The organism is Xanthomonas sp. NCPPB 1067 (assembly GCF_020783795.1).
Classification (GTDB): domain Bacteria; phylum Pseudomonadota; class Gammaproteobacteria; order Xanthomonadales; family Xanthomonadaceae; genus Xanthomonas; species Xanthomonas melonis.
The window spans coordinates 1-57,044 of sequence record NZ_JAJGQG010000013.1; the positions used below are offsets into that span (position 1 = coordinate 1).

Genomic DNA, 57,044 nt, shown 5'->3' on the forward strand with positions numbered 1-57,044 from the left:
TTCCTCAACGTCCTCAAGCACCGTGTGGCCCGCAAACATGGTAGTTGGTGCTTGAGAGGGGTTTTTCAGGGGCGACTAAAGAAGTTCTCCGAGGTGCACAACATAGACAAAACCAACAAAACCATAGAGTTGGAGTTCTATTGTCCAGGGCCATTAAAAGCACCGTTGACATACATCGCCAAGACAAAAATATTTGACAGGTACAACGTGCAGGGCGGCGAATATCAGCATCAATACACTTGTAAGAACTAGCACGTCGTGTCCCTGGCGCCAAGCGCGCCAGGGAATCTAGAGGGAGGCTAATCTTCTGGAGGGGGTAACCGTGATAAGGCTTCCTTACCCCGGTGCCAACGCCGCCAGCAGGCCGCGTGCGGCGTTGAAGCGGTCGGCGCCTTCGGGCAGCGGCAGCTTGATGCGCAGTTTGTCGGGGCCGTCCATCGCGTAGATCTTCGGCTGCTTCTGGATCATCTGGATGATGGTCATCGGGTCGATCGCGGGCTTTGCTTCGAACACCAGCCGTCCGCCGTTTTCGCCCAGATCCAGCTTGCGTATGCCCAGTGCATTGGCCTGCAGCTTGAGCTCGGCGATGGCGAACAGGTGCTTGACCGGATCCGGCAGCAGGCCGAAGCGGTCGATCATCTCGACCTGCAACTCGCGCAAGGCCTCCGCATCGCGCGCGCTGGAAATGCGCTTGTACAGGGTCAGGCGGGTATGGACGTCGGGCAGATAATCCTCGGGAATCAGCGAGGGCACGTGCAGCTCCACTTCCGCACCGCGCACTTCCTCGCCGGCATCCAGGTCGGGCAGCTTTCCCTGGCGGATGCTGCGCACGGCGCGTTCCAGCAGTTCGGTGTAGAGGCTGAAACCGACCTCGGCCATCTGCCCGCTCTGGTCCTCGCCCAGCAGTTCGCCAGCGCCGCGGATCTCCAGGTCGTGGGTGGCCAGGGTGAAGCCGGCGCCCAGTTCGTCCATCGATGCGATCGCCTCCAGGCGCTTTTCGGCATCGGAGGTCATCGAGCGGCGGTCCGGCACCACCAGGTAGGCGTAGGCGCGGTGATGCGAGCGACCGACGCGGCCACGCAACTGGTGCAGCTGCGCCAGGCCGAAGCGGTCGGCGCGGTTGATGATGATGGTATTGGCGTTGGGGATGTCGATGCCCGATTCGATGATCGTGGTCGACAGCAACACGTTGAAGCGCTGCTTCTGGAAATCCAGCATCACCCGTTCCAGCTCGCGCTCGGGCATCTGCCCATGCGCGATGCCGATGCGCGCTTCCGGCACCAGTTCGGACAGATCGCGCTGCATGCGTACGATGCTCTCCACATCGTTATGCAGGAAATACAGCTGGCCGCCGCGGCTGAGTTCGCGCTGGAACGCTTCGCGCAGCAGCGTGTTGTCCCAGGCGGTGATAAAGGTCTGCACCGCCAGACGGTTCGGCGGCGGGGTGGCGATGATGGAGAGGTCGCGCAGCCCGGCCATGGCCATGTTGAGCGTGCGCGGGATCGGCGTGGCGGTGAGCGTGAGCAGGTGCACATTGGCACGCATCGCCTTGAGCGCTTCCTTCTGCCGCACGCCGAAGCGTTGCTCTTCGTCGACGACCACCAGGCCCAGATCCTTGAACTTCACGTCCGGCTGCAGCAGCCGGTGGGTGCCGATGATCACGTCGATCTCGCCACTGGTCACCTTCTCCAGTTCGGCCTTGATCTCCTTGGTGCTCTTGAAGCGCGACAGCACCTCCACCTTCATCGGGTAATCGGCGAAGCGGTCGCGGAAATTGCGGTAATGCTGTTCGGCCAGCAGCGTGGTCGGTACCAGCACCGCGACCTGCTTGCCGGCGCTGGCCGCGGCGAACGCGGCACGCACCGCGACCTCGGTCTTGCCGAAGCCCACGTCGCCGCAGACCACGCGGTCCATCGGCTGGCTGCTGGCTAGGTCGCGCAGGGTCGCATCGATGGCGGCCAGCTGGTCGCCGGTTTCCTCGAACGGAAAGCCGGCCGCGAACGGTTCGTACATCGCACGATCCACCTGCAACGCCAGACCCGCACGCGCGCGTCGGCGTGCCTGGATTTCCAGCAGTTCGGCTGCGACATCGCGGACCTTTTCGGCGGCCTTGCGCTTGGCCTTGGTCCATTGTTCGCCGCCCAGCGAATGCAGCGGGGCGGTCTCGGCCGAGGCGCCGGAATAGCGGCTGATCAGGTGCAACTGCGCCACCGGCACATACAGCCGGTCGCCCTTGGCGTATTCGATCTCCAGAAATTCGCCGGGCATGCCGCCGGCATCGAGCACGATCAGCCCGCGGTAGCGGCCCACGCCATGATCTTCGTGCACGATCGGCGCGCCCTCGGACAGTTCGCCCAGGTCGCGGATGATCGCTTCCGGCTCGCGTCCCACGCGGCGGGTGCGACGCGGCTGGTTTGCCCGCTCCGGAAACAGCTGGCGCTCGGTCAGCACCGCGATCTGCGGGGCATCCAGCGCAAAGCCGTCGTCCAGCGGCGCCACGGTGATGCCGAAGCGCAGCGTGCCGGCCAGGAATGCCGGCACGTCGGCAACCACCTCCGGCTTCAGTTGCGCGGCGGCCAGCACTTCCATCAGCGCTTCGCGGCGGCCGGCCGAGTCGGCGGCGACCAGCACCCGGCCCGGGTAATGGCCCAGGAACGACGCCAGCGCCTGCCCGGCGGGCGCGTCCTTCGCGGCCACCGGCAGCGGCGGCAATGGCTGGTCGCCGAGCGCGGACGCCTCGTCGATGCGCGGGTGATCGGCCGCCCACACTTCGATACGCGCCAGCTTGTTGAGCCGCTCGCGCAGCGCATCGGGCGACTGGTATAGCTCGTCCGGCGGCAACAGCGGGCGTTCCACATCGTGGCGACGCTGTTCGTAGCGGTGTTGCGCCTGGGTCCAGAATGCATCGGCGGCGTTGGAGACACCGGTGGCGATCACCGGCAGCACGCGCCTGTCCAGATAATCGAACAGCGTGGCCGTCTTGCCGAAGAACATCGGCAGGTAATACTCCACGCCCGACGGGGCGATGCCGGATTTCAGGTCCTGATACAGCGCGCTGCGGCGGGTATCCACGTCGAAGCGTTCGCGCAGGCAGGCCAGTACGCGCTCGATGCTGGCGTCGTCCATCGGCACTTCGCGGCCGGGCAGCATCTTGACCGCGTCCACCTTGTCCAGCGAGCGCTGCGATTCCGGGTCGAAGGCGCGGATGGAGTCGATGTCCTCGTCCAGCAGCTCCACCCGCAGCGGTGCGTCCGCGCCCATCGGAAACACGTCGAGCAGACCGCCGCGCACGGCGAAATCGCCCGGGTCCATCACCTGCGGCACATTGCGGTAGCCGGCGCTTTCCAGGCGGCGTTTTTCCGCGTCCAGATCCAGGCGCTGGCCGACGCGCAGGTCGAAGCTGCCGCCCACGATGTAGCTCAGCGGTGCCAGCTGCTGCAGCAACGTCTGCACCGGAACGATTACCACGCCCTTGCTCAGTCCGGGCAGGCGATGCAGCGCGGCCAGCCGCTGGCTGATGATCTCCGGGTGCGGGCTGAATTGGTCGTAGGGCAGGGTTTCCCAGTCGGGAAACGGCACCACCGGTAGCGCCGTCGAGTCACCCAGCAAGGTCAGCAGATCCGATTCGATCTGGTGCGCGCTCTGGTTATCGCGCGCGATCACCAGCAGCGGCCCGGCATGCGCCTCGGCCGCGCGGGCGATCGACCAGGCCAGCGCAGTGGGGGAGGACGGTGCGCGCCAGTAGGCGCGGAGCTGGCCGGACTTGGGCAGCGGCGGAGAAGGGTAGGTAGGCGACGGCATCAGCCGGCAATTTTATCAGAGCGCCCGCCGCGGCCGGTCCATCTGGCGTGAAAGGTGATTCGCACGGTGCATGCCGAAGGGCGCTGCGGGGGTACAGCCCTTGCGAGCTCGTGCATCTGTTTTGTTGGCGGCTTTCTGTGGGGCCTGGAGAGTCCAAAGCCACGCTGGTCGAGTGCGCGGCGCCCTTACCGCTCGCGGGACACGCCGTGAATCCGTCCCTGGAGGCTCGTTGGCGGCATCCATGCCGCCAACGGTCCCGCAATCGGTAAGGACACCGCGCCAGAGAGTTTGCTGGTGGTTTTATCGAAAGCTAGGCACACAGACCGACTCGACTGGTGCTTGCAACCAAGCCGCAAATCGCCAGCTCCAAGCCGAATCCCAAATCCCGAATCCCAGCCCCTCAGGCATCCAACTCCAGCACCATCCGCACCAGCTCCGGCGATTCCGGATGCGCCTGCGGTTTGAAACCCAGGGATTCGGCCAGCTGCAGCATCGGGACGTTGCTCTGCAGCACGTCGCCGAACAGACAGTCCAGGTACTTGCGACGCGCCCACTTGACCAGCTTGCGCATCAACTGCCGCCCCAACCCCTGGCCGGCGACGAAGCTGCTGACCAGAATGGTGTATTCGGCCTGGCGGGTGCCGGGCACCAGCGCGGCGCGCGCGACCGCACCGACCAAGGCCTCGCCCGGAGGCAGTTGCTCGGCGGCCACCAGCACGATCTCGCTCTTGGGATTGGGATGGGTCAGGCGCTGCACCATCTCCGGAGTGATCTCGGTGGAGGAGCGCACGAAGCGCGCGCGGATTTCCTCCGGCCCCAGCAGGCTGAAGGCCCCTTGCAAGGGTGGGCCGTCCTCGGGGCGGATCGGACGGAGCAGCAGGGTGCGGCCATTGGGCAGGCTGAAGTTTTCATGCCACGGAGGCATGCGATTGCGAATGGCCATGACCGGTAATTCCTTCAAGATCGGAAGATTCTGGCACCAGCACGGCGCGCAACCGTGAATGAATCCGGTGCGCGGCGAGGGATCGACAAGCGGTGACAGTGCTTCCCACGTCACTGTAACGAGCCGAGCCGTGAGCCAGTCGTGAGAGTGCCGGGTGCGCGTGGGCGGCCACCCGACCGCAGGGCTTCCCGTGGCACGCTCGCACACGCAGCTCCGGCAGCCGGGTTGGCGGCCCGGACACGCGCGGGCCGGCGTGCGTTGCCGCGCCTCGAAGCGGGGGGCGCGCGATCAGGTGGTGGGACGGTAACGGCCGGCGTGTGTCGCGCTGCAGCGCCAGCCGGCCCCGGCTGCCGCCGGCAGCCGCGACCGTCGGCGGCGGATCAGGCGTCCTGCCGCAGCCACTCCAGCCGGGTGGAGGCGCCGGGTTCGCCAAGATGCTGCTTCAGCACCGGCAACGCAGGCGCCAGCACCCGGTCGAACTGCCAGGGGGCATTGACGATCAACAGCCCGCTGCCGGTCAGGCGCAGCGGCGAGTCGTCCGGCCGCACCTGCAGCTCGGCCACCAGTACCGACTTGGCCGGCAGCGCGGCGGCCTTGCGCATGAACGGCTGCAGGCTGCGGCGCAGCTTGATCGGGTACCACACCATGCAGATCGCCTGCGGCCAGCGCGCCAGCGCCTCGCGCACGCTGTGCAGGATTTGCGGGTACTCGGCGTCCTGCGCCTCGTACGGCGGGTCGATCAGTACCAGCCCGCGGCCGATCTTGATGTCGCCCGCGCGCGGTGGCAGGAAGGCGCGGATCGCCGCATAGCCATCGCCGGCATGCACGCGTACGCGGCTGTCCTTGTCGAACAGGCTCTTGAGCGCCTGCGCCTCGTCGGCCTGCAGTTCGCAGAACGCCATGCGGTCCTGCGCGCGCAGCGCCTGTGCGGCCAGCAGCGGTGAGCCGGGATAATGATCGAGCTGGATGCCGGCGGTGGGGCGGGCCGGCTTCTGCCCGGGCGTCACGGGGCGTGCAGGCGCCAGGTTGTCGGCCTGCACCGCACGCAGATAGCGCTCGACCACGTCTGGCAGGGTGGGCTGGGCCATCAATCGCAGTACCCCGGCGTCGGCTTCGCTGGTCTTGCGGCTTTCCTCGCCACCGAGCTGGTAACGGCCGCGCCCGGCGTGGGTGTCGAGCACGAAGAATGGGGTGTCCTTGCGCTTGAGCGAGTCGATCAGCGCCAGTAGGGCGATGTGCTTGAGCACGTCGGCGTGGTTGCCGGCATGGAAGGCGTGGCGATAGTTCATCGCGGCAGTGTAAGCGGGCGGGCGCGTTTGCGCTGTTGCGCGGGTGGCTGGCGGCGTGCGGACGCGGGACCCGGCCGGCAAGCGTTGCGAAAGCGGGTGCAGCCCGCGGTGCTGGGCGAGCGGGAGACGACGGCGCTGCAGACCACGCGCGCATGCGGCTATGCTGCGCGCCATGTCCCAAGCTCCTGTCCGCGTGCTCGTCGTCGAAGACGAGGCCGCCATTGCCGATACCGTGCTGTACGCGCTACGCAGCGAGGGCTATGCGCCCGAACATTGCGTGCTGGGGCGCGAGGCGCTAGCGCGGTTGCGTGCCGATCCTGCCGATGTGGTGGTGCTGGACGTGGGCCTGCCGGACATCAACGGGTTCGACGTCTGCCGCAGCCTGCGCAGCTTCAGCGAGGTGCCGGTGATCTTCCTGACCGCCCGCAACGACGAGATCGACCGGGTGCTGGGGCTGGAGCTGGGCGCCGACGACTACATGGCCAAGCCATTCTCTCCGCGCGAGCTGGTGGCGCGGGTGCGGGCGCGGCTGCGTCGGCGGGCGGCGCCTGTAGCCGCCGAAGCCGGCTGGCAGCCGCATGGCGCCTTTGCGATCGACCGCGAAGGCAGCCGCATCCGTTACGGCCAGACCCTGCTGCCGCTGACCCGCTACGAATACGCGCTGCTGGCCGCGCTGCTGCAGCGGCCCGGCGCCATCCTCAGCCGCGCGCAGCTGATGGACCGCGGCTGGGACGCCAGCGCCGACAGCGCCGATCGCACCGTCGATACGCATATCAAGACACTGCGCGGCAAGCTGCGCGAGGCCGGCGTGCCGACCGATCCGATCCGCACCCACCGTGGCCTCGGCTACGCCCTGGAGGTGTAGCCGATGACCTCGCCCAGGCGTGCGTGCGTCCCCCGGGCCGGGCGCTGAGATGCGGCTGGGTCTGAAGCTGTTCCTGGGGTTTTTCCTGATCGTCGGGCTGGCCGCGTTCTTCGTGATGCGGGTGTTCGTCAACGAGGTCAAGCCCGGCGTGCGCCAGGCGATGGAATCCACGCTGGTGGATGCGGCCAATGTACTTGCGGAAATGGCCGGCCCCGAGCTTGCGCAGGGCACGATTGCCAGCGGCAGCTTCGCCCGCCATCTGGCGCAGGCGCAGCAGCGCGATCCCAAGGCCTGGGTGTGGCGCTTCCGCAAGAACAACGTGGACTACCGCGTCACCGTGACCGATGCGCGCGGCGTGGTGGTGTTCGATTCGCTGGGCCGCGACGTGGGGCGCGACAATTCGCGCTGGAACGATGTCTACCGCACCTTGCGCGGCGAATATGGCGCGCGTTCCAGCCCCGAGAACGATGGTGATCCCACCGCGACGGTGATGCACGTGGCTGCACCGATCTACGCGCCGGATGACTCCGGGAAACTGATCGGCGTGCTGACCCTGGCCCAGCCGAACCGCAGTATCGACCCCTTCATCGAGGCCAGCCAGCGCAACATCCTGCAACGCGGCGCCTGGTTGATCGGCATTTCGGCGTTGATCGGCATCGCCATGACCTGGTGGCTGATGCGCGGCATCGGCCGGCTCAATCGCTATGCGCAGGCAGTGAGTGCCGGCCAGCCGGTGCCGCCGCCGGCACCGCGCAGCGACGAGATCGGCGATCTGGGCCAGGCACTGGAAACCATGCGCCGCCAGCTGGAAGGCAAGGCCTATGTCGAGCAGTATGTGCAATCGCTGACGCACGAGATGAAGAGCCCGCTGGCCGCGATTCGCGGCGCCTCCGAACTGCTGAGCGAGCCGCTGCCGGACGCCGATCGCCAGCACTTCGTCGCCAGCATCCGGGCGCAGGAGCGGCGCCTGACCGAGACCATCGACAAACTGCTGGCGCTGGCCGAGGTGGAACAGCACGGCTGGCTGCAGAGGCGCGAGCGCATCGACGTGTCCGGCTTGCTGCAGGCGGCGGTGGAAGCCGTGGCGCAACGCGCCGCCAGCGCCGGGGTGCAGGTCGAGATCGATGCTGCATGCCTGACGGCCGGCGATCAGGCCGTGCACGGCGATGCGTTCCTGCTGCGGCAGGCGCTGATCAACCTGCTGGAGAATGCCATCGCGTTCTCAGCCGCAGGCAGCCGTGTGCAGCTACGCATGCAACTGCAGGGTGCGCAGCTGCAGCTGCTGGTGGAAGACCGCGGCAGCGGTGTTCCAGGGTATGCGATCGAGCGCGTCTTCGAACGTTTCTACTCGCTGGCGCGCCCGCAGACCGGCCAGCGCGGCTCCGGGCTGGGGCTGCCCTTCGTACGCGAGGTGGCGCGCCTGCATGGCGGCGAGGTCAGGCTGGACAATCGTGAGGGCGGCGGCGCAGTGGCCGTGTTGCGCGTGCCCATCGCCTGAGCGAGGCCAGCGGCCTCGGGCGGCTCTGCCAGGCCGCCCGCACAGCGCAGCACGGTAGCGGGATGGCGTGCTGTACACCTGCCCGTGGCCGCCCCGATCACGTCCCCGGCGCCCGCGCGGGTCCGTTGCCATCGACTGACGGCGCCGACGCGGCAGCGTACGCAGAGCACTTCACACTCGCTTCAATTTCGCCTCAAACCCCCGACACCGCCACGTCGCACCCTGGCCGCTTCCAAGACGAGGACGGTCGATGAAATCCCTGAAACTGTTGTTGCGGTTCGCCACCATCGGTGGGCTGATCCTGCTGTTGCTGATCCCCTTGCTGCTGATCCGTGGCGCGGTGCAGGACCGTGCCCGCTATCGTGACGAGGCGGTGGAGCGGGTGGCGCAGAGCAAGGCCGGCGAGCAGCAATTCATCGCGCCGGTGCGCGTGCTGCCGTATACCGAAGAGGTGCAGGTGACCGAGCCGGACGAGCAGGGCAACCAGCGCAAGGTCTGGCGCAAGCGCGAAGGCGTGCTGATGCAGACGCCGCGTCGCCTGAAACTCGGCGGCGAGATGGTGCCGTCGGTCCGCGAAGTGGGCCTGTACCGGGTGCAGGTGTATTCCTGGAACGCCACCCTGCACGCGGAATATGCGCCGTTGGACTACGCTGCCGTGCCGACCCGCGTCTACGGCCGGCCGCATCTGGCGGTAGGCATCTCCGACGTGCGCGGGCTGGTCGGCACCCCGCGGTTGCAGGTGGACGGGCGTGCAGTGGCACTGGAAAGCGGTGCCGGTGCATTGGCCGATCGCTCCGCAGGCGTGCATGCCGCGCTGAGCCCGCTGACCGACACGGCCGCCGGACGGCTGCAGGAGGGCAGCGTGGTGAACATGCAGTTCGTGCTGGACGGCACCCGCCGGCTGGCCATCGCGCCGATCGCCGACAACAACGAGATCGCCTTGCGCTCGGCCTGGCAGCACCCCTCCTTCGGCGGCCGTTTCCTGCCGAATGCGCCGAGCATCGGGCCCAAGGGTTTCGAGGCCACCTGGTCGCTGTCGTCGCTGGCCACCGGCGCACAGACCCAGCTGCAGTCCAGCCAGGATGCGCTGGACACGCTGGAGGTGCGCCTGGTCGATCCGGTGGACGTGTATACCCAGGCCGACCGAGCCAGCAAGTACGGCATCCTGTTCGTGGTGCTGACCTTCGTGGCGTTCGTGCTGTTCGAATTGATCAAACGCCTGCCCATCCATCCGCTGCAATACCTCCTGGTCGGCCTGGCGCTGGCCATCTTCTTCCTGCTGCTGCTCAGTCTGTCCGAGCAGATCGCGTTCTGGAAGGCGTACCTGCTCTCGGCCGCAGCGTGCATCGGGCTGCAGTTCTTCTACCTGTCGGGCGTGTTGCGCAGCTGGGGCCGCGCAGCAGGATTCTCGGTGATGCTCACGGCCCTGTATGGGGTGCTGTACAGCCTGTTGATCTCCGAAGACAACGCGTTGCTGATGGGCTCCCTGCTGCTGTTCGGCATCCTGGCCAGCATCATGTGGGTGACCCGCAAACTCGATTGGTACGAACTTGGCAATAGTCTGCGCTGAGAGCGGCATGAGAGCGCAGGCACAACTGGTCCGGCGGGCGCAGCGTTTGCTGCCCGCCGGGATCGACACGGTGGCGCTGCTTCCCGCAGCGCTACCGCAACAGTGGGAAGGCTCGGCACTATCGGCCTTGCCGTGGGCCGGGCAGGGGCGCGGCGGGGTGATCGGCTTGCGCTTGCATGACCGCACCGCCGAGGACTTGCGCACCGGTGGCTGCAACTTCCTGCAGGCGTCACGGCAGCAGATGACGCAGGGGGAGGCCGGCCTGCGTCGCTACGGGCCATGGCAGCGCCTGAGCAATGGCAGCTACTGGACCCGCAGCAATGATGCGTTGCTCGGGGTGCTGGTGGCGGCGGAAGCGTCGGCAGTGTGGTTGATGTGGCAACAGCCCGGTGCCCTGCAACAGCGCCACGGCAGCTGGCTGCGCTGAGCGGCGGTGGCGGGCAGCGCGATACGTCCGGCTCGCTTACCATGGCCGGCATGACCGGTACCTCCCTCATCGTCGAAGCGGTAAGCGGCAATGCGGTGCTGCCGTATCTGGATGCGGTGGCGCAGCTGCGCATTGCGGTGTTTCGTGCATGGCCCTATCTGTACGAGGGCGATGCCGATTACGAACGCGACTATCTGGCGGCGTATGCGGCCTCGCCGCAGAGCGTGTTCGTGCTGGCGCGCGATGGCGATGCGGTGATCGGCGCGTCCACCGGCCTGCCGCTGCTCGACGACAGCGAGGCGTTTCATGCACCGTTCCGTGCCGCCGGCATCGATCCGGCCAGCGTGTTCTATTTCGGCGAATCGGTATTGCTGCCCGCGTATCGCGGGCGGGGCATCGGCCATGCGTTCTTCGACCGCCGCGAAGCGCATGCGCGCGCGCTGGGCCGCTTCGCGCTCACCGCCTTCTGCTCGGTGGAACGCACGCCCGACGATCCGCGCAAGCCAGCCGACTATCGGCCCAACGATGCGTTCTGGCGCAAGCGCGGTTATGCGCCGCAGCCGGACATGCAGGTGCGGCTGGCGTGGGCGGAGTTGCAACGCGGGCAGATCGACCACAGTTTGAGTGTATGGACGCGCGCATTGGCGGACTAGCTGCGCCCGTACTTCCGGCATGGCCGCCTGCCACCCGCGCGGGTCGCCTGCACTTGTTCCCGCTTCCCGTCACAGGAAACCGCCATGAATGCGCCGCTCACCATCGCCGTTGCCAAGTACCCGATCGGTCGACCGGCGGATTTCGACGCCTTCGCCGTACGCGTGTCGGCCCTGGTCGGCGAGGCGGCGCTGGCCGGCGCGCGCGTGGCGGTGCTGCCGGAATACCTGTCGCTGGAGCTGGCCGCGACCTTCGGCACGCAGATCTCCGCCGGCCTGCCAGAGTCGCTGGCGGCCATCCAGGCCTTGCGTGCACCGTGGCTGGAGCTGTTTGCCGGGCTGGCCCGGCAGCACCGGCTGCATCTGATATCCGGCAGCTTTCTGCTGGATCTGGGCCAGGGGCGCTACCGCAATCGCAGCGATTGGTTCACGCCGGATGGCCGCCACGGGTGGCAGGACAAGCTGCAGCTCACCGGCTTCGAAAAGGCGACCGGGCTGATCGAGCCGGGCGATGCGCTGAAGGTGTTCGACCTGGACGGCGTGCGTGCGGCGATCGCGATCTGCTATGACAGCGAATTCCCGCTGCCGGTGCGTGCGCAGTACGAAGCCGGTGCGCGCCTGCTGATCGTGCCCAGTTGCACCGACACCGACGCCGGCGCCACCCGCGTGCGCGTCGGCTGCCTGGCGCGCGCGTTGGAGAACCGCATCTTCGTCGCGCAGTCGGTCACCGCCGGGCAGGCGCCCTGGAGCCCGGCACTGGACGTCAATACCGGTGAGGCGGCGGTGTTCGCACCGATGGATGTGGGCTTCCCCGCCGACGGCGTGCTCGCGCAGACCGGCGGCGAGGCGGTATGGGCGTATGCGGCGCTGGATTTCGCTGCCTTCGAAGCCAGCCGCGCCCAGGCGCAGGTGGCCAATGATCGCGATTGGTCCGGGCAGTTGGGAGCCGGCCTCGCGCGTGCCCGGCTGGCGACCTGGGAATGAGGCCGCCACACTGCGCGTAGTGCCGATGCAGGCAGATCACGTTCGCAAGCCCGCTGGGACGTCCGTGGCATGCCCGTGCTGCCATGCGCAGCGCCCGCCGGCGCCGTGATCGTGGTGTACTGGCGGCCTTCTCCAGCACGGTTGTCCATACGCACCCATGGCCAAAAAGAATCTGATTCCGCATAGCGTCCGGCTCGAGTTCACGCCGGGCGCGCTGGTGCACAGCAATCTGTCCGGTGCTGCATTCACCGACGACTGGCTATGGGTGGCCGGCGACGAAGCCTGCTCGGTGGACCGGTTGCGCAGGTTGCAGCCCGGCCAGCGCGAACGCCTGCGCTTCGGCGAAGGCCAGAGTTTTCCGCTGGCCGAGCTATTGGACCTGCCGGGTGAGGATGCCGAGGAAGCCGACCTGGAAGGAATGGGGTTGTCGGATGGCTATCTGTGGGTGGTGGGTTCGCATGGCTCCAAGCGCAAGAACGCCAAACCCGGCCGCACCGATGCCGACAATGCCAAGCGGCTGACCAAACTCAAGCTCGACGCCAACCGCCGCCTGCTGGCCTGCCTGCCGGTCGAACGCGACGCCGACGGCACGCCGCGGCTGGTGCGGCAGACCGCCGATGGCCGCCGCGCGCTGCGTCTGAAGGGCGACGCCAAGCACAACCAGCTCACCGAGCTGTTGGCCGAGGACCCGCATTTCGGCCCGTTCCTGAAGATTCCCGGCAAGGACAACGGTTTCGACATCGAGGGCATCGTGGTCGACGGCCAGCGCCTGTTGCTGGGCCTGCGCGGGCCGGTGCTGCGCGGCTGGTCGGCGCTGCTGGAGATCGCAGTGGAAGCGCATGGTGACCATCTGCGGCTGGCCCCACTGGACGAGGACGGCACGCTGCTGCGCAAGCATTTCCTGCAGCTGGGTGGGCTGGGCGTGCGCGACCTGCACTATTCCGGCGACGATCTGTACCTGCTGGCCGGGCCGACCATGGTCCTGAACGGCGAGATCCGCTTGTTGAAATGGCCGGATGCGCGCAAGGTGCTGGCCGCCAACCGCGAGCCGGTGCGGTTCCAGCACACGCTGCTGGAATCGGCGGTGTTGCCGCATGGCAAGGACAGCGATCGCGCCGAAGCGATCTGCGACCTGCCGCCGCAGCTGGCCGGCAGGCGTCCCAGCTGGCTGGTGCTGTACGACGCGCCTGGCCCGGCGCGCAGCGGTGGCGACTGCGTGGTCTACGGCGACCTGCTGTGCAACCGCTGAGCGGTCGCCGGGCAGCGCCCCGCTGCGCAAGGTAAAATCGGCCCACCCCCGTTTCGCCGAGCGCTCCATGACCTGCCGCACCCGCTTCGCCCCCAGCCCGACCGGTTACCTGCATATCGGCGGCGCCCGCACCGCCCTGTATTGCTGGCTTGAGGCACGTCGTCGCGGCGGGCAGTTCGTGCTGCGTATCGAAGACACCGACCGCGAACGCAGCACCCAGGCGGCCATCGACGCCATCCTGGAAGCGATGGACTGGCTGGGGCTGGACTACGACGAAGGCCCGATCTACCAGACCCAGCGCATCGCCCGCTACCAGGAGGTGGCCGAGCAGCTGCTGGCGCAGGGCAAGGCGTATTACGCCTACGAAACCCGCGAGGAGCTGGACGCCATGCGCGAGGCGGCCATGGCCAGGCAGGAAAAGCCGCGCTACAACGGGGCTGCGCGCGAGCAGCAGCTGGCGTACCGCGACGACCCCAATCGTGTCATCCGTTTCAAGAATCCCGTCGACGGCAGCGTGGTGTTCGACGACCTGATCAAGGGCCGCATCGAGATCGCCAACAGCGAGCTCGACGACATGGTGATCTTTCGCCCGGACGGCTACCCCACCTACAACTTCGCGGTGGTGGTGGACGATTGGGACATGGGCATCACCGAGGTCATCCGCGGCGACGACCACATCAACAACACGCCGCGCCAGATCAATATCTATGCAGCGCTGGGGGCGCCGGTGCCGCGCTTCGGGCACATGCCCATGATCCTGGACGAGCAGGGCGCCAAGCTGTCCAAGCGCACCGGTGCGGCCGACGTGATGCAGTACAAGGACGCCGGCTACCTGCCGCATGCGCTGATCAACTACCTGGCCCGTCTGGGCTGGTCGCATGGCGACCAGGAGCTGTTCAGCCGGCAGGAACTACTCGACCTGTTCGACATCACCGACGTCAACTCCAAGGCCGCACGGCTGGACATGGCCAAACTTGGCTGGGTCAACCAGCACTATCTGAAGACCGACGACCCGGCCAGCATCGCGCCGCAGCTGGAGTACCAGCTGGGCAAGCTCGGCATCGACGTAGCCGATGGCCCGGCTGCAGCGGACGTGGTGGTGGCGCTGCGCGAGCGCGTGCAGACCTTGAAGGAGATGGCCGACAAGGCCGTGGTCTGGTACCGGCCGTTGGAGGTGTACGACGAAGCGGCGGTGATCAAACACTTGAAACTCGGTGCCGAAGTGCCGTTGGGCAAGGTGCGCGAGCTGCTGGCGGCGCTGGGCGACTGGAGCGTGGAGAGCGTCTCGGCGGCGCTGCACGATGCCGCCGCCGCGCTGGAACTGGGGATGGGCAAGGTGGCTCAGCCGCTGCGCGTGGCCATCACCGGCACGCAGGTCAGCCCGGATATCTCGCAGACGGTGTACCTGGCCGGGCGCGAGGGCGCCTTGAAACGCATCGACGCCGCACTCATCAAGATCGGAGCGGCCTGACGCCGGAGCCCGTATGACCAAGCACACCCCTTCGCAGAAGCATGCCTGTACCGAGCCTCACCATCATGTCCACGACGCCAACAGCTTCGTGCGCGCGGTGGAACGCGCCTGTGGCGAGCGCGGCCTGCGGCTGACGCCGATCCGCGCCAACGTGCTGCGCCTGATCGCCGATGCCGGCAAGCCGGTCAAGGCCTACGAACTGCTGGACTGGGTGCGTGAAGGCAAGGGTGTGGGTGCCGATGCGCCGCCCACGGTATACCGTGCGCTGGATTTCCTGATGGCCAACGGCTTCGTGCACAAGCTCGAATCGGTCAACGCCTTCGTCGCCTGCCATCACCCCAACAGCGCCCAGCACTCGGTCCCGTTTTTGATCTGCGACCGCTGCCATAGCGCGGTGGAACTGGAAGACCGCGACGTGGTGTCGCAGCTGGAGGCCCGCGCCAAGGCTTTGGGGTTCCAGCCGCAGGCGCAGACGCTGGAAGTGCACGGCCTGTGCGCCAAGTGCGCGGTGGCCGAGGCCTAGCCGGTCCGGTTCGGGCGGCTGCTCGACTGTCTGGCGTCTGCGTTCCGCTACCGGGCGTCACGGAGCGCAAGCGCGGCGCTCAGGCCATTACCGCCGCATCGGGTGTACTTGCACGCAGCCGCTGCGCATCGCGCGCCGGTGGCTCGCCCAGGATGCGCGCGTAGTCGCGGCTGAACTGCGAGGCACTTTCGTAGCCCACCCGAAAGCCCGCATCGGCGGCAGTCAGCGCGTCGGCAACCATCAGCCGGCGCGCTTCGTGCACGCGCAGGTGCGAGCGGTACTCCAGCGGCGTCATCGAGGTCACCGTCTTGAAGTGCGCGTGGAAGGTGGAACGGCTCATCGCCGACAGGTCGGCGATCTGCTCGATGCTGAAGCGCTCGGTGTAGTGTTCGCGCAACCAGACGATGGCCCTGGAGATCTGGTTGAGCCGGCTGTCGGCGATCGCCATCTGGCGCACGACCGCATTGGCGGGATCGGCCATCAACCGATACAGCAGTTCGCGCGTCACCAGCGGCGCCAGCGCCGCGATTTCCTGCGGTTGATCGAGCAGTCGCGCCAGCCGCACCGCGGCATCCTGCAACGGCGGCGTGCTGCGGTTGAGCAACAACCCCGCAGCGGCAGTGGTACGCGCCGGTTCGGCGAGTTCGGGATGGTTGATCGCCAGCTCGCTGAGGACGGCAGTATCCAGGTCCAGGCAGAAGCACAGATACGGCAGCGCAGTGCTGGCCTCGGTCACCGAGCCGACGATGGGCAGGTCCACCGAGGCCACCAGGTACATCTGTGGATGATAGTGATAGGCCTGTGCTCCCAGCATTGCCTGCTTGCGGCCTTGTGCCACCAGGCACAGCATCGGCGTGTACACGGTCGGGATCGATAGCGTGCGCACGGCGCTGCGCATGATCTGCAGCCCGGGAATGCCGGTCGCATGCAGGCCATCGGCCGGTGCGTGGCGCAGCAGCAGGGCGCTCAATTCAGTCAGCGAAGACATGCAGAACTCATCGATGCACAGGGCGGCGTGGCCGCGTTGCCATCGATGCTACAAGAGTGCAGGTCACGCGGCCGCCAAGGCGAGGCCCGATCGGCGATGGCGCCGCCGGCCGCCGGCAGGGCGTCTCCGGCGCTGATCGGGCACTCACGCATAACCGATATCATGATCGCCCGTCTCGTGCCTGCGTCGTTCCATGCCCGCAAAGCCGTCCACGTTTCCAATGCCGACCAGCCCAGCCGAGTGGAAGAAGCTCGAGGCGGCCGCCACGGCAGAACTCGCCCTGCGCACCGAACAGGCATACCGGCAGATCCTGGGTATCCTGCAGACGCACGGGCCTCTGCTGAGCGAAACGCAACGCCGGAGTCTGCACAAGCGACTGCGGAGTGGAGGGCGCTGATCCAGCGCCCATACAGGTTTCGATGGACCAACACATGGCCGGGTCGAGGCCGCCCAGGACGGCCGATGCGCCGATGGCGAGGATGGCCAGCCAAGCGCTACGCGCTATCCGGTCCATGCTCGAACGGCGCGGCCGGCCGCAAGCGTGGTACGCCGACGGCCGACAGGCACGTGCTGGACAGGCAGCTCAAGAAAGCGGCCGCGGGAAACGCGCCCAGGATTCCCGGGCGCCCACGGACGCTCGGTTCGGGAACCCCGGGCGACGCCCGTGCCTGCCTGGCAGCGCAGTCGTTCCGACAGCTACGCTCAGTTCGGTTCCATGACCGATTGCTGCACCACCAGCCACGCCCTGGCGATGCCGCTGCTGCGCTGTAGCGTCGCCAGCGCGCCCTGCGCTCGCTCGATGCTGGGGTAGCTGATCACCGCGCTTCCGTCGATCGTGGAAGCGTACGTGATACTGCCGTTGGTGCTGCTGGCCAACACGTTCGCGGTGGCCGGCGTGGTGCCGGTCAGTTTGACCTGCGGTCGAACCAGGACGGCGCGCCCGGTGCGTTCGTTGACCGCCGCCGCGATCGTCCGTTCTGCGCCCGATGCCCGGTTGGCGGACGCCCTGGGGCCCGGCGCGTTCGCAGGCGAGTCGCTCAACACGATCGCGTAGGGGCCGATGCGTGCAGCCACCTTGCCGGCAGGCGGGGCCATCGCACCATTGGTCCTGGCCAGGTTCGCTTGCGGTGCCGCTGTTGCGGGCCGACGCTGATCGATGACGGTGCCCGGCAGCATGCGGAACATGTCCTTGCCGGACTGGAAGCGCTCGCCGGTGGCGGCCGCGGCCAGCGCGTTGGCGTCCATGGACTGTGCCTGGGCGCTGCCGGAAGCGACGGTGCAGACGGTGAGCAGTACGGCGATGAAAGTGGATTTCATATCAGTGCCCCAGGATGCGGAGTTTGAAGTTCTGCAGCGTCGCGGTGGTCTGCGGCGCGCTCATGTCGGTGACCTCCAGGGTCCAGACACCTTGCGCTCTTTCGTCCAGGAACGCGTTGCTGGAGGTCAGGTCGATGTAGAACCCGGTCCTTGCGTAAGTCTCCGGATCCAGCACCGAGAACGGCGTGACCACGTAGCTGCGTGTGCCGCTCGGCGAGATCAGGACCACGCGCAGATTGGTCGGGTTGCGGTGCGAGGTGGCGAGCGAAAGCTGTACGCCTTCGACCTGCATCGCTTGCGTGATCCGAAGCCGTTGCCGTGCTGGTCGCGCCGGCCCCCCAATCGGGCTTGCCGCCGCGGTGGATGCCAGCCACTGCGTATCGCGCTGCGGCGGAAGCGGCTTGAAGTGGGCCGCCTCGTACACCGCCGCGGCGCCATCGGCCAGGCCGAAGCCGTACCAGTTGCTGAAGCGATGGCCGGCCGCGTTGGTGATCCAGCCCGGGTCGATCACGCTTCCCTGGTAGGTCGCGGCGGGCTGCCACGGGTCGATCGGGCGCGCGGTCTTGGCCAGGATGTATTTCACGTCGCGCGCGGTCAGCCTGGAATTTGCGCTCAGCATCAAGGCGGCCACCCCCGAGACGGTAGGTGCGGCGGCCGAGGTGCCGGTCATGGTGCCGTCGTAGTTGCACGACGGGTCGATCCGGGAACCACTGCCAGCCAGTGCGTTCACTATGCCAAATGCTGGGTTGTAACCTGCACTGCAGCCGCTCAGGTCCGTGGTGACGATGGCAGGATCGAAGAGCGATGGGGACGCCGATGCCGGCGGGTTGGGAAAGAACCTGCGCTGGTACCCGTACTCGCCTCCCAGACCGGAGATCCACACGGCGGACCCGGCCGAGGAGTAAGACGCGCGCACGCCCTTGGCGTTGACGCTGGCGACGACCACCGTGCCTGGAAGGTTGTCGTGGGGTTCGGTATTGACCAGCACGCAGCCGACCCCCGCCGAGCGCGCGGTCTCGCTGCACAGGTTGACCTCGTTCCCATTGGCGTCCAATTCCCAGGCGTCCTGGAAGCCGTTACCCGCCGACTTGACGTAGATGCCACCCAGGCCGCCCCGCGTGGAGCGCATCAGCGCTTCCCAGGAGCGTTGCTCTTCCACCGGAAAGTCGGGATAGTAAAATAGCGTACTGCCCCAACTATTGTTGAAGACGTCGATATTGCGCGCTTCCGGTCCGTCGCCCCACGAGTAGCGGATTGCTGCATCAGTGCTGGACGACTGGCGCGCGAGGTTGTCGAAGCCTGCCAGCAGGGCTTCGGGTGCGATGCCACGTCCGCCGCGCCCGTTCCAGCCCACCGCGCCAACGATGCCTGCCACCGCAGTGCCGTGACCGTTGCGGGGATCGCTGGGCGTGGTGTCGTGCGAGCGGTCGCCGAAGTTGTACGAGCCGTTCGGCAGGATATTGGCGGCCAGATCCTCGTGACGCAGCTCCAGGCCGTCGTCCACGATGCCGACGCGCACGCCGCGGCCGCGGATGCCGAGACCGTGGAGGATGTCCACGTCCATGTCGATGCCGGGCACAGGCCTGGTGTCGCCGATGACCGCCTGCCCCTGGTTGGAGAGATGCCATTGGTAGCGCAGCAGTGGATCGCTTGCGCCGCCGTTTGCGGTGATGGCCGGTTGCGCGGCCAGCGTGTGGACCGCCGGCGTGCCGATCAGCGCGATGCCGATCAACAGCGTGAGGTGTCGCTTGCGAAAAAGATTCATCCGTTCGATTCCTATCGAAATGAGCATGGGTGAACGACACGCGCAGTCGTCTGGCCGATCGCCGGATCGGTCAGTGGTTCGGTCCATGGGGACAGGCGCTACCTGCCGGGACCAACACGCGTATCGACTGGGTGCGGGGTCGCCGCAGTTCCTGTTATCAGGGATTGGGAGAGCGCAAGGTGCGCGGTCGCCGATGTCGTGCAGGGTGGAACGCCGCGTCAGGCGGCAAAGGGTGCGAAGCAGTAATATCAGGAGTCATGTCCGTTTCTCCCTGAGAGCCAACAGGCGCATCTGCCCGAGACGATGTGCGGATGCGGTGGGTTATCGATCGGCCCCCTGTGCGCCTGCGCGCGACCGATGCTGGCAGCGCGGCAGCGCCGACAGCGAATCGATTAGAAAAGGCCAATGCGGTAGATGCAAGGCAGGTGAAATGTGACTCGCGTGTGACCGCTCACCCGCTTTGTACCCGGGCATGCCGAATGACATCGACAACTGCGCTTTACGGTGGAATCCAGGCGGCTGTACGCGATGATTCGATCACCTTCGATTCGTAGAAACGATCGCCAAGCGTCGAAACGCTTCGCATATGGGCGCCCGAGTTCCGTTGCCGCCTGCATTACCGCATGGGCGCAGTGGTGTAGGAGCAGTCACAGGCGGGCCGGTAACGCGTCGTCATCGCGATCGGGACCGGCGCTATGTTGCGGCGATGGCGCAGCGGCGCCTGGCCGCCACGCGTACGCCTTGGTTTCCAGCCGTTACCAGCGATAGGCCACCGACATCTGGTATTGCCGCCCGGCGATCGGCCGGCCCATGAACACCCCGCCGGTCGCGGCTCCGGGCACTCGCACGTTGCCCTCGGTCAACCCCAGGGTGTCGGTCACGTTGCTGCCGCTGGCGGTCACCTCCCAATGCTCGCCCACATGCAGGTTGGCGCCGATATCCAGCATGTCGTAGGAGGGCAGGCGCTGGTTGTTGGCGAGGTCGGCAAAGCGATCGCCGATGTAGGAATAGGTGGCAAACACCTTGAGATCGCCGAACGGCAGCATCCAGTAATAGCTGGGCGTGATGCGGAACTGGCGTTTGGGCTGGCGCATCACCTGGTTGCCGGTGAACTCGCGGTAGTTGCGGTACGTCGCATCCAGCCACACGCCAGTGCCGGCCAGTTCGAAGCCACCGAACGGGCGAACGGCGCCTTCCACTTCCAGGCCGCGGGCGCGCGAGTCGCCGACGGCGGTGAAGTTTTCGCCATTGGACAGGAAGGCCTGGAACGGCGAGTTCTTGAAGGTGTTGTAGAACGCGGTGAGATACAGGTCGTAGCTGCTGGCACCGGATTTCAGGCCCAGCTCGTACTGGTCCACTTCCTGTACGCGATTCTGTCCGTCGCGCAGATTGTCGAAGCCGGGAAACTTCACCCCGGAGTTGACCCGCGCGAACAGGCTGTTGCTGTCGTCGAGTTTGAAATTCAGACCTGCCGTCCACGAGAACGCTTCATCGTCCTGATCGATCCGGCGCGTGGTCGCCAATGCCAGCGAGGTGGCGTTGTCGTAGAGCGTGGCCGGGTTGCCGTCCAGATCCACCGTGCTGGTATCGTGCACATCGCCAGTGACGCTCTGGCGCTCGTAGCGTGCGCCCAGATCCAGGCGCAGGCGCGCATTGAGTTCCCATTCGTCGGCAACGAAGGCCGCCAGGTTCTCGCCGTCGTAGTCGGCGCGCAGGTTGAAGAAGGCGGTGCTGGTAAAACCCTGGCGGGTGGCCTGGCGGCCATCGGCCAGGTCCACGTCGATGCGGCGGGCGTTGTTCTGCGCGGTGAGCAGCATGGTATTGCCCAGGTACCAGGTATCTGCGGAGGAATACCTGGCGTAGTACGCGCCAACGGTCAGCGTGTTGCCGGCAAACAGTTCGCGACTCAGGCGCAGATCGTTGGTGAAGGAATTCAGGCGCTTGTCTACCGACCACCAGCCGGCTTCCAGTACCTGCTGATCGGGATCCACTACGCCGCCGCCGTTGGTGTAGCGCGCGGTTCCGGCGCTGCCATAGCCGGCGATGAAGTCGCTCAACCGCAGTGGCGCATCGCCGGTGAACAGTGCATAGGTCGGCGCGCTGCCGCTCATCACGTTGAAGCGGTCTGCAACGGTCCAGCCGCCGGTTTCCCAATTCAACTCACCGCCGAACACATCGATGTTCACACCGCGTCCGTCTGCCAGATCGCGCTGCAGGGTCTGGCCGTTCGGACCGACCAGCAGATCCACGTGACGGAAATCGCGGCCGAGCAGGGTGCCGGTCTGCGCGTCGAGCCCGGGGAAACTGGACAGATCGTTGCCGTTGTTGCGCGACAGCAGCGGGATGGCGGTGTAGAACGCGTTGTTGTCGTCGGTATGGCGTGCGTAGAACGACAGCTCGCCGCTGTCCCAGCGCTTGCTCAAGGTGGCGCTGAACTGGCCGCCCTTGTCGGCCGAGAACTGTGGATCGCGTACGCCGTCGGTCTCGCGGAAGAAGCCGCCCACGCTGTAATACCAACCGTTGCCCATCGGGCCGCTGTTGAACACATCGATACGACGCAATGCGTTGTTGCCGCCAGTCAGGCGCACGCTGCCCTCCGGCTGGTCCTGGCCTTTTTTCTGGATGAAGTTGACCGTCAGCCCGGGCTGGCCATTGGAGAAGATCGGGCTGGAGCCGCCACGCAGCACTTCCATGCGCTCGACCGTGTCGTCCACCCGGAACAGGGTGGAGTTCTCCAGAAACGACAGCGTGGGCGGCGGAAACAGCGGTGAACCGTCCAGTTGCATGGTGACGAACGGCGCATCGCCTTCGGAGGGCATGCCGCGCACGAAGATATTGGCACCGGTGCCGCCTCCGCTCGGCTCGGCCCACACCCCAGGCACGATCTTCAGTAGATCGGCAGTGCTTTGCGGGACCGCCTGCTGGATCTGCTCCGGGCTGGCCGTGGTGATCGAAAAACTGGCATCGCGCTTGGCCAGGCCCTTGAAACGCGCCGTGCCGCTGACGATGACCGCATCCAGCGTGGTGGCGTCCTGATCGCCGGAGGCTGGCGTGACGGTCTGGGCGCGGCCATCCGGTGCCAGCAGCGCGGCGGCAACGGCGAGCGAGAGGGTGTAGCGGGTTACGGAAGAACGCATGCGCAAGCTCCTTGTCTCATCGCGAAAGGACTGCCGTGGCGCGTGCGGTCGATGCAGGCAGCGGCAGACAGTGCACGCGCATGTGCACGCAGTAACTGCGCGCGCATGCGCCCCCTGTCAGCGCAGTGCACCCATCTTTTACCGCAGAAGCGCAGCGCAACGTTGTGCGGCGCAACAGCTGTGCCGGCGGCGGGCGCATGTCGAAGCCCCCTTTCCGTACGGGCATACGGGCAGTGAAACATCGCAACACGTGCGCCAATACGCGGTCAGTCGCGGCCGCATGGGGCGAGCGTCGCCGCCTCCATCGGCCACAAACAAAAGGCCGCCCGAAGGCGGCCTCAGCTTCCAGTCGGCGGGGGAGAGAGTCCGCCGTCAGAAGAACATCCGCACGCCGAACGAGGCGCTGCGGCCAGGAAGCATCACGTCGTCCTTGAGGAAGGAGGTGTGCACGCGGGCGTCCTGGTTGGTGAGGTTGTTGCCGTCCAGGAACACTTCCCAGGCATTGCTGCCATGGTCCACGTGGTAGGCCAGGTGTGCATCGACGAAGGTGTAACCGTCGGTCGGCGTTTCGTTCGCCGCCACCTTGTCCTGCTTCATCGTGCGGGTAGCGCCGACCGCGGCCCGCCACTGTTCGGCATCCCAGCGCAACTGCGCACCGAACCGGCCCGGAGCGATGCGCGGCAGGTTGCCGCCGTCCTTCAGCCGCGCCTGCACGGTGTCGCCGAACATGCGCAGATCCCAGGCGCCGGTGTCGTTGTTGGCCAGGTGGAAGGTGGCTTCGCCTTCGAACCCGTGGAGGATCGCATCGGCCTGGGTCCACTGACGGATCGGCAGGAAGTCGTTGTCTTCTTCGTGGAACCACTGCCCGCCGGTATCGACGATGTAGACGAAATCGTTGTAGCGGTTGTAGTAAGCGGCCACCTTGGCATCCACCCAGTCGTTCTGGAAGTTCAAACCCAGCTCGGCCTGGTTGGCCTTTTCGGTCTTCAGGTTGGCATCGCCGATCTCGAAGGCGAGGGTGGCGATATGCGGGCCATTGGCGAACAGCTCTTCCTCGGCCGGCGCGCGCTCGGCGTGGTCCAGGTTGGCGGTCAGGCGCCATTGCTCGTTGAAGCGGAAACCGCCGCTGGCCGAGAAGCTGGTGGGGGTGAAGTCGCGTTCCACGCCGATGTCGGTCTGGTACTTGACCTTGTCCACGCGTGCGCCCACCTCCGCGGTGACGCGCTCCCAGCTATTGCGCGCCACGGCGAAGGCGCCCAGCGAGCGGGTATCGGTCTTGGGGACGAAGGATTCCTCGCCGATCGCCTGGAAGGTGGTATCGCTGCCTTGCAGGCCGAATGCGGTTTGCCAGCCGCCGCCGAAGGTGAACGACGCTTCCACGCGGCCTTCGTTGGCGCGCTTGGAGAACACGGTGCCGACTTCAGTGCCTTCGAATTCGGTATGCGCATAGTCGGTGTGACCGAAGCTGTAGCGCAGCGCGCTGCCGTCGCCCCACGGGTCGGTCAGCCCGCCCTTGAGGTCGTAGCGGTCCTGTTGCAGTTTCAGCGACACGCCGCGCTCGCCGATCGACGGGTCGCCCGGCTCACCCGGATTGCCGTAGTTGTCGCGGAAACGCGATGCCGACACACCGACGAAGCCCCAGTCGCCGGCCAGCGACGCGCCGACCGAGCCCACCTTGCTGTCGATCCAGCTGTTGAGCTGGCGCCCGCGCGGGGTGTCGTAATCGTTCTGGTTGCGGTACACGCCGTCGGCATGGATCGACAGCCCGCTGCCGTTGCCGGCATCGACGCGGAACATGTCGGTGTTGCCGTCCTTGTCGCCGCCGTCGAAGCGCACTTCGGCACGGCCATTGAAGCCGTCCACCGGCGTCTCGGCGATGCGGCCGTCGACCACGTTGACCACGCCGCCGATCGCGCCGGAGCCGTACAGCAACGTCGATGGGCCCTTCAGCACTTCGATCTGGTTGGCCAGGAACGGTTCGATGGCCGGGGAATGATCCTGGCTCACGGTGGACACGTCCTGGGTGGACAGGCCGTCGCGCAGCACCGCCACGCGCGGACCGTCCAGGCCGCGGATGATCGGCCGGCCGACGCCTGGCCCGAAGTTCGAGCTTTGCACGCCGGGCAGGCTGGACACGGTTTCGCCCAGGCTGGAGGTGCGCACCTCGTCCAGACGCGCGCCGGCCAGCACTTCGACCGGGCGGCTCAAGTCGCCGGCCGCGTCGCGCAGCGGGCTGGCGGTGACCACCACCTTGTCCAGATCCTTGATGTGGCGCCCGCTGGAAGGCGAGGCGTCATGGCGGTTGTCGGAGCCGGGCGGCGTCTGCGGATCGGCAGGCACCGGGCTGTCCTCGGCCATGGCCAGGGCGGGAATCAGCACGCTGGCCAGGGCCAGCGCGAGGGTTGAACGGCGGAGCGGGGAAGCAAGGCTGGGGGACATGGCGAACCGGACTCGATAAGTTGTTACTGTGTATCAATGGAATGGCGCAACAAGCCTGCGGCGCCGACGGCACACACCACACGGGCGCGATGCACCGGTGCGGGTCTGGAACAAGGAAGATGTTATATTATTCCAGGTCGCCGCGATCCCCTGCTGGAAGTCATGTCCTTGCCAACACTTCGCCATTTGCTCGATCGCTTCGGTGCCACCGGCTCGTTGCTGTGCGCGGTGCATTGCGCGGTGCTGCCGCTGGTACTGGCGCTGGCGCCTTCGCTGGGCTTGTCGTTCTGGCTGGGAGACGGGGTCGAACGGACCATCGTGGTGTTCGTGACCCTGCTCGGGTTGTTCAGCCTGGTGTTGGGCTATCGTCGCCATCGCGCCCTGCACGCGCTGGCCCTGCTGCTGCCTGGCCTGGGGCTGTTGTGGCTGGGCCTGCTGTACGAGCCCCTGCATCATTCGGTGGTGCCGCATGCGGTGGTCATGACCCTGGGTGGCGCGCTGGTGGGTATTGCCCATCTGGTCAACCTGCGCTTGAACCACAGCCATTCCCACGTGCACGACGCGCGCTGCGCGCACTGAGCCACAGCCTGCCGCTGGTGTGGGTGTCGGGGTTGTCGAGCGGGCTGCGCGCCCGCGGGCCGACGTGATAGGCTTGCCGGCCTTGCGCGAGGGCGCCGCCGGCGCAACCTCGCCAGACCCGTGCTTCAGCACGGGACTTTGTTTTCACATTCAGGAGTCGACGAAATGGGTAAGGGTGACCGCAAGACCGCCAAGGGCAAGCGCTACAATTCCAGCTACGGCAATTCGCGTTCGCACGCGGTGAGCAAGGTCGTCGTGGGTGCCGCCGCCCCGGTTGCCAAGAAGGGCGTGGTCAAGGCGCCGGCCAAGAAGGCTGTCGCCAAGAAGACCGTTGCCAAGGCGAGCTGATTCCAGCCCACTGTGCGACTTGAAGAACGCGGCGCCTGCGCCGCGTTTTTTTATGCCCGTCGTTCCTGCGCCCGCCCGTCGCTGGTGCGGCAGAAGGCGTGCCGGGAGTCGTTCGACCGGTGTGAGGCTCGGTTCATCGCTGGTCATGGGCTGGCGGGGCGGCGGATGGCGCCAGTAGTTGTTCGGCCAGCCCGCGGTAGATTGGGGTCTTGCAGACCAGACCGGACACCGCGCGGGCGATCAGCACCGTGGCCAGGATCGGCAGCAGCATCTGCCCGGTGTCGGTGAGCTCCAGCGAAATCACTGCCGAGGTCAGCGGCGCCTGGGTCACCCCGGTCAGATAGGCGCACATTCCCAGCAACACGAAGGTGCGCGGGTCCACGCCCGGCATCAGCGCCGACAGGTTGTGGCCGATCCCGGCTCCCACCGCCAGGGCCGGCGAGAACAGGCCGCCCGGGATGCCTGCCAGGTACGACACCAGGTTGGCCAAAAGCTTCATCAGGCCGAACTCATGGCCGACCTGCGCATGCCCCTGTACCAGGCTGCGCGCCTGTTCGTAGCCGGTGCCGAAGGCGCCTTGCCCGAACACCAGCGCCAATCCGACCAGCGCCAGCCCGCACGCGGCGGCCAGCAGCACCGGATGGCGCTGGCGCAACGCGCCCAGCCAGCGCGGCCTGCCGCCGACGCTGGCCAGCACCAGCCGCGCGAAGATTCCGCCGAGCAGGCCGGCCACGCTTCCGCACAGGGCGATCGCCAGCCAGGCACTGCCGAGCGGCAGTTCCACCGTCACCTTACCGAAGTAGGTATAGCTACCCAGCAGCCCCAGCGACACCACGCCGCCGACGATGACGGCGGTGAGCAGGGTGCCGGAGAAGCGGTGTTCGAAGCGGCCGCTCAATTCCTCGATCGCGAACACCACCCCGGCCAGCGGCGTGTTGAAGGCCGCCGCAATGCCGGCCGCACCGCCGGCCAGCAGGAAGTGCGAGAGTTCGCGCGGATCGTGAAAGCCGAACCAGCGCCCGAACACATGCATCAGGCTGGCGCCGACATGCACGGTGGGGCCCTCGCGGCCGACCGATGCGCCGCCCAGCAGCGACAGGGTGGTCAGCACGAGCTTGCCGACCGACACGCGCAGCGACAGATTGGTGGCGCGAAACGCCGGGTCCGGGTGCTCCAGCGCGGCAATGACCTGCGGAATGCCACTGCCGCGGGTGGGGCGCAACGCGCCGGAGGTCAGCCAGGCGAGCAGGGCGAAGATGCCCGGGGTGAGCAACAAGGCCCACCAGATCGAGTGCGCGACGATGCGTTGGAACAGATGGAAGGCCGCATCGCTGGCCTTGGCGAACACGATCGCCACCAGTGCCACGGCGATCGCGCCGCCCCACAGCGCGGCACGGCGGCGCCAGCCTTCGCTGGACAACAGCGGCCGCAGGCGACGCGGCGAGGAATCGGAACCGGACATCGCGGCATTGTCGCATTGCCTGGCCGTCACCCGGTCTGCAGCAGCCCACATTCCTGGACGAGCGGCGGTATCGGCCGCGTAGCCCGGGTGGAGCGACACGCCTGCGCACGGCACTTCAAGGCCAGGGCGCGGGACAGGCCGTGCGCCTTCGGCGTTGCGGCGCAGGCGCATCTGCCGCCCTGCGCGGCATCTGGCGCGATCGCGCGATCCCGCGGTCGCTGCCTGGTGCCACGGCTTCCGACATCATCGGCACGCCTGCGCGCAGCTACCTCCCGTCAGTGGCAGGTTGCACACGCAAGGCGGGCAGCAACACCGCCGCATCGCCATCGTTGGGCGCGGCGTCGATGCCCAGCAGGCGCGTCATCAATGGGTAGACGTCGACATTGTCGAAGCCCGGCAGGATCTTGCCCTGCGCCAGATCCGGGCCTTGCGCCAGGAACACCGCGCGCATCGACGGCAGTGCCGGATCGAAGCCGTGCGAACCGCGCATGCCTTGCGCTGGGCGCTTGGCCAGTTTTTCCGGGAACAGGGCATCCCAGCCTTCGTGCATCTGGCACACGATCGGAGGGATGCGTGGATGGCTGCCGTAATGCCAGCGCGCCGGTAGCTCCGCCTTGCGCCAGCAGTCGTATTGCGCATGCGCGCCGAGCAGGCGCGCCTCGGCGGCGGCCTGTTGTCCGGGTCGTGGTTCGAAGCCGATGACCTGGCCGTCGGTGACTGCCGTTGCCAGGGCGGGCGGCGCCATGCGTTCCACGCCGATCGCGTGGCCAGGGGGCACTTCGGCCATGCCGTGGTCGGAGACCACGAAGATGTTGGTGCGTGCGCGGGTGCCGTCGCGTTGCATGCCGTCCAGCAAGGTGCCGATGGCGGCATCCACTGCGCGTACGCTGTCGGCGTACTCGCGCGACTCCGGGCCATGGTCGTGGCCGGCTTCGTCCACGTGTTCGAAATACAGCGTGACCAGCCGGTTGCGGGCGCTGCCGGCGGCCTTGAGCCAGGCCCGCACCGCGTCCACGCGCGCCTGCATGCTCACGCCTTCTTCGTAATGGCGCCAATGCGTCGGACGTACCCCCTGGATCGCGGCTTCGCTGCCCGGCCATGACCAAGTGGCCGTATGCAGGCCGGCGCGTTCTGCGCCCACCCACAGTGGCTGGCCGCCCCACCAGCGCGCATCGCCCACCGCTTCCGGCTTGCTTAGCCAGAAAGTGCCCAGCGCCGGATCGCGCATGCTGTTGTGCACGATGCCGTGATGGTCCGGGCGCAGGCCGGTGATCAGGGTGTAGTGGTTGGGAAACGTCAACGAGGGATACGACGGTGTCATCCAGCGCGCACGCACGCCTTGGTGGGCGAGCAGAGACAGCGTGGGTGTGATGCCGCGATCGAGCATGTCCGCGCGCAGGCCATCGATGGAGATCAGCAGCAAGGTGTGCGGCGCGCCGTCCGGTGGCGGTGCCATCGGCGCCGGGGCCGTGCCTGGCTGCACTGCTGCGCTGCGCTGCGGGGGCTGGCTGGTACAGGCCGCGAGCAGGGCTATGGCGGCTGCGGCAAACACAAGACGTCGTTCGATCATGCCGGCGAGTGTACGGCGCAGCGATGACGTCGCGAAGTCAGCGCGGCGGGGCGGGCGGCTGGGCGAACAGATCGCCGACGCGGGCGAGCTGCCGTGGCGACCAGCCTTCCAGCTGCAACAGGGCCTGCTTGGTCGGCAAGCCGCCGCCGAAGCCGGTCAAGGCGCCATTGGCGCCGATCACGCGGTGGCAGGGCAGCACGATCGGCAGCGGATTGCGGCCGTTGGCCGCGCCCACCGCGCGACTGGCCGCCGGCCGGCCCACCGCCTGCGCCAGCTGCGCATAGCTCCAGGTCCGGCCGAACGGAATCTGCGCCAGCGTGTGCCAGACCTGCAGTTGGAACGGCGTGCCGGCAGGCGCCAGCGGCAGGTCGAACTGGCGTCGCCCGCCATGCAGATAATCGAGCAACTGCTCGCGTGCCTCGCGCACCAGCGCCGCGTCCGGATCGTGCACCCAGCGTGCGCGTCCGGCCGCGTCGTAGCGGTTCTGCGCGAACAGGATATGGCGCACGCCGGTCTGGTCGGCGGCAACGCTGAGTGCCCCGATCGGGGATGGGAAGGTGTCGTAATGCACGGTGCTCATGGGCGCGATTCCTTCAGGTCGGTGGCGAGATGCCACAGGTGCAGCACGGCGTAGGCGCGCCATGGCCGCCAGGCCTGCGAGCGCGTCTCGGTGGCGCGTTCGCTCAGCCGCAGCGGTGCGCCGAGTACCTGCTGCAGGATCAGGTCGCCGGCCGGAAACGCATCCGGATGCGAGAGCGCACGCATGGCGATGTAATGCGCAGTCCACGGCCCGATGCCCGGCAGGGCGGTACAGGCGGACACGAAGTCCGACAGGCGCTGTCCGGCGCCGAACTGCAGCCGGCCTTGCGCGCAGGCCGAGGCCAGCGCACGCAACGTGGCGGCACGTGCGCCCGGTAACCCGAGCTGTTCCAGCGGCGCATGAACGAGTTGTTCCGGTGTGGGAAAACTGCGATCCAGCCCCGGCGGCATGTCGGCGTGTCGCCCGCCATGGCGTTCGACCAGCCGCGCCGCCAGCGTCGCGGCACCGGCGACGCTGATCTGCTGGCCGAGCACCGCGCGCACCGCGATCTCGAAGCCATCCCAGCCGCCGGGTACGCGCAGGCCGGGTCGCCGTTCGATCGCTTCGGCCAGCAGCGGCTCGGGCGCCAGCGTGGCGTGCACGGCCTGCAGATCCGCGTCCAGGTCGAACAGCCGGCGCACGCGGCGCACGATCTGCGGAATCCGGCGCGGATCGGTGGCACCGATGCGCAGTAGCAGTTCGGCGCGCTGCGGTGCCGGCGCGACCTCGATCACGGTGGCGTTGCCTGGCGTGCCGATCACGCGGCGGTAGCTGGCGGTATCGATCTGCTCGATGCCCGGGATCGCCCGGCGCCGCAGGAAGGCCAGCATGGCTGGCCAATCCAACGGCGGCCGATAGCCCAGACGCAGCGTCAGCTCGCCGCCCGGCACCTCGGCGCGCTGCTTGCGCAATGCCGATGGCGGCATCCCGCAGCCCTCCAGGAATGCCGCATTGAACCGGCGCAGGCTGTTGAAGCCGGCCGCCAGGGCGACCTCGGTCACCGGCAGGGCGGTTTCGGTGAGCAACTGCTTGGCCAGTAGCAGCCGGCGGGTGCCGTACACCTGGATCGGCGTGGCGCCGAGCTGCTGCACGAACTGCCGTTGCAGTTGCCGCGCGCTGACCCCGACGGCATCGGCCAGGGCCTGTACCGGCTGCTCCTGCAGCACGCCTTCGGCAATCATCGCCAGCGCACGCTGCACGCTCTCTTCGCCAAGATGCTGCTGCGCCTGCGGAGACAGTTCCGGCCTGCAGCGCAGGCACGGCCGGTAGCCGGCCGCGCTGGCTGCCGCGGCGGTGGGGTAATAACTCACGTTGGCCGGTTTGGGCGCTGGCGCCGGGCACACCGGGCGGCAATAGATGCCGGTACTGCGCACGGCGGTGAAGAACAGCCCGTCGAAGCGTGCATCGCGCGCCAGGCGGGCGCGGTCGCATTGGGTCCGATCGGGCATGAGGGTCTGCATGGCGCCAGTCTATGCCCTCGTCCTGGTGCCGGCTGGCCGTTTTCGGACAGGGTTGCTCGAGCGGGCTGTGTTCATGGCGCGGTCAAATCCTCGACCGCTTCAGCCATAGACTGAAGGTGATCTTCGTCGCGCTCCGATGCTTGCCCATGTTCAAACCGCTATTTCTGTCACTCGTCTGTGTGTGCTCGCTGGTTGCCTGTGATCGCAGCGGTACCTCCGCCGATGCCGTCGGGGCGCCGCCGGCTGGTGCAGCGCAGGTGGGCGATGGCGACCATATGGTGTCGGTGGATACGCCCGACCCGATACCGCCGCCGCGCCCGCGTGCGCAGGCTGGCACCGCAGGCTGGCCGCAGGCGGAACTGGAAGCGGGCCAGGCCTGGATCAGTTGCGCCACCGATTACGGCAAGGAGGCCGGCGACGGCACGCTGTTGCCGGCACTGGACCGTGCCAGCGTGGAGGCCGCGCTGGCGCCGTGCCGCGAGACCGGCCTGGTACGGGTGCGCTATACAGGCAAGATCAACGCGGGTTTCGCCGCGCTGGTATGGCGGCTGGCCTCGGTGGCCGAGCAGTGGAAGCTGCCGCATCGCATCCTGGATCTGGATTCCAGCGGCGGCCAGGTGGAGGCGGCGATCCGGGCCGGCGATACCATCGGCGAATCCAACTGGACCATCTGGGTACGCGAAGGCTCGGTCTGCCACAGCGCCTGCGTGTTCGTGCTGGCGGCCGGAGACAACCGGCTGGTGGCCGGCAAGGTCGGCATTCACCGGATGATGCGGATCAGCTCGAAGGCGACCTCGCGGGCCGAGCTCAATCGCGAACTGCGCGAGGTCTACGGCAACGTCAAGGAATACCTGGAACGCAACGGCGTGGCAGTGGCGGTGGCCGACCTGATGATGACGGTGCCCAATCGCAGCCTGCGCCTGCTCACCATGGAAGAGCTGCGCGAATACGGCCTGGACGGAACCAACGCGGTGCAGGACGACCTGGAGCGCATCCGCCAGATGCGCAAGTGTGGCGAGGCGTTCGTGCGCCGCAAGGACGCGTTTCTGGTGGCGTTCGACCAGAAGTGCAAGGGCGAGGGCGCGGATCTGGATGCGGTCAATACCTGTGGGCTGGCCTTGAAACAGCGCTTCGGCTTTCCGGATACGGCCTGTCCGGAGGAAAGCCCGCTGGCCGAAACCGATGCTGCGGCGCTGCCGGCCACGCCAGCGCCGGATGCGCAGGGCAACGCGCCGAGCGACGCCGCGCAGCCGCCAATGCCGGCAACCGAGCCGCCTTCCGAAGCGGCCCGCGACGCAGCGCAGGCGGATCCCCCGATACCTGCGCCTGCCGACGGTTGAGGCCGTTGCGGCTTTCACGCACATCGCACTGAGCGCTGCCTATGGTCGCCGCACCACAACCGGTCAGGGGGCAGTATGCGAGGCAAGACCAAAGGCGTGTTACTGGCGTACCTGCCGTCGGCATTGCTGGTGCTGATCGGCTTTGGCGTGGCCGAATTGCTGCGCCTGGCGGCCGAGGCGATGCGTGAGCAGTGGCCGGCCACGCTGGCGACGTGGTTGAGCCTGGCAGCGCTGATTGCGGCCATTGCGCGAGCGTTCTGGGTGAGCTGGCGGCTATGGCGGCCGCGTGGCGTGACGCCGGTGCCGCCGGCATCCGGTGGTGAGGTGTAGAGGTCTTTCCTGACGGCTGCACAGTCGCCAGGTGGGCGCGGCCGTTGCGCGTCATTCCGCATCTACCCCACGCACACGCAGGTTCGGTGGGGTTCTCCACAGCGCTGCCGACCATGCGTGGCATGTCATCGACCTGGACCTTTCCAGCGCGAGCTCTACGCCATGCAACAGCAAATACCTCGCCTCCCGGGCATGCCATCGATTCGACCGCGATCGGCGATCTCCCTGGTGTGTCGACGATTGCGGGCCAATCGCATTGGCGGCTTGTTTTGCACGGGTCGCGGCATAGACTGCGCCGACGGCCGCACGGTGTGCGGCTCTTGACCCTTCCATCCGATCCAGCACAAAGGTGCCCGTCCATGCGTCGTCCCCGTTTGCTTGTTGCCCTGTTGTTCGCCCCGGCGCTGGTGTTCGCGCAACAACCGCAGCCTTCCAACCGCGCGGCCGCTGCTGTGGCGCAACCGGCACCCGCTGCGCAAAAGCCGGCAGCCGCGGCGCTGAACCCCGCGCAGCAGGCACAGGTGGCCAAGCAGGACATCGAAATGACCCAGGCCGCCTTGCGCGTGGCACAGATGGTCGATACCAACAAGGCTGCCGCCATCTGGGACGGCGCCTCCCGCGTGGCCAAGAGTGCGGTCAAGCGCGACGCCTTCGTGTCTCAGCTTGCCGGCGAGCGTGCGCGCCTGGGTGCGTTGGTCGGTCGCGGGCAGAGCTCGGTGACGCGGGTGAAGTATGGCCCTGGCGCGCAGGTGCCCGAAGGGCTGTACGTCAACGTGAATTTTCCGACCCGGTTCGCCAATGCGCCGCAGCCGGTGCGCGAACTGGTGTCGTTCCGTCTGGACGAGGACAAGACCTGGCGCGTTGCCGGCTACAGCCTGCGCACGGCGGCGAAGTGATGCGGCAATCGGCACGGAGACGCGCATGCAACTGACGATCGAATTGCAGATGCTGGGCTGGACCATGCTGCTCGGCCTGGTACAGCTGCTGGCCGCCTCGGCGAGCATGACCGCCCAGCGCGGCACCAAGTGGAACGCGAGCGCGCGCGATGGCGATGCCAAGCCGCTGACCGGCGTGGCGGCCCGCCTGGACCGCGCATTCCGCAATTACCTGGAAACCTTTCCGCTCTTCGCGGCTGCGGTGCTGGCAGTGAGCGTGGCGGGGCGTACCAGTGCGGAAACCGCCCTGGCCGTGCAGCTGTACTTCTGGGCACGCGTGGCCTATGTACCGGTCTATGCGGCCGGGATTCCCTATCTGCGCAGTGCGATCTGGGTGGTGTCGTTCTGGGGCATCGTCAAGCTGATCCGCGCGCTGCTGGGGATTTGATACGGCGCCGGTTACCACGACGGCGCCGGCATGCCAGACCTGGCGGCGCGCGTGGGTGCAGTGCCAGCGCGACTGGAATGCGCGGCGCTTGATCTGGATCAAGCGCCGCGCGCTCTGCCGACTCCAGACTGCGCGCATCGCTGACGACGGCTGTACCGCAGGCAGAAGGTGGATATCGCGACCATTGGCGCAGGGCCGGTAGGCCTGAGTCTTGCGCGCGCATTGGCCGGCACCGGCCTGTCGATGGTGCTGGTTGGTCAACAGCCGCAGGCGCAGCTGGCCGAGCCTGCCTTCGATGGGCGCGAGATCGCGTTGATCCATGCCTCGCGCGCCTTGCTGGAACAGTCGGACATCTGGCAGCGGTTTCCGGCTGAGGCGATCTCGCCATTGCGCGATGCGTGGGTCATGGAGGGGCGGTCGCCGTTCGCGCTGGAACCTACGCTGCGGGCCGCGCACGTGAAGGCACCGTTCAAGCGGGCGATTGCCGCGCACCTGATCCAACGCACTGCCTGAGCCGGCCAGGCGAATCCATTCGCGCCTGCGGTTGCAGCGGGCACGGGCGCAACGCTGGTGCGTTCAGTCGGCGTCGGCAGCGTCGAGGTCCATGGCCATCACGCGGATCTCCACATCCTCCAGCTGCACGACCTGGCCGGGACGGATCTTGGCGGTCTTGCGCAGTTCCTGCGCACCGTCGACGTTGACCGCTCCGCTGGCGACGATGGCCTTGCCCTGGCCGCCGCTGTCGGCAAGGCCGGCCAGCTTGAGCAGCTGGTGGAGCTCGATGTAGTCGCCGTCGATGTCGAATTCCAGGATCTGCATGCTGCGCTCGCTGACAAAGTAGGGCGATTATCCGCCTGCGGCAGGCGGCAATACCACCATGAGCGGGCGCCGCGATGAGGCGCAGTGGCCATGGGACGTTGCGCGTGCAGGGCTGCGGGATTGGACACCACCGCTTGCGCTCACTCGCGCCGGAAACGCGCGATCTCCTCCCGCAGTCCGCTTGCACGGGTGATGCTGCGCCCGGCATGCGCCTCGTCCAGGCGATCCAGCCAGGGATGGCGTGCGCGCCCGGTTCGTAGCGGGGGAACGCCTGCCACAGCTGGGCGGCGATTTCCTGAGCCAGCTCGTCGCGGTCGTCGCGGTCGCGGCAATCGCTGGCCGCCACCTTCAGCACGATGCCGTGATGCTGTCGCAACAGGCTGTTGAAGCGGGCGTGGAGGTCTGTTTCCGAGGGCATGAGGCAGGCGCGGAGAGGGGAGGCAGGCAGGCTTGGGAGGGTGATTCGCCGGACCGGGCGAATCCTCACAACCTGAACGGACTGTCACGGCCCTTCGACAGCGAGGGGGGTAAGGGCGCACACTATGCTGCTTTGCGCCTGCCGGCTCCGTGCGGCGCCTCCGGAGTTACCCATGACCCAAGAATCTTCCGCGCCGCTGCTGTTTGCAGACCTCGGCCTCTCGGACGCTGTGATGAAGGCCGTTGCCGCCGTCGGCTACGAGTCGCCGTCGCCGATCCAGGCCGCCACCATTCCGGCGCTGCTGGCCGGCCGCGACGTGCTCGGCCAGGCCCAGACCGGTACCGGCAAGACCGCCGCGTTTGCGCTGCCGGTGCTGTCCAACGCCGATCTGCACCAGGTCAAGCCGCAGGCGCTGGTGCTGGCGCCCACGCGCGAGCTGGCCATCCAGGTCGCAGAGGCGTTCCAGAAGTATGCCGAAGCCATTCCTGGCTTCCGCGTGCTGCCGGTCTACGGCGGCCAACCGTATGCCCAGCAACTCAGCGCGCTCAAGCGCGGCGTGCACGTGGTGGTCGGAACCCCGGGCCGGGTGATCGATCACCTGGATCGCGGCACCCTGGACCTGTCCCAGCTCAAGACGCTGGTGCTGGACGAAGCCGACGAAATGCTGCGCATGGGCTTCATCGACGATGTCGAGGCCGTACTGAAGAAGCTGCCCGAGCAGCGCCAGGTGGCGCTGTTCTCGGCCACCATGCCACCGGCGATCCGCCGTATCGCGCAGACCTACCTGCAGGAGCCGGCCGAAGTCACCATCGCGGCCAAGACCACCACCTCGGCCAACATCCGCCAGCGTTACTGGTGGGTGAGCGGCCTGCACAAGCTGGACGCGCTGACCCGCATTCTCGAGGTCGAGCCGTTCGACGGCATGATCATCTTCGCGCGCACCAAGGCGGCGACCGAGGAACTGGCGCAGAAGCTGCAGGCGCGCGGCATGGCCGCGGCCGCCATCAACGGCGACATGCAGCAGGCCGCACGCGAGAAGACCATCGCCCAGCTCAAGGACGGCAAGCTGGACATCCTGGTCGCCACCGACGTGGCCGCGCGCGGCCTGGATGTGGAGCGCATCAGCCATGTGCTGAATTACGACATCCCCTACGACACCGAAAGCTATGTGCACCGCATCGGTCGCACCGGGCGTGCCGGTCGCAGCGGCGAGGCGATCCTGTTCGTCACCCCGCGCGAGAAGGGCATGCTGCGTTCGATCGAACGCGCCACCCGCCAGCCGATCGAAGAGATGCAATTGCCCAGCGTGGATGCGGTCAACGACACCCGCGTGGCGCGCTTCATGAGCCGCATCAGCGAAACCCTGGCGGGTGGGCAGATCGAGTTGTATCGGGACCTGCTGCAGCGTTTCGAGAGCGAGAACAACGTGCCGGCGATCGATATCGCCGCAGCGCTTGCCAGGCTGCTGCAGGGCGATGCGCCGTTTCTGCTGACCCCGCCGGTGCGCGGCGCCCGCGAGGATGCCGCGCCGCGCGAGCGGCACGAGCGTGCCGATCGCGGCGAGCGCCCGCGCTTCGAGCCGAAGTTCGAGCGCGGCCCGCGTGCCGACGGCGAGCGCGCTCCGCGTCCGCCGCGTGGCGAAGATGCCGGCGAGCGTCCGCGTCGTGAGCCGGCCCCACGTGGCGAGCCGGAGTTCGGCATGGAGAGCTACCGCATCGAAGTGGGCCACAGCCATGGCGTGAAGCCGGCCAACATCGTCGGCGCGATCGCCAACGAGGCCGGTCTGGAGAGCCGCTACATCGGCCGCATCGACATCCAGCACGACTACTCGATCCTGGACCTGCCGGCGGACATGCCGCGCGAACTGCTGCAGCACCTGAAGAAAGTGTGGGTGTCCGGCCAGCAGCTCAACATGCGCAAGCTGGAAGATGGCGAGGCCGCCGCCGCCGCGTCCAAGCCGCGCTTCCCGCGCGGGGCCAAGCCCTCGGGCCGTCCGAACGGTCCGGCGCGGCCGACGGACCGCTTCGGCGCGCCGCATCGCAAGGGGCCGCCCAAGCCGCGCGGCGAGTAAGCGCGGTCAAGCGGGGCCGTTGCCGGGGGCGTGCCGGTCGCGTCTTCACCGGGTAGGCGCGGTGGGTGCAGAACATCCGCGCGTGTCCAGCGATTGCGCACTGCGCGTGGCTACGCCATGGCGTCTCTCGTTCGGAGGCGGGGCAGGGCGCCGGCGGCGCCGCGCCAGTCGAGATTGCTATGCATGGGGGTGCATGACGCCGCTGACGCCTCGGGGCACTCCACAGCGGCCGGCAACTGCGCCGGTTGTATCCGAGCGGTCTGCCGCGGCATCCGCCATGGCGAGCGAACGCGGCCATACAGCTTGGGCCGTTGCGGCCGCTACTGGCTTCAGGCGCCCACTGGCTGCCTGAAGCGTACGAGGTGGCGAAGGGGCGATGACAATGGCGCAGGCGGCACGCGGCAACGGCAATGGTCAGACCATGCACATGGTGCGCGGCTGGCTGACGCTGCCTTTGGCGCTGCTGCTCGGCGCTGCCGTGGTCATGGCCGTGGTGTCGGCGCTGGCGATCGAGACCCAGTCCGGTGCGACCGCCTGGATCGTTGGCGAGAGCCATTGGTCCAAGGCCCAGCAGGAATCGGTCTATTGGCTGGAACGGTATCTGGGCAGTGGCGATCCGGCCGACCTGCAGGCCGCCTGTCGCGCGCTGGCGGTGCCGCTGGGCGACCGCACGGCGCGCATCGCGGTCGAACAGCCGACGATCGACTGGGAACTGGTCAATGCCGGCCTGAGCGCCGGCCGTAATGCCCAAGAGGACATGCCGCAAATGGTGCGGCTGTATCGCTACGGCCAGGGTTTTCCCTATCTGGGCGATGCGATCGCGCTGTGGAAGCAGACCGATGCCGACATCCTGCAGCTCAGTTCGCTGGCCGATCGCGCGGCCTCGGCGCAGGCCACCGGCCAGCCGGATCCGCACATCCTGAAGGCCCTGCGCGAGGAGCTGCACCTGCTCGATGGGCGCATGCGCCACAACGCGGCCCAGTTCCTGACACTGCTGACCCGCTCGGTGCGGCTGCTGCGCGATGTGATGGCGATCTGCAGTCTGGCCACCCTGCTGCTGGTGGTGACCACCTGCGTGCTGGCCACCCGCCGCATCCGCGATTATCTGCTGTCGCACGAAGGGCGTTTTCGCACTGCATTTCAGCAGGCCGCGCTGGGCATGGTGAAATTCGATCTGCGCGGCCATGTGCTGGATGCCAATGCATCGATGGCCAACATCCTGCGTTATCGCCCGGAGGAATTGCAGGCCTGCACGCTGGCCCAGGTGATGCACCCGGACGATATCGTGCTGGACAGCCGCGGCATGATCGACTGGCCGCGGCTGCTGCAATCGGCCGAGCTGCGGTTTCTGCGCGCCGATGGCGGGGTGATGTGGGGGCGCTGGAGCGCTTCGCTGGTGGAGCCGGGCCCGGAGGAACCGACGCTGGTGCTGGCGGTGATCGAGGATGTCTCGCACGCGCACGAGCTGGCCGAGGAGGTCGCGTTCCATGCGCGGCACGATGCCCTGACCGGCCTGATCAACCGGCGCGAGATCGAGCGACGGCTGCTGCGCCTGATCGAGGGGCCGCATCCGCCGCAGACCTGCCATGCGCTGTGCTTCGTCGATCTGGACCACTTCAAGCTGGTGAACGACACCTTCGGCCATGCGGTCGGCGACAAGTTCCTGTGCCACTTCGCCGATGTCATCACCATGCAGCTGCGGCCCGGCGACTGGCTGGGACGGCTGGGCGGGGACGAGTTTGCGATCCTGCTGGCCAACACCGATCTGGCCCAGGCGCAGTCGCTGCTGGAGCGCATGCACGGCGTGCTCGGGCAGCCGTGGAGCCACCAGGGCGGGCGCCCGCTGACGCCGAGTTGCAGCTTCGGCGTGGTGGAGATCCGCGATGGCGCCAGCGACGTCAACGCCTTGATGACCGCCGCCGATCTGGCCTGCTTCGCAGCCAAGGAAGAAGGGCGCAACCGCATCCGTTGTTTCGGCGAAAGCGATCTGGCGCTGGCGCGGCGCCGCCACGATGGCGGCTGGATCAGCGCGGTGCAGCAGGCCATCGCCGAGGACCGGCTACTGCTGTATGCACAGAAGATCCAAGTGCTGAGCGACCCCACGCGACTGCAGTACGAGGTGCTGGTGCGCATGCGCGCGCGCGACGGGCGCGTGCTGAACCCGGGCGAATTCCTGCCTGCGGTGGAGCGCTACGGGCTGGGGCGCATGGTCGATGCGCATGTGCTGGAAACACTGTGTGCGCAACTGTCGGCCAACCCGCTGCATGTGGCGAGCCTGGACCTGTGCCACGTCAACCTGTCGGCGCAGTCGATCGCGCAGCCGGATTTCCTCGACTTCGTGTGCGCCCTGTTCGAACGCTATCCCGCCCTGGTGTCCAAGCTATGCATGGAGATCACCGAGACCGCAGTCATCGGCGATCTGGAGCACGCGCAGCGTTTCGTGCAGAGCGTGCGCTCGCGCGGCTGCCATGTGGCGCTGGACGACTTCGGCAGCGGGCTGGCCTCGTTCGCCTACCTCAAGCAGTTCACCGTCGACGTGCTGAAGATCGACTGCGGCTTCGTGCGCAACTATGCGCACGATGCGGTGGACCGCGCCGCGGTGCATTCGATCGCCCAGGTCGGGCTGGCGTTGGGTATCGAGGTGGTGGCCGAAGGCGTGGAGTCGGAAGCCGATATTCCCGGCCTGCGCGAGGCCGGTGTGGGCCAGGTGCAGGGATTCAGCCTGCATCGCCCGTGTCCGCTGGAAGAGCTGTACCTGCCGCAGCCGCGATTGGCGGTATCTGGCTGAGCGTGCGCGTGAGCGATGCGCGCGACCGCGTCGTGCGCGCGCGTCGCCGCCGACCGGAGCGATAGCGGCCCGCCCGACATGTCGCGGCGCACGTTCGGTCAAGAGCGGCTCACAGGACGTAGCGAGCGGTCGTCAGGTGGGTGTGGACGGCGCGGAGGAACCGGAATGTACGAGTGGTACATGCCGATTCCGAGCACCGGCCGCGCCCGCCTGGCGGCTGCGCAGTAGTTCTATTAGCTGCTCTAAATCGCCGATAATCTGCCGATGACGACCCGACTCAACAAACACATCGCCGAAACCGGCTTCTGCTCGCGCCGCGAGGCCGATCGCCTGATCGGCGAGCGCCGCGTCACCGTCAATGGCGTGGTGGCCGGCACCGGCGCGGTGGTGGGCGAGGACGATGCCGTGCTGGTGGACGGCCAACCGCTGCGCGCACGCGAGGCGAAAACGCCCGGCGGCCGCAAGCACGTGTACATCGCGCTCAACAAGCCGGTGGGCGTGACTTGCACCACCGAGAGTTCGGTCAAGGGCAACATCGTCGACTTCGTCGGCCACGAACAACGCATCTTTCCGATCGGACGTCTGGACAAGGACTCCGAAGGACTGATCCTGATGACCAGCAACGGCAACATCGTCAACGAGATCCTGCGCGCCGAAAACCGCCACCAGAAGGAATACCTGGTAGCTGTCAACAAGGCAGTCACCGACGACTTCCTGCGCGGCATGGCGCGCGGCGTGCGCATCCACGACCAGACCACCCTGCCGTGCCGCACCGCGCGGATCGCCAAATTCGGCTTCCGCATCGTGCTGGAGCAGGGCTTGAACCGACAGATCCGCTTGATGGCCGCCGCGTTCGGGTACCGGGTGACGCAGTTGCGCCGGGTGCGCATCGACAACATCAAGCTGGCCGCGCTCAAGCCAGGGCAATGGCGCAATCTCAGCGACGCCGAACTGCGCGGGCTGCTGCCGCAACGGACCGACTGGTGAGCCGGCCGGCGGGATGAACCGCAGGACAGCTGCGTGGCCGCCTGCCGGCCGCGCGGATGGCTCGGCGAGGCGGGCTCCTGCATACTGCCGGCGATAACCACGCAACAGGGGGGGCTGGCCGCGTGATCAAACCGCAACTGCCCGGGAACGAAGCGCAGCGGCTGATCGCGCTGCGGCAGTACGACGTGCTGGATTCACCGCCCGAGCGCGCCTTCGACGACCTCACACTGGTAGCCTCGACCGTGTGTGAGACACAGATGGCCGCCGTGGTGCTGGTGGACGAACACCGTCAATGGTTCAAGTCCGCACACGGCGTGCCGCGCAGCGAAGCCTCGCGCGACATCTCCTTCTGCGCGCATGCCATCCTGCGTCCTGACGAGGTGATGACGGTCGAAGACACCTTGCTGGACCCGCGCTTTTTCGATAACCCGATGGTCACCGGCGAAGGCGCGGTGCGCTTCTACGCCGGCGCGCCGCTGGTCACCAGCGAAGGCATGGCGCTGGGCTCGCTGTGCGTGTTCGACCAGGCGCCGGCGCATCTGCGCGAGGATCAACGCGCCGCCCTGCAGGCGTTGTCGCGGCAGGCGGCGCAGTTGCTGGAGCTGCGCCTGGCCGGCAGGCAGTTGCGCCAACAGCTGCGCGAGCGCGACTGGTACGAGCAGCAGATGGCGCAGTACTACGCGGCCATGGAGGCGCTCAATGCCGATCTGGTGGAGCAGACCCGTACCGACCCGCTGACCGGACTGCCCAATCGCCGCGCATTCGCAGCTGCGCTTGCCGCGGCGACGCAACAGACGCGTCTTGCGAACCGGCCACTGTCGGTGGCGCTGCTGGACGTGGATCACTTCAAGGTGGTCAACGATGTGCATGGGCACGACGAGGGCGATCGGGTGTTGCGTGAGCTGTCCTCGCTGTTGCGGGCGCATGTCGCGGGCGCCGGCACCATTGCGCGCTACGGCGGCGAAGAGTTCGTGCTGCTGCTGCCGGATCTGGATCTGCAGCAGGCGCGGCTGCAATGCGAGTATCTGCGGCAAGGCGTGGCCGCGATGACGAGCGCATTGCCGGTGACGGTCAGCATCGGCGTGGCCATGCTGTCGGCGCACGACACTGCCGAATCGGTGATCAAGCGCGCCGACGAGGCCCTGTATGCGGCCAAGCGGGGCGGGCGCGATCGGGTGGTGGCGCTGGAGTAGCGGCGCGTTCGCCGGCCCGCAACACTCTCAGTCCACGATGTTCTTGGCTTCGGCGGTGCCCAGCACTTCTGGATGGACTACCCGGTGCCGACGTTCCAGGATCGGGTGCAGGAACACCGCGCCGAGAATGATCGCCACTCCGAGATAGAACTGCAGCGTGAGTTCGCGTTGTTCGCCCAGCAGGGCGATCGCCAGCACGATGGCGTAGACCGGTTCGAGGTTGGTCACCAGTTGCACCGAATAGGCGCTGAGATGGCGCAATGCCACCAGCGCCAGCGCAAACGGCAGCAAGGTGCAGGCCAACGACAAGGCCAGCAGCAGCAGGCCGTCGTGCAGGCCGGGGACGACCAGCAGATCGCCATGCAGCGATGGCAGCAGCATCGGCATGGCCGGTGCCAGCAGCGTCAAGGTCAGCGTGCCGGCGCCCAGCTCCAGGGCGGTGACGGTGAGCGGGTCGGCATGCGTCACCATGCGCTTGTTGAGCGAGCCGAACAGCCCGACGAAGATCGCCGAGATCGCGCCCACCACCACGCCGGCGCGCATGCCGTCCGGGACGCCGCCGACCACCAGTGCCACGCCCGGCAGGACGGCCAGCCCGAACAGCAATTCGCGTGGGCGGAACGGTCGCTGCGTCACCCATGGCTCGATCACTGCGGTGAACACCGGTGCCAGCGCGATGCAGGTAGCCGCCACCGAGGCGTTGGCCAGTTTGATCGCACCGTAGAAGGTCAACCAGTGCAGGGCGACCAACGCACCGATGCCGCAATAGCCCAGCACCACCCGCCTGGACAGGCCGCGCAGTCCGCGCCACACACGCGGCCACAATGCCAACGCCGCCACCACGATCAGCATGCGCCACCACACCAGCGGCAGCGCCTGCAGGGTGATCAGCTTGCCGAGGATTGCGGTGATGCCCCAGAGCAGGACGCAGAAATGAATTTGCAGTTGCGCCTTGCGCAGGTCGGTCTTGGGCATGCGCCATTGTCGCCGAAATGCGCTGCCCTGGTGCCGTGCAGTGCCTCTCGCCCCACACGCCTGAGCATGGCCGCAGCGCCTGGCCTGCGCGCCGCTCGCGCTACGCCATCGCCATCGCTAGCGGGCCGTGAGTTCCTGCAGCAGTGCCATCGCTGCTGCCGGGTTGCGCTCCTTCGCCGCGCTGATGAAGAACACGAACACCTCGCGTGGCGCGTTGGTGGCCGGCGAGGCAGTTGCCACATGCGGCAGATCCGCCGGGTCCTCGCCGTGTCGCCAGGCCTGGATGCGTGCCGCCCACCGCTGCAGGGCCGGGGCCGGATAGCCGGCATGCAGGCGGGCCTGGCTGCGCATCAGGCGCGCATAGACGAAATCGGTGGACAGGTCCGCGAACGAGGGATGCTCGTCCGAATCGGTGAACACCGTGGCCACGTCGTGCTGGCGTACCAGCGCCAGCAATGCTGCGTCCACGGCCGCCGGGTCGCGGATTTCCAGCACGTGCCGCATGCGGCGCTTGCCCACCTGCCTGGGCAGCAGGGCCAGAAATCCGGCCAGATCATCGTGTGCCAGCCGATGCCCCTGTTCGAACTGCCACACCAACGGGCCCAGCGTATCGCCCAGTTCGACGATGCCGCCGACGAAGTCTTCGATCTGGGCACGGGTACCGGCCAACCTGCGCGACTGGGTGATCCGGCGCGGCGCCTTGGCCGAGAAGACGAACCCTGCCGGCACTTGATCGCGCCATTTCGCATAGGTCGCCGGCTTCTGCGCGCCGTAGTAGGTGCCGTTGATCTCGATGGCAGTGACATGACGGCTGGCGTATTCCAGCTCGCGACGCTGCACCAGCCCTTCGGGATAGAACATGCCGGCGCGCCATGGCGCATAGACCCAGCCACCGATGCCGATGTGGATGCCTTCCAGCGAGGGCGGCGCAGCCGCGAACAGATCGGTCATGGCAGGAACTCGTTGAAGGGACAGGGACGGTGGCGCTGTCCGCTCGGGAAGTGGAGGCCGCCGTGCAGCGCAGCCAACGAAACTAGCATGCAGCCGGCAGGCGGGCGCGGCCGGTGCTCCACTCCTCATGTACCGTTCGTACATTCCGGTTTCGAGCGCGCCGTCCATCCCTGCCCGACGACTGTTTGCTACGTTTCCGTCAGCCGCTTCAGTCTGGCACCTGTCGCTGCGATGGCACGTGACAGGGGCGGATGGCGCGTATCTGTCCCGCCGGACCGGCGGCTGCATGCTGGCGCAGTACGGCCGTGAGCGCGCCATGCGGCGGACTGCGCGCGCCAGCATCAGGCTGTCTGCCTGCGCGCCAGCGCGCGCTTTTTCATTCACAGCCACCCGGGTATCGACGCGGACGGCTACCATGCCCACTCGTCCGCATGAGACCGCATCGATGACCTGGACCACGTCCGATCTGTGTGACAGCTTTCCCGAGGTGATCGTTGCCGAGCCGCTGTTTCGGCACTTCGGCGGCCGCACGGCGTTCGCCGGCCCGATCGCCACGGTGCGCTGCTTCGAGGACAATTCGCGCGTGCGGGAGCTGGCGTCCATGCCCGGCCATGGGCGTGTGTTGGTGGTGGACGGGCAGGGTTCGTCGAAGCACGCGCTGCTCGGCGACCGGATCGCCGCACAGGCGGTGGCCAACGGCTGGGCCGGCGTACTGATCCACGGGTGCGTGCGCGATGTGGCTAGCCTGGCGACGCTGCCGCTGGGCGTGCTGGCGCTGGCCGCCTGCCCGCGCCGCACCGAACGGCGCGATCTGGGCGAGACCGATGTACCGGTCAACTTCGCTGGCGTGGCATTCGTGCCGGGGCACTGGCTATACGCCGATGTCGACGGAGTTCTGGTTTCGACGTTGCCGCTGCCGCTGAACGGCGGCGCCGGTGTGGTCTGATCGAAAATGGGGGGCGTGGCAGTGACTTTGAATCAATGGTTGACGGGGGGAATGCTGATGCTGGCGACCTTGACCTCGACGCAGGCGGCGCAGTTGCCGGACGGGATGCAGCAATTCGATGCGCAGGTCGAGCGCGTGCGCAAGCAGTTCGATGTGCCCGGGATCGCGGTGGCCATCGTCAAGGACGGCGAGATCGTGCTGGAGCGCGGCTATGGCGTGCGCGAGACCGGCAAGCCGGAACCGGTGCAGGCCGATACGCTGTTCGCGATCGCTTCCAACACCAAGGCCTTCACCGCCGCATCGCTGTCGATCCTGGCCGACGAGGGCAAGCTCTCGCTCGACGACAGGGTCATCGAGCATCTGCCATGGTTTCGCATGTCCGACCCGTACGTCGGCAACGAGATGCGCCTGCGCGATCTGCTGGCGCACCGCAGCGGCCTGAGCCTGGGTGCGGGCGATCTGTTGTTCTGGCCCACCACCAGCTATACCACCGAAGAGGTCGTGCAGCGGCTGTCCAAGGTGCCGTTGAAAGGCGGCTTCCGCGATCGCTACGCCTACGACAACATTCTCTATGCGGTCGCGCAGAAGGTGATCGAGCAGGTTTCCGGACAATCCTACGCGCAGTTCCTGCAGCAGCGCATCTTCGCTCCGGTCGGCATGCGCGGCGCGCGCTTCAATGCCGATCATCTGCAGCCTGGCGACAACGCCGCCGTCGGGCACGCCAAATACGACTTCACCGACTTGCGCACCGTCGCGCCGTTGACCTGGTCCAACAACTCCGGCGCCGGCGGCATCTACGCCAGCGCGCATGACATGGCATTGTGGATGAAGGTTCAGCTGGCCGGTGGCCAGTTGCCGGATGGCACGCCGTTGTTCAGTGCCAAGCGTCAGCGCGAGATGTGGTCGATGATCACGCCGATCACCGTTGGCGACGCACCGGTCCCCGAGCTGGCCGGCGCGATGCCGAACTTCGCCGGTTATGGCGAGGGCTGGAGCCTGAGCGATTACCGTGGCCATCGCATGGTGTGGCATACCGGCGGCTGGCCCGGCATGGTGTCGCGGTTGACGCTGTTGCCGGAGCAGAAGCTGGGTGTGGTGGTGCTGACCAATCAGGAGGTCGGGGCCGCCTTCGGTGCGCTGACCCTGCAGGTGCTGGACGCCTATCTGCACTTGCCGCCAACCGATTGGACCACGGCCTATGCCAAGGCGGTGGAAAAGACCGGCGCCGACGCCGATGCCGGCTGGGCGCGGCATCGGCAGGCACGCGCCGCACGCTCGACACCATCGCTGCCGCTGAGCGCTTATGCGGCGACCTATCGCGACCCGTGGTACGGCGATGTGGTGATCCGCCAGGACGGAAAACGACTGCGCATGCAGTTCGCCAAGACCGCGCAATTGCTCGGCACGCTGGAGCACTGGCAGCACGACAGTTTCATCGTGCGCTGGGACGATCGCTCCTTGAATGCCGACGCCTTCGTCAATTTTGCGCTGACCGCAGACGGCGCGGTGCGCGAGCTGCGGATGGAGGCGGTGTCGCCGCTGACCGATTTCAGCTTCGATTTCCAGGACCTGGTGCTGACGCCGGTGACGGCGGAGTCCGCGTCGCAGCAATGACGCGCTTGCGGCCGCCGCGCATGCCGCCGCGGCCACCGGCCCACGCTGGCACGCACGTGGTCGCACGCGCCGGCTGAGTGATGCGCGGCGTCGCGTGATGCCGAAGCACGACGCGCAGGCCGGGCGCGCGCCAGTGACCGTCGCGCTACCGCCAGCCGACAAGGCTGGTTATGATCCGCGCACTTCTCAAGGATGTCGCCTGGCGCATGACCACTCCGCAGATGTCGGTGTATTTCTTCCTGCAGGCCGCTGCGATCCTGCTGGTCTGCCGGTTCGTGGGCTTGCTGGCCAAACGGCTGGGGCAGCCACAGGTGGTGGGCGAGATGATCGCCGGCGTGATGCTGGGGCCGTCGTTGTTCGGCCTGCTGCTGCCGCAGTGGCAGGCGGCGTTGTTTCCCAAGCAGACCATGGACGTGCTGTACGTATTCGCGCAGTTCGGCGTGGGTCTGTACATGTTCCTGGTGGGCACCGACTTCCGTGGCGATCACTTCCGTGCGCGCTACCGCAGCGCGATGAGCGTCTCGCTGGCCGGCATTGCGGTACCGTTCGCTCTGGCGTTCGCGTTGTGCCCGTGGCTGCTGACGGTGGGTGGGCTGTTTTCGGAGAAGGCCAAGCTGCTGGAAGCGTCGTTGTTCCTGGGCGCGGCCATCGCCATCACCGCATTCCCGATGCTGGCCCGCATCATCCACGAGCGTGGCCTGACCAACAGCCCCCTGGGCACGCTGGCGCTGACTGCAGGCGCATTCGACGACGCTGCAGCCTGGTGCATCCTGGCGGTGGTACTGGCGAGCTTCGGCGGCAGTTGGGGCAGTGCGTACCTGGCCATCGGCGGAGGGATCGGCTATGCGGTGTTCATGATCTTCGTCGGGCGTCGTCTGCTGCGCCGGTTGGCCGACCATGTGGTGCCCGGTCAACCGCTTGGAAACGGCGTGCTGGCGGTGGTGCTGATGCTGTTCTGCGTCAGCGCCTGGGCGATGGACGCGATCGGCATCCATGCGGTGTTCGGCGGCTTCCTGCTCGGCGTCTGCCTGCCCAAGGGCCCCTTGACCGAAAAACTGCGCGAGATGATGCAGCCGTTCGTGGTGGTCTTGCTGCTGCCCTTGTTCTTCACCTACTCGGGTCTGAAGACCCAGCTCAGCGTGTTGCTGCAGCCGCAGATCATGCTGGCCGGTGTCGTGATCCTGGCCGCCTCGTTCGCCGGCAAGGGCCTGGCCTGCTGGGCCGCGGCGCGCGCCACCGGCGAGAACAATCGCGACGCGATGGCGATCGGCTCGCTGATGAATGCACGCGGGCTGATGGAGCTGATCATCATCAATATCGGCTTGCAGGCCGGAGTGATCGAGCAGGGCCTGTTCTCGGTATTGGTGCTGATGGCGATCCTGTCCACGCTGATGGCCACGCCGTTGTTCAACTGGATCATGCGCCGGCACGCCAACGTGACCGACGGGGTGCCGAGCCTGCAGGGGCGGTGATCCGCCGTCAGCCGCCGGCCTGGGCGGCTGAGAGCGGCCGACAAAGCGACCGCGTCAGCCGCTCAGAACAGATATCAACGGGCACAGCTGTCGTCTAGCACCGGTTCGATGCCGTGGTGCCGCGATGGCTGGCTCCGCAGGCACGGCAGTCTCTGCAAGCCGGCGTCGCTGCTTTGGCGCTGCCGTAACCGCCGGCTCGCGCCGATCGCCACTGCACGCCGACGTCCGATCGGCTAGCCTGGGCGCCCGCTGTCGGCGATGTGGCTGCAATGTTCCGCTGGTTCGAATCCCTGATCGATATTTTCCCGCCCATCGAGCGGGACATGCCGCCGCGCAGCGTGTGGCGGTTCTATCTGCATTACCTGCGGCCGCTGTGGCCGATCCTGCTCGCTACGCTGCTGGCGGGATTGCTGCTGGCGCTGGTGGAAGTGGCGATGTTCGACTTCCTGGGGCGCATCGTGGACATGCTGGCCGAGCGGCCAGGGCCGGACTTCTTCCGGCGCCATGCCGGCGAGCTGGCGTGGATGGCGGGCATCACCCTGATCGCGCGGCCATTGTTCACCGGTCTGCACAACCTGCTGGTCAATCAGGCCATCGTGCCGGGCCTGAGCAATCGGTCGCGCTGGCTGATGCACAACTACGTGGTGCGGCAGAGCCTGGGTTTCTTCAACAACGATTTCGCCGGCCGCATCGCCAACCGGGTGATGCAGACCGGCACCTCGTTGCGCGAATCGGCGGTGCAGATGGTCGATGCCCTCTGGTACATCGTGGTCTATACCGGCAGTGCATTGTGGCTGTTCGCCCAGGCCGATCCGTGGCTGATGGCGCCGCTGCTGATCTGGCTGGTGGTCTATGTGGCGCTGATGGCGTTCTTCGTGCCGCGCATGAAGGCGCGCGCCTGGGTCGCCTCGGATGCGCGCTCCAAGGCGACCGGCCGCATCGTCGATGGATACACCAACATCTCCACGCTAAAGCTGTTCGCGCATGCCGGCCGCGAGCAGGCCTATGTGCGCGATGCCATCGACGAACTGGCGGTCAAGCACCGGCGGCAGACGCGGGTGACCACCGCGATGGACACCGCCATCGCCATGGCCAACGGCTTCCTGATCGTAGGCACCTGCGCGCTGGCGCTATGGCTGTGGAGTCGCGGCCAGATCAGCGTGGGCGCGATCACGCTGGCCACCGGTCTGGTCATCCGAATCCACAACATGTCCGGCTGGATCATGTGGACGGTCAACGGCATCTTCGAAGATATCGGCACCGTGCAGGACGGCATGCAGACCATCTCGCAACCGGCGCAGGTACAGGATGCGCCCGATGCGGTGCCGCTGCAGGTGACCCAGGGGCAGGTACGGTTCGAGCAGATCCACTTCCACTACGGCAAGCGCGGCGGCGTGATCGCCGGGCTGGACCTGCAGGTGCGCGCCGGCGAGAAGATCGGTCTGGTCGGGCCGTCCGGGGCCGGCAAGTCCACCCTGGTCAACGTGTTGCTGCGGCTCTACGACCTGGAACAGGGGCGCATCCTGATCGATGGGCAGGACATCGCGCAGGTCACGCAGGAAAGCCTGCGCGGACAGATCGGATTGGTGACCCAGGACACCTCGCTGCTGCATCGTTCGATCCGCGACAACCTGTTGTACGGTCGCCCGCAGGCCAGCGAGGAGCAGCTGCTGGAGGCGGTGCGCAAGGCGCGCGCGGAAGACTTCATCGACACGCTGGTGGATGGCGAAGGCCGCCGCGGCTTCGATGCGCATGTGGGCGAGCGCGGAGTCAAGCTCTCCGGCGGTCAGCGCCAGCGCATCGCCATCGCGCGCGTGCTGCTCAAGGACGCACCGATCCTGATCCTGGACGAGGCCACCTCTGCACTGGATTCGGAGGTGGAGGCGGCGATCCAGGACAGTCTGGATGCGCTGATGGGGGACAAGACGGTGATCGCGATCGCGCACCGGCTGTCGACCATTGCGCGCATGGACCGGCTGGTGGTGATGGATGGCGGGCGCATCGTCGAGACCGGCACCCACGCCGAGTTGATCGCGCATGGCGGGCTGTATGCCAGGCTATGGGCGCGGCAGACGGGTGGGTTCGTTGCGGTGGATGGGTGAGGGGGCTTTCCTGGGGTAGCGTGCATGTGCAACCACCGCAGCAACACGCCCCTCTCCTGGGGGAGAGGGGTTGGGGTGAGGGTACGGGGCGGAGCAATGGGTGCGTCACCTTCAAAGACGCGTGGCGACGCGTTTGTCATTGCAGAGACGCGTAAACTTCTGCGGCGCCCCTCATCCGCCCCTGCGGGGCACCTTCTCCCGCATGCGGGAGAAGGGGATGGATCGAATCCGCAGAAGCTTCGCAGGAGCTTCTCTTTCGCGTGCGCGAGACGGATCAATCACTCGATCGGCTGATCCAGCATCAACTCGCGCGCGAAGAGCACCGGCGGGGCGCCGTAGGACAGCACCTTGTCGTGGTAGGCCTTCAGCTCGAACGTGTCGCCGAGCTTCTCCTGCACCGCCTTGCGCGTATCCAGATGTTCCTGCACGCCGACGAAGTAGGTCGGCAACTGCGCCGACGACAACTGCGCACGCACCCACTTGCCCGCCGCTTCGCTCTCCTGCTGGAAGGTATCGTGGGTCATCAGGTGCATCGCCTTGTCGCGATCCCAGCCGTCCACATGCACGCCCTGGTCGAGGATGGCATTGGCAATGGTGCGCAGATAGAACTTCAACTGCACCAGGTGGAACAGCGGGTCATTATCCAGATAGCCCTGTTCCTGCATCATGCGCTCGGTGTACACCGCCCAGCCCTCGGCGAACATGCCTGAGCGCAGCACCGCACGCAGCGTGGAGGGGAACTTCGCCGAATGCCAGCCTTCCAGGTAGTGGCCCGGCGTGCCTTCGTGGATGCTGAGCAGGTGGATCATGCGGGTGTTGTATTCGCGCAGGAACGAGTCGACCTGCTTGTCGTTCCAGTCGTCGGGAATCGGCGATACCGCGTAGAAGGTCTTGAGGTTCTTGTCGAGCGGGCCTGGCGAATCGCAGTACGCCACCGCCACGCCACGCTGGAATTCGGGCATCAGGATGATGTCGACCGGCGCATCGGGCAGCGTCATCAGATCCTTCTGGCGTACGAACTCGGTGGATTGCGCCAGCGCCGCCTTGGCCTGCTCCACCACCTTGTCGCGTGCGGGCTTGTCGGCATAAGCCAGTTCCAATGCAGCCTCGATCGCAGCCTGTTGCTGGTCGTCGGTCGGAGACTCCGGCAGCTTCGGGGCTCCGGGCTTGTCCTTGAGCACGCTGCGCGCAATACCGTACATTTCGCTGCGCACGCGCTTGAGCTCGGATTCGGCGCGCTGCTTGATGTCGGCACGCGACAGCGACGACAGCAGCGCGAATTTCAGCTTCTGGTCGTATTTTTCCGCACCGACGCGGAAGTCGCCCTTGGCATTGGGCACCAGCACGGTGTCCAGCCAGGTCTGCTGCTCGGCGACCGCCTTCTTCAGGTTGTCGATGGCTGCCTGCGCGCGCGCCGCCTCGATCGGGCCCAGCTGGCTGATGTTGGGCGCGATGAAGGTGTCGACGATGCTGAGGATGCCCTTGTTCTGCTTGGCCACCGTCTCTGCATGGATCTTCGGCACGCGTGCCGGGTCCAGGTTGGCACGCGCCTGCGCAAAGATGCCGGGAATCTTTTCCATGCGCTGGGTAGCCGCGCTCAGGCGCTCGGGCAGCGGTGCGAATTCGCGCGCCATCAGGCCGTACAGGGCGCTGCCGGCCAGGCTGTTATAGACCTGCGGGTCCCAGGCCCAGCTCTGCAGCACTTCGGTATTCCAGATCTCCGATTGCAGCTGATTGCGCAGGATGGCGGCGTCCACCTGGTTCTCGCGCGAGAGCTTGGCCACATCGACCGCGTCCAGTTCGGCCAGCAAGGTCTTGTTGGCTTCCAGGCTGCGCTGGCGGCCGCCGTCGCTGAGGTCGTCTATCTGCGCATCGAAGCGGTGGTCGCCAGTCTGCGTGGCAGTGACCGGCGACAGCTGCATCCAGGTGTCGAGCGCGCGCTTGGACAGCGCGGCAAATCGCGCATCCGGGGTTTGCGCATTCTGCGCGTCGGCAGCGGAACCGGCATCGGCACGCGGGGATTCGGGCTGCTGCTGGCAGGCACCGAGGCCGGCGAGCAGGGCAAGGACGAGCAGGCGTTGACGCATCATGGATCCTGATGAGGGCAAACCGCCAGCATAGGCATCCGTGCGCCCGTCCGCATCCGCCATTGGTTTAGAGTGGCTGCCGGGCCGCAGGGCGACCTGTCAGGCGAGCGCAACCGTAAGCGCAGGGCGGGCCAGGGTTTACCCAACCGGCGTCATGCACCGCCGGCGGCGCTCCGGCAGTTGTCCATGGTGTTCCGTTCACGCCTCACGCACTGTCTACAAGCACGCACTGTCTCCAAGGAGGATGACCCATGCAGTACGCCGGCAGCTGTCATTGCGGACGCATCGCGTTCGAGCTCGAGACCGATACGCCGATCACCGAAGTCTACGACTGCAACTGCTCGCTGTGCCGACGTCGCGGCGGACTGCTCTGGTTCGGTACCCGATCGCAACTGCGGCTGCGGGCGGGCACGCCGGTGATGGGAAGCTATCGCTTCAATCGGCAGCATATCGCGCATCATTACTGCACGGACTGCGGCATTGCCCCGTTCAGCGAGGGCGCCAATCCCGAGACCGGCCAAGCCAGTGTCGCCGTCAACGTGCGCTGCATTCCCGATCTGGACCTGGCCGCGCTCAGCGTGCAGAAGGTCGACGGGGCCAGCTTGTGAAGCCCGGCGTGTCGCGGCATGCGGTGGTCTTGCTGATCGGGTGGATGTTGGCGGGGTGCGCGCGGCCGCAGGGCGAGATGGCTGCAGACGGCGCCTCCGCGGCACCGCCGGCGCCGGTTGCATCCGGTGCGGCACTGGCCTACGAACACGATGTCCGCATCGAACTGCCTGCCGGTCAGATCGGCGAGCGCATTGCGGCGGTGCGCAGCGCCTGCCAGAGCGCGCAGTACGGCACCTGCGCATTGCTGACGGTGGAGCAGAACGGCGGGCGCGATCCGGGCGGCAGCGTCAGCGTGCGGCTGGTGCCCGAGGGCGTCGAGCCGATGGTGCAACTGGCCGGCCAGGACGGCGATGTGGCCGCACGCAGCACACGTGCCGAAGATCTGGCCCAGCAGATCGCCGATACCGGGCTGGCGCAGGCGCGATTGCAGAAAGAACACGCACGGCTGCTGGAACTGCAGCAACGCCGCGATCTGGCCGTCGCCGACCTGTTGGCGGTATCCAAGCGGCTGGCCGAAATCGAAGCCGAGGCGCAGCAGACCCAGCAGGAGGCGGCGCAGCAGCAACGTCGCGTGCGCACCCAGCTGTTGACGCTGCGTTTCAGCAGCACCGGCGGCGAACAGGGCAGGGGCGACATCGCCGCGGCGGCAGCCGAATTCGGCCAGGTGTTCGCAGCCAGCGTCGCCTTCGTGATTCGCGCGGTGGCGGCGCTGCTGCCGGTTGGCGTGGTCGCTGCAGCGATCGGCTGGCTGGCGCTGCTGGCCTGGCGCTGGCGTCAACGGCGTCGCAGGATGCCCTGAATCAGCTGCGGAGGTGGCGCGTGCAGGCGGTGTCGTGCAGGCCTGTCGCGATGAAACAATGCTCCAGAGTCATGCGCCGTCCGCATCGTGCAGGCGGCGCATGGCAAGCGCGATCAGAGGTTGCAGCCCGAGGCACCGCACCCACGCGCGCATGCGGCAGACAGTGCTGAACCGATGCTCAGCCTTCGTCGTATTCGTATTCGACAAAGACATCCAACTGCAATGCCAGCTCCTGCACTGCGTCGCGTACCTTCTGTGCGGTGGCTTCGTTGCCGGCATCCACTTCGAATTCGTGGCTGCCCGGGCCCTCGTCATCGGACAGGCCGGCCGAGCTGGAATCTTCATCGTCCAGATGTGGCATCAGATCGTCGACTTCTTCCACGTGCTCGATACCTTCGATGCTCTGCAGCAGGTTGGCGATGGCGCGGGCGTCGTCGTCGGTGCCGGTGATACGCAGGCGAAGAGTGGGCATGGACGTGTCCTGGGGTTGGGGATCCCAAGCCTAGGCAGCGCGAAGACAAAACGAGGTGATGGCGCCGGTGCATCGGTTCATAGCGAATGCGCCAGCCCGGCGGTGTTTCCTGCCTGCTCGGCATGCAGCAGGCGCGACACCGCGGCGCGCAGCATGCTTGGCACGATGTAGTGGTGATGCACGTGGTGGATGCAGGCCATGTACACGCGGCCCAGCCAGTTACGGCAGCTGACTTGCGTGGCCATGGTCAGCACGATGCGGTGGTCGCCGATGCGGCGCAGCGCGATCGAGGAACGAAAACGCAGATGTCTGTCGTCGGCGCCGAGGACGATCTGGACCTGCTGCCCGTCCGCATCGCTGCGTTGCGCCAGCACCGGGAAACGCCCGGCATACAGCTGCGTTGCGGAAGGATCGAGCAGGGACGAGACCGGGCAGCCCAGCGGCGAGGTGCGCAAGCCCAGCGGCTTGACCATCAGATTGCGCAGCCGCATCAAGCCGCTCACCCCGCCCGGCGGCTGATCCACGAAGGCTTGCAGCAGATCGCAGAGCACGCCCTGCAGGCGGTCGGTGCGCAATTGGTGCGTGTCCAGTTCCAGCTGGTGGCTGTCTTCGAAATGCACCGCTTCGCCCAGTTGGCCGCGCAGCAACGCGTCGGCCGGCAGGCTGCGCAGCGGACGGATCTGCGGCACGCCCAGGCGGGTGGCCACGAAACCGGGCTGACGCACGCGCGGCAGCGCTTGCCGCAGCCGGCCGCTCCAGCGCCGCACGCGGCTGCAGGCGCGCTGCTTCCAGCTCTCCGGCCTGACATGCAGCGACAGCGAGACGGTGGGCACGTCGGTGGCGGCCGGTGGCATTGCCTGCAGCAAGGCGGTGACCGATGCCGGCAGCAGCTCGGTCAGGCTGGCGATGGTGGCCTGGCCCTGATGGACCAGCGCCTGCTGCGCCTCGTTCAGCGCGCCGCCGGCTTCGTCCGGATGGCAGGACAATGCAAAGAAGGCCGAATGCGCAGCGTCACCCTGCGCCGGTGCGAACTGGTGCCAGGTGCCACCGCCGAAGCGAACGGTGAACAGGCTGTCGCCGGGCAGGTTGACGTAGTGCAGCGCGCAGACGAACGCCTGCGGGTCGGCTTCGATCTGCTGCAGCGAGGCGGTGGAAAAACGCAGTTGCGCGCCGCCGCTTCCGGTGATGGCCGTGAACACGCGATTGCCGGCGTGGCAATGGAATGGGTGGCCTTGCGGGCCTACCGAGAACGAGAACAACGAGGTGGGATCGCCATGGCGCAGATCCGGTGCCGACAACTGCGCGGACGGTTCGTCCAGCGCATCGTGATGCGCCGGATGCTGGCGCTGCCGTTCCACCGTCTGCGCGATCAGGCTGTCGCCGGCGCCGGGGTCGAGCTGGGCGATCAGCATCACTTCCACTGGCCGGCCGCCGCTGTACGAGGGCAGCGCAACGCGCGGGAAACTGTGGTCGGAAACAATCCGTTGGTGGTCCATGGCAACTCCTTGCGTTGGAAGGCGGACAGTCAGCTGGATTTCTTGGCCAATCGACGCGACTCGCGCTGCAGTGGGCCGGCGACCGGGCACACCTCGAAGGCGAACCCGCTCAGCGTATTGACCAAGTTGTCCGGGGTCAGCCGATAGACCACGAACTGCCCGTGCCGCTCGCTGCTGACCAGGCCGGCGGCCGACAGCACCGACAGGTGGCGCGAGATGGCCGGCGCGCTCATCGCGAAACGTTCGCCGATCTGGCCGGCGGTCAGCTCCTGCGCGGACAGATAAGCCAGGATCTCCCGGCGCGGGCGCGAGGCGAGGGCTTCGAAGATGCGGTCGGCGGACATGATTTGGCTTAGCTAATTAACGAATTAGCTAATTAATGATCAGGTGAGCTCCATTGTCAAGCGACAGGGCGTTTGCCGGACTGGAGCGCAGCGCCCGGGACGCGCAGGCGCTGCGCACATCCGCGGCCCGGCACTTCGTAGCCCTGGAGTCGAACGACCGGTGGCGACGTTGCATGGGCCGGCGGCGCGGCCATCGCGATGGGATCCGGTCGTGCTCCCGCTGCGCTTCCTGTCGCCCGGACGGCAGGAGCATGGCAGGACGTAGGCGACGCCACGGCAGATGGCAGCGGACGTCGCATGCGCGGGTTTCACCGCGTCGCGGGTTTCTCGCGCGGCGGCCGCTTTGGCTGCAGCGTGCCGGGCATTGGATGTGCCGGCAGGGTCAGCAGCTCGGCCGGCAGCGCCGGCATCGGTGTGCGCTCGTCCAGCGCTTCGCGCTTGAGCCAGTCGATGAAGGCGGCGGCGGCGGGACTGGGCTCGCGATGGCTGGGGTGCACGATGTAGTAGGCGTAGCGGGCCCTGAGAGTGGGGCCAGGCAGGCGCACCAGCTCATAGCGCTGCAGGTAGGGCTGGGCGATGTGCTTGCGCGCCAGCACGGCGCCCAGCCCGTAGACAGCGGCGCGCATGGCATCGGTGCTGTCGTTAAAGGTGTGCATCGGTGGCAGCATCGTGGCGCGCACCTGGGCGGCGCGGAACCAGTCGCGCCAGCCCTGCGGGGACATGTCGGCCAGCAGCGGCAGTTGCGCAATCTGCGCAGGCGTGCGCAGCGCAGCCACTTCCGGCAACGACGGCGATGCCACCGGGAACAGTTCGTCGTCCATCAGGTGATGCGAGGTAAGCCCCGGCCATGCGCCCTGCCCGTAGCGGATGCCCAGCTCCGGGCCGCCCTCCTCGAAACGCGAGAACGCCGAGTCGGTTTGCAGGTCCAGGCGAATATGCGGATACGTCTGGCAGAAGCGCGGCAAGCGCGGCAGCAGCCAGCAGTAGGACAGC

Annotated in this window: 47 protein-coding genes, 2 other RNA genes and 2 pseudogenes (1 of these 51 running past the window's edge); 29 read left to right on the forward strand and 22 right to left on the reverse strand. The window is 67.3% G+C overall.

Annotated features, from left to right (window positions below; translation table 11 throughout):
* Positions 1–252 (forward strand): annotated as a pseudogene (locus LL962_RS11475) (hypothetical protein); the annotation flags it as partial.
* An 84-nt stretch (positions 253–336) separates the two neighbouring features.
* On the opposite strand, the gene mfd reads toward LL962_RS11475, so the two are convergent.
* The 3 genes from mfd to LL962_RS11490 form a co-directional block, all read right to left on the reverse strand.
* Positions 337–3,801: a transcription-repair coupling factor gene (gene mfd, locus LL962_RS11480; protein WP_228316982.1), complete on the reverse strand. Its 3,465-nt coding sequence runs from the start codon at positions 3,799–3,801 to the stop codon at positions 337–339.
* Positions 3,802–4,201: 400 nt separating this feature from the next.
* The gene (locus LL962_RS11485; protein WP_003488532.1) at positions 4,202–4,744 is read right to left on the reverse strand and encodes a GNAT family N-acetyltransferase; all 543 of its coding nucleotides are present in this window, start codon (positions 4,742–4,744) and stop codon (positions 4,202–4,204) included.
* A 380-nt stretch (positions 4,745–5,124) separates the two neighbouring features.
* Positions 5,125–6,033 (reverse strand): 23S rRNA (adenine(2030)-N(6))-methyltransferase RlmJ, encoded by a 909-nt coding sequence (locus tag LL962_RS11490; RefSeq protein WP_104587330.1) that lies wholly within the window; start codon positions 6,031–6,033, stop codon positions 5,125–5,127.
* Between the two features lie 160 nt (positions 6,034–6,193).
* Here LL962_RS11490 and creB point away from each other — a divergent pair, with 160 nt between their 5' ends.
* From creB to LL962_RS11535, 9 genes are all read left to right on the forward strand, one after another.
* Positions 6,194–6,898: a two-component system response regulator CreB gene (creB, locus tag LL962_RS11495; protein WP_208621439.1), complete on the forward strand. Its 705-nt coding sequence runs from the start codon at positions 6,194–6,196 to the stop codon at positions 6,896–6,898.
* 49 nt (positions 6,899–6,947) lie between these two features.
* Positions 6,948–8,396 (forward strand): two-component system sensor histidine kinase CreC, encoded by a 1,449-nt coding sequence (creC, locus tag LL962_RS11500; protein ID WP_104587331.1) that lies wholly within the window; start codon positions 6,948–6,950, stop codon positions 8,394–8,396.
* 250 nt (positions 8,397–8,646) lie between these two features.
* Positions 8,647–9,966 (forward strand): cell envelope integrity protein CreD, encoded by a 1,320-nt coding sequence (gene creD / locus LL962_RS11505; RefSeq protein ID WP_228316983.1) that lies wholly within the window; start codon positions 8,647–8,649, stop codon positions 9,964–9,966.
* 7 nt (positions 9,967–9,973) lie between these two features.
* Positions 9,974–10,393: a hypothetical protein gene (locus LL962_RS11510; protein ID WP_228316984.1), complete on the forward strand. Its 420-nt coding sequence runs from the start codon at positions 9,974–9,976 to the stop codon at positions 10,391–10,393.
* Between the two features lie 41 nt (positions 10,394–10,434).
* Positions 10,435–11,046 (forward strand): GNAT family N-acetyltransferase, encoded by a 612-nt coding sequence (locus tag LL962_RS11515; RefSeq protein ID WP_104587334.1) that lies wholly within the window; start codon positions 10,435–10,437, stop codon positions 11,044–11,046.
* 84 nt (positions 11,047–11,130) lie between these two features.
* Positions 11,131–12,027: a carbon-nitrogen hydrolase family protein gene (locus LL962_RS11520; RefSeq protein WP_228316985.1), complete on the forward strand. Its 897-nt coding sequence runs from the start codon at positions 11,131–11,133 to the stop codon at positions 12,025–12,027.
* Positions 12,028–12,184: 157 nt separating this feature from the next.
* Positions 12,185–13,276, forward strand: a complete 1,092-nt coding sequence (locus LL962_RS11525) for a DUF3616 domain-containing protein (protein WP_228316986.1) — start codon at positions 12,185–12,187, stop codon at positions 13,274–13,276.
* A gap of 67 nt (positions 13,277–13,343) precedes the next feature.
* Positions 13,344–14,747, forward strand: a complete 1,404-nt coding sequence (gltX, locus tag LL962_RS11530) for a glutamate--tRNA ligase (RefSeq protein ID WP_228316987.1) — start codon at positions 13,344–13,346, stop codon at positions 14,745–14,747.
* A 13-nt stretch (positions 14,748–14,760) separates the two neighbouring features.
* Positions 14,761–15,270, forward strand: a complete 510-nt coding sequence (locus tag LL962_RS11535) for a transcriptional repressor (RefSeq protein WP_104587338.1) — start codon at positions 14,761–14,763, stop codon at positions 15,268–15,270.
* A gap of 79 nt (positions 15,271–15,349) precedes the next feature.
* On the opposite strand, the gene LL962_RS11540 is transcribed toward LL962_RS11535, so the two are convergent.
* Complete coding sequence (locus tag LL962_RS11540; RefSeq protein ID WP_228316988.1) at positions 15,350–16,258, reverse strand: AraC family transcriptional regulator; 909 nt, start codon at positions 16,256–16,258, stop codon at positions 15,350–15,352.
* 193 nt (positions 16,259–16,451) lie between these two features.
* Between LL962_RS11540 and LL962_RS11545 the strand changes: the two genes are divergently transcribed.
* Entirely contained in the window at positions 16,452–16,655 is a 204-nt protein-coding gene (locus LL962_RS11545; protein WP_228316989.1) for a hypothetical protein, read from the forward strand.
* A 305-nt stretch (positions 16,656–16,960) separates the two neighbouring features.
* Here LL962_RS11545 and LL962_RS11550 read toward each other — a convergent pair whose 3' ends face one another.
* From LL962_RS11550 to LL962_RS11565, 4 genes are all read right to left on the reverse strand, one after another.
* Positions 16,961–17,575 carry a hypothetical protein gene (locus tag LL962_RS11550; RefSeq protein WP_228316990.1) on the reverse strand — a complete coding sequence of 205 codons (615 nt, stop codon included), beginning with the start codon at positions 17,573–17,575 and terminating at the stop codon, positions 16,961–16,963.
* A gap of 1 nt (position 17,576) precedes the next feature.
* On the reverse strand, positions 17,577–19,340 hold the full coding sequence (locus tag LL962_RS11555) for a S8 family peptidase (RefSeq protein ID WP_228316991.1): 1,764 nt from the start codon (positions 19,338–19,340) through the stop codon (positions 17,577–17,579).
* Positions 19,341–20,095: 755 nt separating this feature from the next.
* Positions 20,096–22,477, reverse strand: a complete 2,382-nt coding sequence (locus tag LL962_RS11560) for a TonB-dependent receptor (RefSeq protein WP_228316992.1) — start codon at positions 22,475–22,477, stop codon at positions 20,096–20,098.
* Between the two features lie 372 nt (positions 22,478–22,849).
* Positions 22,850–24,916 carry a TonB-dependent receptor gene (locus LL962_RS11565; RefSeq protein ID WP_228316993.1) on the reverse strand — a complete coding sequence of 689 codons (2,067 nt, stop codon included), beginning with the start codon at positions 24,914–24,916 and terminating at the stop codon, positions 22,850–22,852.
* 162 nt (positions 24,917–25,078) lie between these two features.
* On the opposite strand from LL962_RS11565, the gene LL962_RS11570 reads away from it, so the two are divergent.
* Both LL962_RS11570 and LL962_RS11575 read left to right on the forward strand, forming a co-directional pair.
* A complete protein-coding gene (locus tag LL962_RS11570; RefSeq protein ID WP_104587345.1) occupies positions 25,079–25,495 on the forward strand; it encodes a MerC domain-containing protein in 417 nt (138 codons plus the stop codon).
* 165 nt (positions 25,496–25,660) lie between these two features.
* Positions 25,661–25,843, forward strand: a complete 183-nt coding sequence (locus LL962_RS11575) for a 30S ribosomal protein THX (RefSeq protein ID WP_104587346.1) — start codon at positions 25,661–25,663, stop codon at positions 25,841–25,843.
* 133 nt (positions 25,844–25,976) lie between these two features.
* Here LL962_RS11575 and LL962_RS11580 read toward each other — a convergent pair whose 3' ends face one another.
* From LL962_RS11580 to LL962_RS11595, 4 genes are all read right to left on the reverse strand, one after another.
* Positions 25,977–27,356 carry a chloride channel protein gene (locus LL962_RS11580; protein WP_228317043.1) on the reverse strand — a complete coding sequence of 460 codons (1,380 nt, stop codon included), beginning with the start codon at positions 27,354–27,356 and terminating at the stop codon, positions 25,977–25,979.
* Positions 27,357–27,570: 214 nt separating this feature from the next.
* Complete coding sequence (locus LL962_RS11585) at positions 27,571–28,875, reverse strand: alkaline phosphatase family protein (RefSeq protein WP_228316994.1); 1,305 nt, start codon at positions 28,873–28,875, stop codon at positions 27,571–27,573.
* 37 nt (positions 28,876–28,912) lie between these two features.
* Entirely contained in the window at positions 28,913–29,455 is a 543-nt protein-coding gene (locus tag LL962_RS11590) for a methylated-DNA--[protein]-cysteine S-methyltransferase (RefSeq protein ID WP_228316995.1), read from the reverse strand.
* Complete coding sequence (locus tag LL962_RS11595; protein WP_228316996.1) at positions 29,452–30,915, reverse strand: DNA-3-methyladenine glycosylase 2; 1,464 nt, start codon at positions 30,913–30,915, stop codon at positions 29,452–29,454. Before LL962_RS11595 ends, LL962_RS11590 begins: the two co-directional genes overlap by 4 nt.
* Before the next feature lie 146 nt (positions 30,916–31,061).
* Here LL962_RS11595 and LL962_RS11600 point away from each other — a divergent pair, with 146 nt between their 5' ends.
* The 5 genes from LL962_RS11600 (at position 31,062) to LL962_RS11620 (ending at position 34,421) form a co-directional block, all read left to right on the forward strand.
* On the forward strand, positions 31,062–32,255 hold the full coding sequence (locus tag LL962_RS11600) for a hypothetical protein (RefSeq protein WP_228316997.1): 1,194 nt from the start codon (positions 31,062–31,064) through the stop codon (positions 32,253–32,255).
* A gap of 75 nt (positions 32,256–32,330) precedes the next feature.
* Entirely contained in the window at positions 32,331–32,585 is a 255-nt protein-coding gene (locus tag LL962_RS11605; protein ID WP_104587352.1) for a hypothetical protein, read from the forward strand.
* A gap of 359 nt (positions 32,586–32,944) precedes the next feature.
* Complete coding sequence (locus LL962_RS11610; RefSeq protein ID WP_228316998.1) at positions 32,945–33,481, forward strand: DUF4019 domain-containing protein; 537 nt, start codon at positions 32,945–32,947, stop codon at positions 33,479–33,481.
* A gap of 25 nt (positions 33,482–33,506) precedes the next feature.
* Complete coding sequence (locus LL962_RS11615) at positions 33,507–33,908, forward strand: MAPEG family protein (protein WP_228316999.1); 402 nt, start codon at positions 33,507–33,509, stop codon at positions 33,906–33,908.
* A gap of 168 nt (positions 33,909–34,076) precedes the next feature.
* Positions 34,077–34,421 (forward strand): hypothetical protein, encoded by a 345-nt coding sequence (locus LL962_RS11620; protein WP_329957062.1) that lies wholly within the window; start codon positions 34,077–34,079, stop codon positions 34,419–34,421.
* A gap of 63 nt (positions 34,422–34,484) precedes the next feature.
* Here LL962_RS11620 and LL962_RS11625 read toward each other — a convergent pair whose 3' ends face one another.
* Together LL962_RS11625 and LL962_RS11630 are read right to left on the reverse strand one after the other, a co-directional pair.
* Complete coding sequence (locus tag LL962_RS11625; protein WP_228317000.1) at positions 34,485–34,727, reverse strand: RNA-binding S4 domain-containing protein; 243 nt, start codon at positions 34,725–34,727, stop codon at positions 34,485–34,487.
* 226 nt (positions 34,728–34,953) lie between these two features.
* Positions 34,954–35,145: pseudogene (locus LL962_RS11630) on the reverse strand (sigma factor); the annotation flags it as partial.
* 172 nt (positions 35,146–35,317) lie between these two features.
* Between LL962_RS11630 and LL962_RS11635 the strand changes: the two are divergent.
* On the forward strand, positions 35,318–37,216 hold the full coding sequence (locus tag LL962_RS11635; RefSeq protein ID WP_228317001.1) for a DEAD/DEAH box helicase: 1,899 nt from the start codon (positions 35,318–35,320) through the stop codon (positions 37,214–37,216).
* A 382-nt stretch (positions 37,217–37,598) separates the two neighbouring features.
* On the forward strand, positions 37,599–40,004 hold the full coding sequence (locus tag LL962_RS11640; protein ID WP_228317044.1) for a putative bifunctional diguanylate cyclase/phosphodiesterase: 2,406 nt from the start codon (positions 37,599–37,601) through the stop codon (positions 40,002–40,004).
* A gap of 106 nt (positions 40,005–40,110) precedes the next feature.
* Here LL962_RS11640 and LL962_RS11645 read toward each other — a convergent pair.
* A non-coding RNA gene (locus LL962_RS11645) (sX9 sRNA) lies at positions 40,111–40,186 on the reverse strand.
* Between the two features lie 82 nt (positions 40,187–40,268).
* Here LL962_RS11645 and LL962_RS11650 point away from each other — a divergent pair.
* Positions 40,269–40,991, forward strand: coding sequence for a pseudouridine synthase (locus tag LL962_RS11650; RefSeq protein WP_228317002.1), 723 nt, complete (start codon positions 40,269–40,271; stop codon positions 40,989–40,991).
* Positions 40,992–41,047: 56 nt separating this feature from the next.
* Complete coding sequence (locus LL962_RS11655) at positions 41,048–42,184, forward strand: GGDEF domain-containing protein (protein ID WP_228317003.1); 1,137 nt, start codon at positions 41,048–41,050, stop codon at positions 42,182–42,184.
* A 27-nt stretch (positions 42,185–42,211) separates the two neighbouring features.
* Here the strand turns inward: LL962_RS11655 and LL962_RS11660 are convergent, their stop codons facing one another.
* Both LL962_RS11660 and LL962_RS11665 read right to left on the reverse strand, forming a co-directional pair.
* Positions 42,212–43,159 (reverse strand): DMT family transporter, encoded by a 948-nt coding sequence (locus LL962_RS11660; protein ID WP_228317005.1) that lies wholly within the window; start codon positions 43,157–43,159, stop codon positions 42,212–42,214.
* 117 nt (positions 43,160–43,276) lie between these two features.
* The gene (locus tag LL962_RS11665) at positions 43,277–44,110 is read right to left on the reverse strand and encodes a DUF72 domain-containing protein (protein WP_228317006.1); all 834 of its coding nucleotides are present in this window, start codon (positions 44,108–44,110) and stop codon (positions 43,277–43,279) included.
* Between the two features lie 127 nt (positions 44,111–44,237).
* Between LL962_RS11665 and LL962_RS11670 the strand changes: the two genes are divergently transcribed.
* The 5 genes from LL962_RS11670 (at position 44,238) to LL962_RS11690 (ending at position 50,244) form a co-directional block, all read left to right on the forward strand.
* Positions 44,238–44,315: non-coding RNA, sX9 sRNA (locus tag LL962_RS11670), on the forward strand.
* Positions 44,316–44,555: 240 nt separating this feature from the next.
* Positions 44,556–45,056, forward strand: coding sequence for a ribonuclease E activity regulator RraA (gene rraA / locus LL962_RS11675; RefSeq protein WP_228317045.1), 501 nt, complete (start codon positions 44,556–44,558; stop codon positions 45,054–45,056).
* 21 nt (positions 45,057–45,077) lie between these two features.
* On the forward strand, positions 45,078–46,670 hold the full coding sequence (locus tag LL962_RS11680; protein ID WP_228317007.1) for a serine hydrolase: 1,593 nt from the start codon (positions 45,078–45,080) through the stop codon (positions 46,668–46,670).
* Between the two features lie 206 nt (positions 46,671–46,876).
* Positions 46,877–48,142 carry a cation:proton antiporter gene (locus LL962_RS11685; protein ID WP_228317046.1) on the forward strand — a complete coding sequence of 422 codons (1,266 nt, stop codon included), beginning with the start codon at positions 46,877–46,879 and terminating at the stop codon, positions 48,140–48,142.
* A 269-nt stretch (positions 48,143–48,411) separates the two neighbouring features.
* Positions 48,412–50,244, forward strand: coding sequence for an ABC transporter ATP-binding protein (locus LL962_RS11690; RefSeq protein WP_228317008.1), 1,833 nt, complete (start codon positions 48,412–48,414; stop codon positions 50,242–50,244).
* Positions 50,245–50,522: 278 nt separating this feature from the next.
* On the opposite strand, the gene LL962_RS11695 is transcribed toward LL962_RS11690, so the two are convergent.
* Positions 50,523–52,331 (reverse strand): DUF885 domain-containing protein, encoded by a 1,809-nt coding sequence (locus LL962_RS11695; RefSeq protein WP_228317009.1) that lies wholly within the window; start codon positions 52,329–52,331, stop codon positions 50,523–50,525.
* 251 nt (positions 52,332–52,582) lie between these two features.
* Between LL962_RS11695 and LL962_RS11700 the strand changes: the two genes are divergently transcribed.
* The gene (locus LL962_RS11700; RefSeq protein ID WP_228317010.1) at positions 52,583–52,939 is read left to right on the forward strand and encodes a GFA family protein; all 357 of its coding nucleotides are present in this window, start codon (positions 52,583–52,585) and stop codon (positions 52,937–52,939) included.
* Between the two features lie 44 nt (positions 52,940–52,983).
* Positions 52,984–53,739: a DUF4349 domain-containing protein gene (locus LL962_RS11705; RefSeq protein ID WP_104587438.1), complete on the forward strand. Its 756-nt coding sequence runs from the start codon at positions 52,984–52,986 to the stop codon at positions 53,737–53,739.
* 178 nt (positions 53,740–53,917) lie between these two features.
* Here LL962_RS11705 and LL962_RS11710 read toward each other — a convergent pair whose 3' ends face one another.
* The 4 genes from LL962_RS11710 to LL962_RS11725 all read right to left on the reverse strand — a co-directional run.
* Positions 53,918–54,211: a hypothetical protein gene (locus tag LL962_RS11710; RefSeq protein ID WP_104587364.1), complete on the reverse strand. Its 294-nt coding sequence runs from the start codon at positions 54,209–54,211 to the stop codon at positions 53,918–53,920.
* Between the two features lie 77 nt (positions 54,212–54,288).
* Positions 54,289–55,623, reverse strand: a complete 1,335-nt coding sequence (locus tag LL962_RS11715; protein ID WP_228317047.1) for a DUF2867 domain-containing protein — start codon at positions 55,621–55,623, stop codon at positions 54,289–54,291.
* 113 nt (positions 55,624–55,736) lie between these two features.
* Positions 55,737–56,051, reverse strand: a complete 315-nt coding sequence (locus tag LL962_RS11720) for a metalloregulator ArsR/SmtB family transcription factor (RefSeq protein ID WP_228317011.1) — start codon at positions 56,049–56,051, stop codon at positions 55,737–55,739.
* Between the two features lie 308 nt (positions 56,052–56,359).
* Positions 56,360–57,044, reverse strand: the 3' portion of a protein-coding gene (locus LL962_RS11725; protein WP_228317012.1) for a LysR substrate-binding domain-containing protein. It continues 308 nt past the right edge of the window; the window shows 685 of its 993 coding nt (coding positions 309–993); the start codon falls outside the window, past its right edge — the gene reads right to left on this strand; it ends in the stop codon at positions 56,360–56,362.

What these genes read in the sequence shown, in the direction of transcription:
- mfd (WP_228316982.1), bottom strand. Translation starts at nt 3,801, where the DNA reads ATGCCGTCGCCTACCTACCCTTCTCCGCCGCTGCCCAAGTCCGGCCAG.
- LL962_RS11485 (WP_003488532.1), bottom strand. Translation starts at nt 4,744, where the DNA reads ATGGCCATTCGCAATCGCATGCCTCCGTGGCATGAAAACTTCAGCCTG.
- LL962_RS11490 (WP_104587330.1), bottom strand. Translation starts at nt 6,033, where the DNA reads ATGAACTATCGCCACGCCTTCCATGCCGGCAACCACGCCGACGTGCTC.
- creB (WP_208621439.1), top strand. Translation starts at nt 6,194, where the DNA reads ATGCTGCGCGCCATGTCCCAAGCTCCTGTCCGCGTGCTCGTCGTCGAA.
- creC (WP_104587331.1), top strand. Translation starts at nt 6,948, where the DNA reads ATGCGGCTGGGTCTGAAGCTGTTCCTGGGGTTTTTCCTGATCGTCGGG.
- creD (WP_228316983.1), top strand. Translation starts at nt 8,647, where the DNA reads ATGAAATCCCTGAAACTGTTGTTGCGGTTCGCCACCATCGGTGGGCTG.
- LL962_RS11510 (WP_228316984.1), top strand. Translation starts at nt 9,974, where the DNA reads ATGAGAGCGCAGGCACAACTGGTCCGGCGGGCGCAGCGTTTGCTGCCC.
- LL962_RS11515 (WP_104587334.1), top strand. Translation starts at nt 10,435, where the DNA reads ATGGCCGGCATGACCGGTACCTCCCTCATCGTCGAAGCGGTAAGCGGC.
- LL962_RS11520 (WP_228316985.1), top strand. Translation starts at nt 11,131, where the DNA reads ATGAATGCGCCGCTCACCATCGCCGTTGCCAAGTACCCGATCGGTCGA.
- LL962_RS11525 (WP_228316986.1), top strand. Translation starts at nt 12,185, where the DNA reads ATGGCCAAAAAGAATCTGATTCCGCATAGCGTCCGGCTCGAGTTCACG.
- gltX (WP_228316987.1), top strand. Translation starts at nt 13,344, where the DNA reads ATGACCTGCCGCACCCGCTTCGCCCCCAGCCCGACCGGTTACCTGCAT.
- LL962_RS11535 (WP_104587338.1), top strand. Translation starts at nt 14,761, where the DNA reads ATGACCAAGCACACCCCTTCGCAGAAGCATGCCTGTACCGAGCCTCAC.
- LL962_RS11540 (WP_228316988.1), bottom strand. Translation starts at nt 16,258, where the DNA reads ATGTCTTCGCTGACTGAATTGAGCGCCCTGCTGCTGCGCCACGCACCG.
- LL962_RS11545 (WP_228316989.1), top strand. Translation starts at nt 16,452, where the DNA reads ATGCCCGCAAAGCCGTCCACGTTTCCAATGCCGACCAGCCCAGCCGAG.
- LL962_RS11550 (WP_228316990.1), bottom strand. Translation starts at nt 17,575, where the DNA reads ATGAAATCCACTTTCATCGCCGTACTGCTCACCGTCTGCACCGTCGCT.
- LL962_RS11555 (WP_228316991.1), bottom strand. Translation starts at nt 19,340, where the DNA reads ATGAATCTTTTTCGCAAGCGACACCTCACGCTGTTGATCGGCATCGCG.
- LL962_RS11560 (WP_228316992.1), bottom strand. Translation starts at nt 22,477, where the DNA reads ATGCGTTCTTCCGTAACCCGCTACACCCTCTCGCTCGCCGTTGCCGCC.
- LL962_RS11565 (WP_228316993.1), bottom strand. Translation starts at nt 24,916, where the DNA reads ATGTCCCCCAGCCTTGCTTCCCCGCTCCGCCGTTCAACCCTCGCGCTG.
- LL962_RS11570 (WP_104587345.1), top strand. Translation starts at nt 25,079, where the DNA reads ATGTCCTTGCCAACACTTCGCCATTTGCTCGATCGCTTCGGTGCCACC.
- LL962_RS11575 (WP_104587346.1), top strand. Translation starts at nt 25,661, where the DNA reads ATGGGTAAGGGTGACCGCAAGACCGCCAAGGGCAAGCGCTACAATTCC.
- LL962_RS11580 (WP_228317043.1), bottom strand. Translation starts at nt 27,356, where the DNA reads ATGTGGGCTGCTGCAGACCGGGTGACGGCCAGGCAATGCGACAATGCC.
- LL962_RS11585 (WP_228316994.1), bottom strand. Translation starts at nt 28,875, where the DNA reads ATGATCGAACGACGTCTTGTGTTTGCCGCAGCCGCCATAGCCCTGCTC.
- LL962_RS11590 (WP_228316995.1), bottom strand. Translation starts at nt 29,455, where the DNA reads ATGAGCACCGTGCATTACGACACCTTCCCATCCCCGATCGGGGCACTC.
- LL962_RS11595 (WP_228316996.1), bottom strand. Translation starts at nt 30,915, where the DNA reads ATGCAGACCCTCATGCCCGATCGGACCCAATGCGACCGCGCCCGCCTG.
- LL962_RS11600 (WP_228316997.1), top strand. Translation starts at nt 31,062, where the DNA reads ATGTTCAAACCGCTATTTCTGTCACTCGTCTGTGTGTGCTCGCTGGTT.
- LL962_RS11605 (WP_104587352.1), top strand. Translation starts at nt 32,331, where the DNA reads ATGCGAGGCAAGACCAAAGGCGTGTTACTGGCGTACCTGCCGTCGGCA.
- LL962_RS11610 (WP_228316998.1), top strand. Translation starts at nt 32,945, where the DNA reads ATGCGTCGTCCCCGTTTGCTTGTTGCCCTGTTGTTCGCCCCGGCGCTG.
- LL962_RS11615 (WP_228316999.1), top strand. Translation starts at nt 33,507, where the DNA reads ATGCAACTGACGATCGAATTGCAGATGCTGGGCTGGACCATGCTGCTC.
- LL962_RS11625 (WP_228317000.1), bottom strand. Translation starts at nt 34,727, where the DNA reads ATGCAGATCCTGGAATTCGACATCGACGGCGACTACATCGAGCTCCAC.
- LL962_RS11635 (WP_228317001.1), top strand. Translation starts at nt 35,318, where the DNA reads ATGACCCAAGAATCTTCCGCGCCGCTGCTGTTTGCAGACCTCGGCCTC.
- LL962_RS11640 (WP_228317044.1), top strand. Translation starts at nt 37,599, where the DNA reads ATGGCGCAGGCGGCACGCGGCAACGGCAATGGTCAGACCATGCACATG.
- LL962_RS11650 (WP_228317002.1), top strand. Translation starts at nt 40,269, where the DNA reads ATGACGACCCGACTCAACAAACACATCGCCGAAACCGGCTTCTGCTCG.
- LL962_RS11655 (WP_228317003.1), top strand. Translation starts at nt 41,048, where the DNA reads ATGGCTCGGCGAGGCGGGCTCCTGCATACTGCCGGCGATAACCACGCA.
- LL962_RS11660 (WP_228317005.1), bottom strand. Translation starts at nt 43,159, where the DNA reads ATGCCCAAGACCGACCTGCGCAAGGCGCAACTGCAAATTCATTTCTGC.
- LL962_RS11665 (WP_228317006.1), bottom strand. Translation starts at nt 44,110, where the DNA reads ATGACCGATCTGTTCGCGGCTGCGCCGCCCTCGCTGGAAGGCATCCAC.
- rraA (WP_228317045.1), top strand. Translation starts at nt 44,556, where the DNA reads ATGACCTGGACCACGTCCGATCTGTGTGACAGCTTTCCCGAGGTGATC.
- LL962_RS11685 (WP_228317046.1), top strand. Translation starts at nt 46,877, where the DNA reads ATGACCACTCCGCAGATGTCGGTGTATTTCTTCCTGCAGGCCGCTGCG.
- LL962_RS11690 (WP_228317008.1), top strand. Translation starts at nt 48,412, where the DNA reads ATGTTCCGCTGGTTCGAATCCCTGATCGATATTTTCCCGCCCATCGAG.
- LL962_RS11695 (WP_228317009.1), bottom strand. Translation starts at nt 52,331, where the DNA reads ATGCGTCAACGCCTGCTCGTCCTTGCCCTGCTCGCCGGCCTCGGTGCC.
- LL962_RS11700 (WP_228317010.1), top strand. Translation starts at nt 52,583, where the DNA reads ATGCAGTACGCCGGCAGCTGTCATTGCGGACGCATCGCGTTCGAGCTC.
- LL962_RS11705 (WP_104587438.1), top strand. Translation starts at nt 52,984, where the DNA reads ATGTTGGCGGGGTGCGCGCGGCCGCAGGGCGAGATGGCTGCAGACGGC.
- LL962_RS11710 (WP_104587364.1), bottom strand. Translation starts at nt 54,211, where the DNA reads ATGCCCACTCTTCGCCTGCGTATCACCGGCACCGACGACGACGCCCGC.
- LL962_RS11715 (WP_228317047.1), bottom strand. Translation starts at nt 55,623, where the DNA reads ATGCTGATCGCCCAGCTCGACCCCGGCGCCGGCGACAGCCTGATCGCG.
- LL962_RS11720 (WP_228317011.1), bottom strand. Translation starts at nt 56,051, where the DNA reads ATGTCCGCCGACCGCATCTTCGAAGCCCTCGCCTCGCGCCCGCGCCGG.